This window comes from Pseudomonas sp. PHC1 (genome assembly GCF_046487845.1).
Taxonomy (GTDB): Bacteria; Pseudomonadota; Gammaproteobacteria; order Pseudomonadales; family Pseudomonadaceae; genus Aquipseudomonas; species Aquipseudomonas sputi.
Map to the genome: position 1 here is coordinate 1 of NZ_JBJXHJ010000006.1, position 54,240 is coordinate 54,240.

Below are 54,240 nucleotides of genomic sequence, written 5' to 3' on the forward strand. Positions count from 1 at the left end.
ATGTGTTTGCTCGCACGAACATCATCAACCAAATCGGCGTTCTTGTTTCTATGTTTCCCGGGATTCCGTGAAGAACCACAAAAAAGCCCTTGCTGCGCTAAGCGCAACAAGGGCTTTTTGCCCGCTGCCCGGGTCAGTGAACGGTCAGGCGCTGGCGGACAAACTCTTCAGTGCGGCGGGTAACCTGATCCAGATGCCGGTCGCGCTGTTTCTCGGCATCGAGCATCGCCCGCTTGCCGTGCTTTTGCAGCAGGTAGGTGTGGATCTGCTGCACTTCCAGAGAGCGGTAGATCGGCGTTGTGTCGATAAACCCGCGCAGCCCGTTGCTGCGGTAATGCCGGGTGCTCATCAGCACCTGCGTTTCGAGTTGGCCCAGCACTTCAAAACCCAGCGCCTCGAAATACGGCACCTTGCCGACGCTGCAGGTCAGCTCGGCATGGGGGTAACGCGCCACCATGTCCGCGATCAACGAGCGGGCCACGCCCTGACGCCGATGGCCCTCGCGCACCGCCAGATAGGCCACGTTGCACGCCTCCCAATCACCCTGCACCGGCAGGTACAACAGGAAGCCGATCACCTGCTCCGGATCATCGTCATCGGTGGCCACCAGCAGTTCCACCTCGGTGCCCTTCTCGCCGTTCAACGCCTCCAGATACAGATGCACCTCATAGCCCACCGCGTACTGATAGACGTTGTACAGCAGGTTGCTCGGGCCGAGGCCGATGGCACTGATGTCGGTGAGATAGTCGACCACCATTTGCAGGATCTGGCTGTTGACGCCTTCGGAGCATGGGGTTTTGTAGTGGGTGATGCGGGGCATGGCGGGCGGACTCCAACGGTAAAACACAAGTTGCCGGGCGGGTTGAGCGAGCGGCGAACCGCGACATCATACCTTGTGCACGCCTGACAAAAATTTCATCTGCCCGAGAACGGATCTTTCGCCGATTTGGCGTCCAATTTTTCAACTGCGTTCATTTCCAGACGCAGGCCTTGAGGAGTTGTCATGAACGTTCTGCGTTCCCCAAAAAACCTGCTCGCTGCCACGCTGATGGCAATCACCCTGTCGGGCTGCGTCGTCGAACCGGTTCGCCCGCATCGGCCACCACCGATCGTCGAAGTGGTCCCGGTCATGCCTGCGCCGGGTTATCACTGGGTCGCCGGGCATTACCGCTGGGCCGGCAACCAATGGCGCTGGATGCCGGGGCATTGGCGAGCGTATTGAGGCCGGTCACTGCGCGGGGGCAACGACCTTGAACTTGATGTCGATGTCCTTGGACACCACGGTGTCCGCCCACTCCCCTGCACCGAGCCCGAACTGGTCGCGCTTGAGCACCAGTTCGCCGTCAAAAATACCGATGCTGCTGTCGGGTTTGAGTTGCACCGGCACCTGCACCTCACGGGTGATGCCTTTGAGGGTGAGATGGCCGTCGACCAGATAACGGTTGGCGCCGGCCGGGCTGAAGCGGGTCGATTCGAATACCGCCACCGGGAATTTTTCGGTGTCGAACCACGCCGGTTTCACCAGCTCGGTGTTGGCGTCTTCACTGCCGGCGTCGATGCTGGTCAGGTCGATGTGCAGCGTGGTGCGGGCATTGGCGAGATTGTCGCTGTCGAAATCCAGCGTTGCGTCGAACTTGCCGAAAGTGCCGTACATCCGCGAGCCCATCTGGTTGTAAGTGAAGCTGATCTGGCTGGCGGTGGTGTTGACCCGGGTGTACTCCACCGCATGCGCAGCAGGGGCAACAATCAGGCTACACGCGGCGGCCAACAATAAGCGAATCGACATGCAATGCTCCGGCGCCCGATGGGTCTCGAATGACTTAAGCAAACATCCGTCACTTGCGCCAGCCCCGCCAACGCCCACCTGGATCAGTCCGTCACACCAACCGCTCAATCTTCTGATGCTGCCAGACCCGTTTGTAATACAGCGTCTGCAGCACCAGCATCCCCAGATACGCAATCGGAAACGCCATCCACACACCCTGCAGACCAAACCGCCCGTCCAGCCAGTAGGCCGCCGGCAACTGCACCCCGAGCACGCAGATGATCGCCACGCCCACCGGCACCAGCACCGTGCCGCTGGCGCGCATGATGCCGCCAATGATCGCCTGGAAACCGAAGATCAACAGGCTCCACAACATGATGTGCAACAGGTGCTCGGCCATCGCCCGGGTCGAGTCTTCGGTCAGGAACAGCCCCAGCAACCAGTGCGACAACAGGTAACCCGACAGGATCAAGCCCCCGGTCAGGCACACGTTGATCCACAGCCCGGTGCGCAGGATCGGGCCCATGCGCTCCAGCCGCCCGGCACCGATCGCCTGGGCGCCGAGGATCGACGCGGTGATCGCAATCGACAGCGCCGGGAACTGCACGTAATTGACGATCTGCGTCACCGCCCCATAGGCCGCCGTCGCCTGCGAGCCGTGCTGGTTGACCAGCGCCAGAATCACCAGCTCCGACAGCGACAACACGATCATCTGCACCCCGGTTGGCAAGCCGATGCGCAACACCTTGCCGAGAATCGCGCCGTCCAGTCGCAGCGCCGCGAAAAACTCGCGATCCGGCGCCAGCGGATGGCCCTTGCGAATCAGGCTCCATGACAGCCACGCCATCGACGTCAGCGTGCCGGCCAGACCTGCAACCGCCGCACTCTGGATCCCCAGTTGCGGCAAGCCGATCCAGCCGCGAATGAACGCCGGAGTCAGCGCCAGCCCGACAACGGTCGACAGCAGCAGCGCCAACATCGGCGACAGCGTATCGCTCACCCCGCGCAACAACTGAGTGAACAGCACGTACACCAGCACAAACGGCAAGGTCCACATCATCACCCGGGCATAGGCCACCGCATCGTCCAGCACATCCGCCGGCGTGCCCAAACCCTGCAAGGCCTGACGCGCAAAAACACTGCCCAACACCGCCGCCACCAGCCCGATCAAGACCCCCAGCAACAGCGTCGCCCCGGCAATCGCCTTGACCATGTGCGATTCCCGCGCGCCCCACGCCTGACCGATCAACACCCCTGCCCCGGCGCCCAGGCCGATGACCAGCGCGATGAAGAAAAAGATGATCGGAAACATCCCCGACACCGCCGCCAGCGCCTGAGTGCCGAGCATCTGGCCGATGTAGATGCTGTTGACCGTGCCCGACATCGATTGCAGGAAGTTCGACAGCACCATCGGGGCCAGGAACAGCAGGTAGGTTTTCCAGAGGGGCGAATGGGCGGGGGTTTGCATTGAGGATCCGTCTCGGGTGGGAGCTGATGACAGAGTCTAAGGTATGCCATGCCGTTCAGGTCGCACCGGTTTGCATTAAAACGTCGCAATCTGCATCTTGATCAATGTCCGCAGCCTCCCCTATCACGACAGGAAGTGAATCCCTCCCATGCGCCGTTCCCCATTTCTGCTGAGTTGCACCTTATTGACTGTTCTGGCGACGACTGCCTACGCCGCTCCCGCCCCCTCGCCCGAGGGGGTGCAAGGATTGGTGAATACGTTGAACGAACGCCTGAACATCGGCGACCTCGTCGCCCTGACCAAATGGGACAGCGGCAAGCCGATCCAGGACAGTCCTCGTGAGGCGCAGGTGATCGACAACGCCCGCAAGCTGGCCACCGAACGCAAGCTCGACCCGGAAGACGTCGCGCAGTTGATCGCCGCGCAGATGGAGGCCAACAAACTGGTGCAGTACGGTTTGCTCGCACAATGGCAAGCGGCCGGTGCCGCGCCGGACACGCCGCGCCCGGATCTGGGCAAGCAGATTCGCCCGCGTCTGGATGAGTTGCAAACCCGTCTGCTGCAGCAATACGCCGACTTCACGCCCTACCGCCACGACCCGAACTGCCCGGCGTGGCTGGCCAAGGCGCGCAGTGGTCTGACCCGCGATACGCTGCATGATCTGGCCCTGACCCGCGCCACCGGAGAGCTGTGCATTCGGCCGCTGGCGCCCTAGAACAAGGGTTCTGGCATTCATTGCTGGCGTCGATAGTCACCATCAGTTCAATGAAGTTCTCATAAAAAATCCGCGGCGTAACATCGGCTCCATACCAACCAACAACACCCCTGGAGCACACGATCATGAAACGCCAAATCCTTCTCGGCATCGCTTTCTCGGTTCTTGCAGTCAACGCTTTTGCAGCCAAACCCGCCCATACCCTGATCGCCGAAGGCGGTTCGGACCGGTTGATTGAAAGTCGCTTGGCCGAGGGTGGTTCGGATCGTTTGATCGAACGTCGTGTGGCTGAAGGTGGCGCTGATCGCCTGCTCGAACGTCGCGTGGCTGAAGGTGGTTCGGATCGTCTGATCGAACGCCGCGTTGCTGAAGGTGGCGCTGATCGCCTGCTCGAACGCCGCGTTGCCGAAGGTGGTTCGGATCGTCTGATCGAACGCCGTGTGGCTGAAGGTGGTTCGGATCGCCTGATCGAACGCCGCATCGCCTGAATCAAACGCTCTACCGCTGCACAAACAAAAAGCCCGGCCTGATCAGCCGGGCTTTTTCACGTCCAACCGGCGCTTATTGCACGGTTTTCAGTTTGACCACGTCACCGGAGATCTTGGTGGTGTAACCGGTCAGGACCCAGGCCCAGAACCAGTTTTCCTGAACCTGGGTGTTGATCATGGCGTCGCCGCCCTTGGCTTTGATCGCGGCATCCTGTGCGCGGACAAAACGGCTGTTCTGGCGGATCGGGATCACGCCGAACAGCAGCAGACCGGTGGCGGTGGCTTCGCTGTGGCCAATCACGGTGTATTGGCTGCTGTCGTATTGTCTGGTGTTCATCGGGGTGCCGGTGCAACCTGCCAGAACCGCACCGATCAGGGCGGTGGCGACGACTTTGCTGAGGTATTTCACTGCAAGACTCCATGGGTAAACGCCCGGGATCCGTCTCTCGGGCGGCGCACACTTTACCGAACGTAGTGGCTCATTGGTATCAATCTCGGCCGATTTCGTGAAACGCCTTGCTGGCAGCTCATCCGCGATGTCGCATACCATGGCGCCACTCCAATAAAGACAGGCATTTCTCCATGCTCAAAGCCAGCCTGCGCAGCCACCTCACCCTCTGGTTTGCCGGTTTGTCTCTGCTGACGCTGTTGAGCGTGGGCTTCTATGTCGGCGATATCGCCACCGAACAAATGAAACGCGCCAGTGGCAATGCGCTGCTGAGTACCGCGCGGTCGGCGGCGGCGTTGCTGGGCGAGCAGTTGCGCGAACGGCAACTGGAGGTCTATCTGCTCAGCCGGGCGCCGCATCTGGAACGAGGCGATCTGGACAATCCGGCGATTCTGAAGTCGATGCAGCTGCGCACCGAGGCCCGCAGCGAGTATGCGTGGATGGGGGTGACCGACACTCAGGGGCGTGTGCATCAGGCAGTCAACGGCTTGCTGGTCGGTCAGGCCGTGCAACAGCGCCCATGGTTCCAGGCCGGTCTGCGCGGTGAATACACCGGCGATCCGCACGAAGCCGTATTGTTGGCGAAACTGTTGCCGGGCCAGCCCAACGGCGAGCCGCTGCGCTTCATCGACTTCGCCGCACCCATCCGCAATGCCGATGGTCAGGTGCTCGGTGTGCTTGGCGCCCATGCGCACTGGAGCTGGGTCACGCATATCGTCGAGGCGGCAGCGATGTCGCACAAGGGGGCGGAGCCGGATATCGAAGCGCTGATCATCGATCACGACGGCAAGGTGCTGTACCCGGAAGCGCTGGTTGGCCAACAAATGCCGACCAGGGATCCAATGTCCCCGGGCTGGGTCGTCGGCAACGGGTACCTGACCAGTGAGGTGGCTGTGCCGACGCCTACAGGCACCGCGTTGTCGTGGTCGATTGCCGTGCGTCAACCACTGGACACCGCGCTGCAACCGGCGCGACTGCTGTTTTATAAATTGCTGTTGCTGGGAGTTTTCGCCGCCGTGGCGTTCGGCCTCGTGGCGTATTACCTGGCGCTGTACCTGAGCCGGCCCATCGAGCTACTTGCGCGCTCTGCCCAAAAAGTCCAGAACAACCAGCCTGGTGCGCACTTCCCGCTTCAGCATCCCGTGCATGAAATTGCCCAGCTCGGCCAGTCCATCGACGCCATGACTCAGTCGCTGCTCGCCAAGGAGCGTGAGCTGCAAGAGACCAACGCTTCGCTCGAAGCCACCGTCGCCCAACGCACGGCGGCCCTGACCCTGGCCAACGCCGAGCTGCTGAACCTGGCCACTCACGATGGTTTGACCGGTGTCTACAACCGCCGCCGCTTCGACGAAAAACTCACCGAATACAGCCTGCTGTTCCGTCGTACCGGGCGGCCGTTTGCGCTGCTTCTGATTGACGCCGATCACTTCAAGCGCATCAACGACACCCACGGTCATGCGGCCGGCGACGACGTATTGCGGCAATTGGCGCAGCTGATCCAGATCAGCATCCGGAGCACGGATTTCGTCGCACGTTACGGAGGCGAAGAATTTGCCGTGCTGCTGCCGGAGATCGCCAAACCCGATACCCCCGACATCGTCGCCGAGAAGATTCGGTCAGCGATCGCCGAGGCGACCTTTCCAGCGGTCGGCCCGGTGACCGTCAGCATCGGTGTTGGCCTGGCCGACCCTGCCGACAACCAGCCGACAACGCTGGTCAAACGCGCCGATCAGCAGTTGTATCAGGCGAAAGCGGCGGGTCGTAATCGCGTGGCCTGCCAGACTTCACTCACCGAGGTGAGCGGGCACGGCTGACCTGCACTTGAATCAGGTGTCGCTCTTCAACCGGGTCAAAAGCCGTGTCGTCAGCCGGGCAGTCGTCGACGGCCGCTCGGCCTTGCTCAGCTCCCGCACAGGCTCTTCATGGCTGAGAAAATGTCTGCAGATATGCCAACAGATTGTCGATCTTCTCCTCGTCACTCAGCCCCCAAAAGATCATCCGCGTCCCCGGCACCACGCCCTTCGGATCCTTCAGATACGCGGTCAGCGTTGCACGATCCCAAGTCAGGCCTGAGTTTTTCATCGCATCGGAATACACGTAATTTGCCGACGTCCCCGCCGGGCGGCCGATAATGCCGTTGAGTTCCGGGCCGAAGCCCGGGCGAGCGGATTCGCCGACCTGGTGGCAGCCGCCGCACAGGCGCGGGAAGATTTTGGCGCCGGCCTCAGCGTCACCAGCGGCCAGCGCTGGCGTGCTGAGCAGGCCTGCGTTGAGGATCAAAGCGAGCGTTAATGCAGCGTTTTTCATCAGGGATTTCCAGATCGTCGGCGGCGCCAAGGGTAATCGCGCGCGGCAAGTTGCGCTACAGGTAGGCACCCACGACCTGGCGGACTTTGAGCAAGGCTTGACGCAGGGCAAGCATGTCCACCGAGCCCAACGCCAGCCGAATCGCATGGGGCACATGGGCAGACACGGTGAAGGGCTCGGCGGTGGTGACCGACACCTGTTCATGCATCAACTCGACCACGATATGGTCAGCCCGGACATCTTCCGGCAACGGCAGCCAGAGGAAATACGATGAGGCATGGCCCACGGTCGGAAGGCCCTCGAGGATCTCGGCGGCCAGGACTTGCCGGGCCTGAGCGTCGCAGCGCTTTTGTGCTTCGAGCAAGGTCACGGTGCCGTCGTCGAGCCAGCTGCAGGCGATGGCAGTCATTACCCCGGGCGTGTTCCAGGTGGTGGCGCGGATGATCCGCTCCAGTGCCGCCACCCGTTGGACCGGCGCGGCGATGAAACCGACACGCAGGCCGGTGGCGATGTTTTTCGACAGGCCCGAAACGTAGACCGTGCGTTCCGGTGCCAGAACCGCCAACGGGGGCGGTGGGTTATCGACCAGAAAGGCGTAGGCCGCGTCTTCAAGAATCGTTAGATCATGCCGGCGGGCAATCGCGATCAAATCCTCACGTTGCGCCAAAGGCATCACCCAACCCAATGGGTTGTGCAGGGTCGGCATGCTGTACACGGCACGCACCGGGCGCTGACGGCAGAGTGTGTCGAGGGCTGTCAGATCCGGCCCGTTTTCAGTCACGGGAATCGCCACCACTTCCAGGTGCAGCGCTTCGGCCAGCACTTTGAATCCGGAGTAGGTCAAGGCGTCGGCGGCAATCACATCGCCGGGCTTGAGCAAACCCATCAGCGTGACTGCCAATCCTTGCTGGGCGCCGTTGACGATCAGCACCTGCTCGGCCTCGACACTCAAACCCCGCGTTTGCAGGTGCCGCGCCACCGAGGCCCGTTCATGCTGGCGACCGGCATGAGGCTGATAGCGCAGCAGCGCTTCAAGGTCGCCGGACAACGCCAGTTGTCGTAACGCGCTGCGCAGCAGCTCGGCCTGCCCCGGCAATGACGGGTAGTTGAAGTTCAGATCGATCATGCCGACCGCGACGTCTTTCTGGTCGATGCCCTGCCCCGGCAACAACGACGTTTCCCGCACAAAGGTGCCACGCCCGGCTTCGCCGCTGACCAGGCCCATGGCCTCAAGCTCGGCGTACACCCGCGAGGCCGTGACCAGCGCCAGCCCTTCACTGGCCGCCAATTGTCGGTGGGTCGGCAATCGCGTACCGGGCAACAGGCGGCCAGCGCGGATGTCGGCGGCATAGGTGTCGACGAGGGTCTTGTAGCGGGAGCGCGGCATGTCGGCTTGTATCCATGACAATTTTTTGATTGTGCTGATTCTCAGCCCTAGGATCGATCCAACGCAACCCACCTCCGAGCGCCACATCCATGGAACGAACCACCCAACTCGGCACCCCGGCCCTGGAAAAAACCAGCGGCTGGATCAATGGTTTCATCGGCGTCCTGATCTTCAGCGGCTCGCTCCCCGCCACGCGGCTGGCGGTGCTGGAGTTCGACCCGGTGTTTCTCACTGTCATCCGCGCGACCATCGCCGGCGCCCTGGCGTTGAGCCTGTTGTGGCTGTTTCGCGAACGGCGTCCGGCGCGGGATCAGTGGTTCTCGTTGTTGATCGTGGCGCTGGGCGTGGTCGCGGGTTTCCCGCTGTTGACGGCTCTGGCGCTGCAATACGTGACGTCGGCGCATTCGATTGTGTTTGTAGGATTGCTGCCGCTGGCGACGGCGATTTTTGGTGTGTTGCGCGGCGGTGAACGGCCGCGTCCGGTGTTCTGGATTTTTTCGGTGCTGGGCAGTTCGCTGGTGGTCGGTTTCGCGATCTCGCAAGGCCTGACCGCCTCGCCCACCGGCGATCTGCTGATGCTGGCAGCGATTCTCGCCTGCGGCCTCGGTTACGCCGAAGGCGCCAAACTGTCACGCACCCTCGGCGGCTGGCAGGTGATCTGTTGGGCGCTGGTGTTGTCGTTGCCGGTGATGGTTGTGCTGAGTATGTGGCTGGCGCCCGCCTCGTTCAGCGGCATCAGCCTGTCGGCGTGGATGTGTCTGGCGTATGTTTCGCTGTTCAGCATGCTGATCGGCTTCGTGTTCTGGTATCGCGGCCTGGCTCAGGGCGGGATTGCGGCGGTCGGTCAGTTGCAATTGCTCCAGCCGTTTTTCGGCCTGGCACTGGCCGCAACCTTGCTCAACGAACACGTCAGCGTGGGCATGCTGGTGGTCACGCTGGGGGTGATCCTGTGCGTGGCCGGGGCGAAGAAATTCGCCAAGTAATCTTCAGCTCGTGCCGGATTTCCATTCTCGCGGGCTGAGCCCGGTCTTGCGCCGAAACGCCCGGGCCAGCGCCGAGGGACTTTCATAACCGACCTCTTCGGCGATCAGGGCAATCGGCCGTCCCTCGCGCAAGCGTTTCTGCGCGAGGCTGATCCGCCAGTTCACCAGATAATCCACCGGCGTCTGCCCCACCACCCTCCGGAAGTGTTCGGCGAAACCGGCGCGAGACAGATTGGCGGCGTTTGCCAATTCGGCGACGGTCCAGGCCTTGGCCGGTTGATCGTGCATCAGATTCATGGCTCGGGAAATTTTCGGATCGGCCAGCCCCGCCATCATGCCCGGCTGTTGGTGGCGACTGCTGATGAGGTGGCGCAGCAGCAGAATCACCAGCAATTCGAACAACCGGTCCATCACCGCTTCGCGCCCGCAGTGTCCGTCGAAGGCTTCCTTGAACAGCCACTCCAAAGTGCTGGCCATTTCCGGAAGGTCAGCGAGTTTCAGCACCAGATAATCCGGCAGCGCTGCTGCCAGGGCATTGCCCGCGCCGCCGTCGAAGGTCAGCGATGCGCACACCAGTTGCGTGCCCATGGCTTCGTTGGCGAACAAGCGATGGGCCATGGGGCGAGGGAAGAAGATCAGGGTCGGTTCATTGAGCGAGACTTGAGGATCATTGCCCGGCTTGAGTAACAGCTCTCCCGCCTGCAGCAAATGCACATGCCCGCAGACCTGATCGCCGCCGTAGGCGCTCACCCCGCAGAACGTGCCGCTGTGAAAAGTGCCGGCGTTGACGCCGAAATGACTGAGCAACGTGGAAAGGCGATCCATGACGGATTCTCGCAAGGACAGGTTTGGACGATCTGTCGCATATCCTCGACGATTTGCATCCAAAGCACCAGCCACGCTCAATAACATGACCTCCATCCCCGGCGCACTTCGCACCGGACTTTCGGAGAATCACCATGAGCCGCATCGCCCCTCTCAGCCTCGAAACCGCCACCGACGCCACTCGCCCTGTGCTTGAAGGCGTGCAGAAAAAAATCGGCTTCCTGCCTAACCTGTTCAAGACCCTGGCCGTCGCACCTGCCGCGCTGGATGCCTACGTGCAAATCTCGGCAACGCTGGGCAAGACGTCCCTGAGCGCCAAGGAAAAAGAGGCGGTGTACCTGGCCACCTCGCAAGTCAACGGTTGCGACTATTGCCTGGCGGCACACACCCTGTTCGCCAGCAAGGCCGGGCTGGCAGTAGAAGACATCATCGAAGCGCGTCATGGCCGGCTCAATGCCTTCGCCACCCTCGCCCATCAACTGACCGAAACCCGTGGTCATCTGAGCGATGAACAGATTGCCGCCGCCCGCGCTGCCGGCATCGACGACAAGAAGATCATCGAAGTGATCGCCCTCGTCGCTGTGCAAACCCTCACCAACTACCTGAACAACGCGGCGCTGACCGACATCGACTTCCCTGCTATCGATGCCTGACCAGTGACCGGGGTCGATCTCAGTCGTGATCGACCCCGGCGCGTTTCAGCAACTTCTTGCAGCGCTCGGACAGGTGAAACACCTGCAACTGCTTGCCGGCCTTGGCGTAGCGTTCGCGCAGGGTTTTCAGCGCGGCGATGGCCGAGTAATCGACAAAGCTCAGGTGCCGACAATCCAGCGTCACCCGTTGCGGATCTGTGGCCGGGTCGAACTGATTGAGAAACGGCGTGGTCGAGGCAAAAAACAGCGTGCCGTGCAGGCGATAGAGCTTGCTGCCGTCCGCTTCCAGATGTTCATCGGCGTACAGCTCGCGCGCTTGCTGCCAGGCAAAGTTCAGCGCGGCGATGATGATCCCGCACAGCACAGCCGTGGCCAAATCAGTGAACACCGTAATGATCGTTACCGCGATGATCACCAACACATCGTGGAGCGGCACTTTGTTCAGCACCCGCAACGAAGCCCAGGCAAAGGTCTGCTGCGATACCACGAACATCACCCCCACCAGCGCCGCCAGCGGAATCCGCTCGATCAACGGCGACAGAAACAGAATGAACAACAGAATCAGCACCCCGGCCACCACCCCGGACAAGCGCCCGCGCCCGCCGGAACTGAGGTTGATCACGGTCTGGCCGATCATCGCGCAACCGCCCATGCCGCCGAATGCACCGGAGACCACGTTTGCCGCGCCCAACGCCACGCATTCGCGATCCGGATAGCCACGGGTTTCAGTGATTTCGTCGGTGAGGTTGAGGGTCAGCAGGGTTTCCAGCAGACCGACCAGCGCCATCAGAATCGCGTAGGGCGCAATGATGCGCAGGGTGTCGAGAGTCCACGGGATGTCCGGCAGCGCAAACGTCGGCAGGCCGCCGGCGATGTGCGCCATGTCGCCAAGGGTGCGGGTTGGCAGACCAAGCAGATAAACCAGCAACCCGACGCCGAGGATTGCCACCAGCGCCGGCGGCACCGCACGGGTCAGGCGCGGCAGGATGTAGACGATGGCCATGGTCAGCAGCACCAGCCCGGTCATCAGGTACAGCGGCGTGCCACTGAGCCATTGCTCACCGCTCTTGAAATGCTCCAGTTGCGCCAGCGCAATGATGATCGCCAGGCCGTTGACGAACCCCAGCATCACCGGGTGCGGCACCATGCGCACCAGCTTGCCCAGCCGCAACAGCCCGAACGCCATCATGATCAGGCCGCCGAGCAACACCGTCGCCAACAGGTACTGCACGCCGTGTTGGACCACCAGCGCGACGATCACTACGGCCATTGAACCGGCCGCCCCGGACACCATGCCCGGCCGGCCACCGAACAGCGCGGTCAGCGTGCAAATGATGAAGGCGCCGTACAGGCCCATCAGTGGATTGAGATGAGCCACCAGCGCAAACGCAATGCATTCGGGCAACAGGGCAAACGAGGTGGTGAGTCCGGCCAGGACATCGGCGCGCAGACGAATCGGTTTCATGGCTTACCTGACAGAGCGGCCGCCGGCGCGGCCCCTGATATTCACGGGAAAAAGAGGGTTGCGGATGTTACGCAAATGCCCGGGCGCGGGCCAGTCATCGCTGACAACCGTCGGCATGCACTCTATGCTGGCGCGCAGTTTTTGCCAGTGGAGCCCCGAATGCCGACCGAATTGACCAGCCGCGAAGTGTGCCAGCGATTGCGCGATGCCGCGCTGGGCGTGTGTGGCTTGCAGGTGATGGACGCGGGAACGGATCGGGTTGCGGTCGACATTGAAGGCTGGCGCTTGCAGCTGGACTTCGACGGCCAGCGCCTGCATCACTGCGCTGATTGTCTTTGCCCGGACGGTCGCCAATGGACGCTCGACGCCCGGCAGCGCTTCGGCACCGATCCTGTCAGTCTGTTAAGTACCTGGGAATTGGCGCAGATCGAGGGCTTGTTGCGGCAACGTGAATGAGGGACGGCAAACAGAGTTGCCCAATGATGGCACTATGCCCATAATTCGCCCCCCTCTTCTACGCGCAAGGAACTGCCGTGAAAAAATCGCTGTTGTTGATCCCGTTGTTTGCTCTGCTCCTGCAAGGCTGTGGCATGACCATGGCCCGTTACGAGCCAAGCTTCGACAATGTTCAGAAGCTCAAGCAGACCCCGCCGCTGCACGCGATCAGCAATCCACAGGTCACCGCTGAATCGGGCGAAGGCTCGTTGATGGTCCGTGCCAACCCGATCAAGTCGCCGACAGGCAGCATCCCGGCGCATATCCAGGACGCGATCACCGAAGAGCTGCGCAAGGCCGGTCTGCTCGATCCGCAGGCGACGCGTCATCTGCAGGTACTGGTCGTGAAAAACCAGTTGAACGCCGGCATGGGCACCGGTGACGGCACCCTCGCTGCACGCTTCACCCTGCGCAATGGCAACGATGTGGTGTACGACGCCACCAAAGATGTCAGCCATCAGTGGAACAGCAGCTTTTTCGGCTTTATCGCGATTCCCAACGCGACCAACGCCTACAACCCGATGCTGCAGGACTTGCTGAAGAATCTGTACAGCGATCCCCAGTTCATTCAGGCCCTGAAGTAAGGTCAAAAAAAGAGCCGCGATTGCGGCTCTTTTTTTGCTGCTGGAGTGAGTCAGATGCCCGAATACTTCGGACGGTTGCTGTCGGCCCATTCCTTGAGCAACGCATTGACCTGCCGAGTGAACGTGTCGGTCACCGCCGCTTTCGGCGTATTGAACGCCAGCGGAAGGAACCAGATGCCCATCCAGGTGCCGACCGCGTCATGGTTGCTGGCGGTGGACAGCGGCTGGCCTTGCTGATCGAGGGTTTCCAGGCTCATGGTGTACTGATCGGTGGCGTAGGCCGGAATGATCGTCATGCTCAGACCGCTGATGAACGCCAGCACCAGTTGGCCGCCATTTGGTGGATGGTTGTACATTTTCAGACGCAGGCTGTAGTCACCTGGCTGCTTCTCGAACTGGTCGAAGGTCACACGACCGAACAAACCGGAATCCTTCAGGATGGTTTGCAATTGCGGTTTGAGCATGTCCCGAGCTTGTGGCATTTCCACGGCGGAAGCACTTTTCGGCTCGCCCTGATAAAAGTCGAAATCGACATAGACGTTTGGCTTGTTGGCATAACTGGCCATCGATGGCAGCGTGACCGGAGCCACTTCGTCCTGGGTGAAACTGGCACAGCCGCCCAGCGCGAGCACCAGACCCAGCGCCAGGATTTTCCCGAATTGCATGATGTCTTCCCTAAAATGATATCAAAGAGCCTCCATCGCGGAGCGCCGGGGCGGATTCTAGTGATCGTCTACGTCCGGGAAAAGACCTGATTCGGCAAAACCGTGAAAAAGTTCGCGCCGATTCAGCGTTGGCGCAAATCGAGGGTGTACGTGTAATAGCCTGTATCACGCACCCAACCGAGCGACTGGTACAAACCCTGGGCACTGAAATTGTCGGTGGCGGTTTCCAGCACCAGTCCTTTGGCGCCGGTTTGCAGCGCGAAATCCCGGGCAGTGTTCATCAATAATCGGCCGACCCCGCGGCCCCGGGCGAACGGCGCGGTGAACAGGTCGCTGAGCAGCCAGGTGCGATGGGCGTCAATCGAGGAAAACGACGGGTACAACTGCACGAAACCGAGCGCTTCGCCGTGATCGTCCTGCACCAGAAAAATGCTCGACTCGTTGAGTGCCATGCGCTCGGCAATGAAGGCCCGCGATTGCTCAAGGTTCGACGGCTGACCATAAAAGCCTCGATAGGCGTCGAACAGATTCGCTACCGCGTCGAGATGAATCGTCGTGGCGCGCTGGGCCTGGAAAGTCATTGGCCTTTTCCTGATGTAATTGAAATTGAAACCAGCATAGCGCCGAGAACCGAGTTCGCTGGCTTAATCGCTATATAGTTTTGTACATTGCGAACCCGAATGGCCAGACCCTCCATGCCGTCCATGAGCAGCATCCGCGAACGCAACCAGCCACTGATCCTGGCCGCCGCCAGTGAAGAATTCGCCGCCAACGGTTTCGATGCGACCCAGACCCGCGACATCGCCGCCCGCGCCGGTGTGCCCAAAGCCAATCTCTATTACTACTTCCAGAGCAAGGAAAACCTCTACGGCAAAGTGCTGCTCGGCTTCGTAGAACCGCTGCTGGAAGCCTCGGCGGTACTGCGCGAAAGTGACGACCCGCTGATTGGCCTGCGGGCCTACGTCGCCGCCCGCATCCGCATCGCCCGCGAGCACCCGGCGATCGCCAAAGTATTCAGCGGCGAGTTGCTGCTTGGCGGCCGACAGTTGCCCGAAGAATGCCGCGATCTGCTGTATGGCGAAGCCCGGCGCAATGTCGAATGCCTGCGCAGCTGGATCGACCGGGGGCTGCTGGCGCCGGTCGATCCAGAACATTTGATGCTGTTTATCTGGTCGGCGACGCGCACCTACACCAACATTGGCTGGCAGATGGGGCGCATCACCGGGCGGGAGGTGCCGCAGGATGAGGATTATGCGGTGGCGGCGCAGACGATTACGCGGTTGGTGCTGGAGGGGGTCGTGGCTCCACGGAAGGAGGAAATCCGTGACGTGCTGTTTGCGACCTGAAGCGTCAGGGCATGAAATCCAGCGGAAGCGTGCGGTCGCCTTCCATCCGCTCGTACCATGCCTGGAACTGAGCAGGCAGGCGCTTTTTCCATTCCGGTACATTGGTGTAGTAACGGGCTCGCGTATGGCCCTCTTTTTCAGGCACCAACATCAGCACCCAGAAACGGTTACTGGCCGCACGCATCAGAATGGCCGCGTTCATATTGCCCAGCCCACGTACCCACATCTCGATGACCTCTGCATCAGGCACATCAACCGCCGGGTCGCCGACGGTCATCGTACTCGTACGGTCCACCAGTTTCTGATAATCACCCTTGAGCAGTTTATGCATCGCCTGATCCTCTTGCTGCGTACGAGCAAGTCCGAGGCTCAACAGGTTGTAATTCATCGATAGTGGTTTTTCAGACGCCACATAACGACCTGAATAAAAGACACCCATACCGGCACCGCAATCAACGTCATCGCCATTCTGTGTGACGTCCAGTACACCATTGATCGCTCGAAAAACAAGCGTGCAACTACCCTCTTCGAAACGGGCTTCACCACCGTTCAACACAGCAATACCTTCCAATTCACCAGAGTTGGCGCCCTCCTGTGCTGAAATCCCAAAGCGGATGTGTGTGGCGTCTTGACGCTTGATAATCACTTCGGATGCCGAGTTCACCCCGTGAGGAATCAACTGCCATGTGGCATCCCATGAGAACGTTCTGGTCGCATATTTCAGCTCAGTCAGGCGCATCAGATATTCACGATGCAAGCACGCCGGTTCAGCGCCACAAAGGCTGCGGTTCTTCAACCATGCTCTTTGATCAGCCTTGAGCGCTTGCGGGTCAGCCACCTGCACCAACGTTGTCCGCCAAAGCACCCCAAGCTTCTCATCAAGACTTGAGATATTCGGATCCGCACAAACGGCTTTTTCAACCGGGCTGGAAGCCCCAGCACAGTCGAAACTGGCAGCGTGGGAGGCAGTAGCAAATACGAGCGACGTCAGCAGCAAGGCGTGACGGAGATTGAAAGCGAGCATCGACAGATTCCATTCCTGAGGCGGCGGCAGTATGCCGGGCCCGGGCTATCGATGCTCTGGATTTTTCACCGGTTGCTGGCGGACAACCGGGCTCTTGTGCAAGAACGACTCAGAATCTGATTTCAGCCGCCGGCTTCACATCGATCCGCGCCACGGAACCGGTCAGGTGCGCCCAGTCCTTGTTGTGTTCGGCGATGATGTCTTCGGCGCTCATGTTGCCGTTATCGACCGTCGTATGGGCGTCAGCCGCCAGTTCCACGTCGTAGCCCAGTTGATGGGCCTGACGCACGGTGGCGTTGACGCAGTAATCGGTTTGCATGCCACAGATCACCAGGCGGTCGAAGTCTTCCCGGGGGATCAGTTTCTGCAGGTTGGTCTGGTAGAACGAGTCGTTGGCGGTCTTGTCGACGCGCAGATCGCCAGGTGCAGTGTTCAGGCCTTCAGCCAGTTGCCAGCCTTCGGAGCCGTGGGCGAACGGGCTGTCCTTTTCGTTGTGCTGGATCAACACCACCGGCACACCCGACTGGCGCGCGCGGGCGCTGAGGCCGTTGATGGTGTCGATTACCCGATTGGCGTCGTGGCACTCGTATTCGCCCGCGCACAGGGCGCGCTGGACATCGATGATCAGCAATGCGGTGGTCATGGTGAGCCTTCCTTGATCGATCCTTGAGACTGGGGCGGACGTGTGCCCGCCCTCTTTTTACTCTGCTCAGTAACCCAATGACAACCCGGTGTTGCGCCGTGGATCGTTGGCGCCGTAGAAGCGGTTCTTGCCCACCGGTTTGCCACCCAGCGACGGCGCGCCGACCAGAATCGCAGCGATGTGGTTGGCGTCCTGCGGGCCCGCGAATTTGTGGCCCCAACTCTCGAGAATCTTCTTCGTGTCAGGGCTGGCAGCGAAGTCTTCGAGATTGGTTTCCTCCGGCATCCACTGCTGGTGGAAACGCGGCGCGTCGACCGCTTCCTGCAGGCCCATGTCGTAGTCGATGACGTTGAGCATGGTCAGCAACGTCGCGGTAATGATGCGACTGCCGCCCGGTGTACCGACCACCATCACCACCTTGCCGTCCTTGGTCACGATGGTCGGGCTCATCGAGGACAGCGGCGCCTTGCCCGGAGCAATGGCGTTGGCCTCACCCTGCACCAGGCCGTACATGTTCGGCACGCCGACCTTGGAGGTGAAGTCGTCCATTTCATCGTTGAGGATCACCCCGGTCTTGCTCGCCATCACGCCCGCGCCGAACCAGTCGTTGAGGGTGTAGGTGACAGACACCGCGTTGCCCCATTTGTCGACGATCGAATAATGCGTGGTGTTGCTGCCTTCATGAGGTGCGACACCGGGTTTGAGTTCCGCCGACACGCCGGCCTTCTGCGGCTGGATCGCATTGCGCAGCTTGGTCGCGTAGTTCTTGTCCAGCAGGTGTTCAATCGGGTTTTTCACGAAATCCGGGTCGCCCAGATAGCTGTTGCGATCCACGTAGGCGTGGCGCATCGCTTCGATCTGGTAGTGCATGCCCTGGGCCGAATGGAAGCCCAGATCCTTCATCGGATAGCCTTCGAGGATATTCATGATCTGGCAGATCACGACACCGCCAGAGCTCGGTGGCGGTGCCGAGACAACGTGATAGCCGCGATAGTCGCACTCCACCGGGGCCAGTTCACGGGTCTTGTATTTATCGAGGTCGGCCTGGGTGATGATGCCCTTGTTAGCCTGGCTGGACGTGACGATGGCATCGGCCACCCAGCCTTTATAGAAGCCGTCGGCGCCTTTTTCGGAAATGGTGCGCAGGGTTTTGCCCAGATCCTTCTGCACCAGTTTCTGCCCGACCTGCATCGGCTCGCCATTGCTCAGAAAGATCGCGCCGGAGTCCTTGATATCTTTCTTGAACACGTCAGTGGCGTATTCCAGCAACTCGACGTCACCCTGCTCCAGCTCGAAACCGTCTTCGGCCAGTTTAATGGCCGGGGCAATCATTTCCTTGCGCGGCTTGGTGCCGTACTTGCTCAGCGCCAGCTCCATGCCGGACACGGTGCCCGGAACGCCGACCGCGAGGTGGCCACGGGTGCTCAGATCCGGAATGACGTTGCCGTCCTTGTCGAGGTACATGTTGGCCGTCGCGGCCAGCGGGGCTTTTTCCCGGAAGTCGAGGAAGGTCTTGCGTCCGTCCGCCAGTTGAATAGTCATGAAACCACCACCACCGAGGTTGCCTGCCGCCGGGTAAACCACCGCTAGTGCATAACCCACGGCGACCGCCGCATCCACCGCATTGCCGCCACTTTTCAACACGTCGACGCCCACGTGAGTGGCCAAGTGCTGGGCGGTGACCACCATGCCGTTTTCGGCGGCCACCGGGGCAACCGAAGCCGCATGGGCCATGAGGCAGCTGAGCACCAATGAGGTCGCCATCAGCGATTTGGCAAAAGGTTCGTACTTCATGAGTCGGTCTCTTCTTTTTATAAGGTAGGAAAGCGCTTCAAGAGCATCAGCCAGTATGGTCGCGATTGCAGTTTGCGCCTCCCCGATCCGGTCGTATGCTGGGCGCAGTTTCCGCCCATCTCCCGGAGTTTTCCCATGGCCTACACGTTCATCACCCTGCCCTCACCCGTCGGCGAGCTGAAGCTGGTCGCGAACGGTTCACGTCTGGCCGCCATCCTCTGGGAAAATGACAAACCGAACCGGGTGCGCCTCGGGCCGATGAGCGAGGCACCGGACAATCCGGTGCTGATGAAAACTGCACGACAGCTGGAAGAATATTTTGCAGGAACGCGAAGCGCGTTCGATCTGGAGCTGGACTTTGCCGGCACCGAGTTCCAGAAAAAAGTCTGGGCCGCGTTGCTGACCATTCCGTTTGGCGAAACCCGGACCTACCGCCAGATCGCCGAACAGATCGGCCACCCGAGCGCGGTGCGTGCCGTCGGCGCGGCGAACGGGCGCAACCCGATTTCGATCATTGCGCCGTGCCATCGAGTCATCGGCGCCTCAGGAAAGTTGACCGGGTTTGCCGGCGGCCTGGAAGCCAAGGAGCGCTTGCTGACCCTGGAGGGTGGCCAATGGTCCGGCATCGGTAGAACCGGTGAACTGTTCTAAACGCCAAACAGGTTATTCATCGCCGCATACTGCAGCAGCATGATGGTCTTGGCATCGCAGATCTCGCCGCGCTGGAACGCCGCCAGCGCCTCGTCGAAACGCCACTCCAGCACTTCAAGTTCTTCGGTCTCTTCTTCCAGACCGCCGCCTTCACTGACCTTTGACGAGGCATCGTACTCGGCAATGAAAAAGTGCAACTTCTCGGTCACCGACCCGGGGCTCATGTAAGCCTCGAACACCTTCTTCACGTCATGCACGCGATATCCGGTTTCTTCCTCGGCCTCGTCGCGGATGCGCTGTTCCGGCGCCACCCCTTCAAGCAATCCGGCTGCCACTTCAATCAGCAAACCGTCGTGACCGTTGACGAACACCGGCAGGCGGAACTGGCGGGTCAGCACCACGGTGCGCTGCTCGCGGTTGAACAGCAAAATCGCCGCGCCATTGCCACGGTCGTAGACCTCGCGAGTCTGACGCTGCCAGTCACCGTTGTTGCGGCGATAGTCGAAGGTGATTTTCTTCAGTAGATACCAGTCGTGGGACAACACCTGGGTATCGACGATGTTGACCCGCTCGGCTGTGTCGGACATGACGCCTGATCCTTTTCTGTCATCGGAAGATAGCCATGGTAGGTGAAATGATGCGAACCGCCGACGAAAAAAAGCCCGGCAGCGCTACCGGGCTTTCCTTCATTGACTACTGATGTGCCACGTTCACCGTTGCTGCATCAGCACCCTGCGCCGCAGATGGCGCCCCGTGAATCAGCGGCCCATACCGCCGACTGAACTCCCAGTTGTACGACACACGATCCTTGCTGGTGCCGTTGTCCCAGTTCACCGACCAGGTCATCAGGCCCTTGATCGGATGCCCTTTGACCGCCAGGCGTTTCATCGCGTTACCGACCACCGTCTTGTCGATCACGTAACCGGTGGCGGCGGCATCGACGTTGGCCGGCAGGCCGATGACGAATTTGTCCGCCGGGATCTTCGTGAAGCCGCGAGTACCGGTCACCAGACTCTCGGTCAGGTAATAGAGAAAGTCCTCTTTCATCGCGTCGTTGTTCTGGGCGATCCACGCTCCGTTGCCGTTATTGGCTTCCGGCACCCAGACCCCGTCGCCACCCTGGTTGTAGAACTGCGGAGCGATGAAGTCGTAATAGCCTTCCAGCGCCTGCAGGTAACCGACATATTTGCCGGAGGTGGTCAGGTACGGAAACTCCGGCGCCATGCTGATGATGAAATGCTTGCCCTGGCCTGCGTAGTGATCCTTGACCAGTTTCAGCGCCGCCGGCAGGACGGTCTTGTTGGCAGCGAAATCAATCGCGCTCTGTTCAAGATCGATGTCCAGGCCGTCGAAGCCGTAGGTTTCCACCAGACGGATGATTTCGTTGGCCAGCGGTTGCTCCTGGCCGGCGCGCAACTCGATGTGCGCATCCGCGCCACCCAGGGAGATCAGCACGGCCCGCCCCTGACTGTTGAGCACGCCGACCTGACGGCGGAACTCGGCATCGGAGACGTTGAACGGTTTGAAGGTCGGAATCCCGCCGCCCTTCATGAAAGCCACCGCGACCACGTTGTATTCCTTGGGCACATGCTCCAGGGCGATGTTGGCGAACTGGCCGCGCTGGTAGCCATCGCTCGGGCCGGCCGGCCAGTTGTGCCAGAAGCCCATGAGGATCTTCTTGCCGGCAAGGCTCGGCATCAGCGAAGCCGCATCGCTGGCCTGGTTTTTCAATAGCGTGAAGTCGATGTTTGACATGTTCTAATCCTTCAGAACGTGTGAGTTTGAAGTTGCGGGCTTATTTGAAGTCCACATCGAAGGCCTGATAGAAGGCGTTGCCGGTATTGGCGACGATCCACATCAGGAGGATGACGTGATGCCCGTGCTTGTTGTCCGGCAGTTTCACCGCGTGATTGACCTTGGCTTTCAATTCCGCCGCATGACTGTAGTACGGCACTTGCGGATAGAAATCCTCGGCGAACGGTTGCGCCTCCAGTTGCGCTCGGGTGATGCGTTGTTTCGGGTCCCAGCCATCCTTGGTGATCAGCCAGCGATAACCGCGGGTGGTGTGCGGCGCGGTGTACTCCCATTTGACCTCAAGGGTCTGGCCGGGGGTGACATTGAGCAGCGGCCAGGAGAATGGACGCCCGAGTTTCTTGCTCATTTCTTCTGCGGTGAAGTTCACACAGTCACGTGCGTCGTTCTTGCCGCCACTGAGAATATAGCCGTCAGCGGGCGGTACGACGCTCGGGTTGTCGCTTTCGAAGGGCGCCGGGAACGGGCCGGCCGCCAGCGCCGGGAAGTTCTTGCCGCCTTCCATTTCATTGACCTGCCAGCCGCCGAGCAATCCTTGCTCGATGGCCACCGCGCCGCGGCTTGCAGGGGAAATGACGCGACCGTGTCGCAGTTGGGTTTGAGCTTGTGGTTGGTTCATGTTTTTCACTCCGTTGATTTAAGAACTCTCCTGTCCCAGGAGAGGCCTTCAAGCTAACGGAGGGGGATTTTTTGTCCATCGGCGGTTTTGTCGTAGTCGGCCTCGGCGAAACTCGAAAATTGCCGAAAACACTGTATATAAACACAGCGTATTGCGATGACGCTCACCCGACGCATGGCAAAAAGACTACACCGCGTCATTACAAAAACCTGCATTCACCGGCTCAGGGAAGCTGCGCCTTGAACTCCTTTTCATACTGCCCGGCGAGCTGTTCCTTTTGCTTGTCGTCGAGCAGCTTGCCGGCCATCTGGAAGAATTTCTGCTCTTCTTCCTGCAAGTGATGGTGGACCTTATCCGACAGTTTTTTCGCCGTGACCAGCCAGGCCGGGCTGGACATCTCGGTCGCGTCGAGTTCTTCCATCATTTCGTCCATTTCATGGTGCTCGGCGATGGCATGGCGACTGAGGTCAACACCCTTGTCGAACTCCATCAGCGGGATATAGAAATGACGCTCTTCAGCCGTTTCGTGGGCCTGCAGCTCAGCCTTCAACTGCTTGTACGCCTCAACCCTTTGCGGGGTGTCACCGCTGGTCTTGATCAACGATTTCGCGTAGGTCCGCTGACGGTCGTGACTTTCACGCAGGGCTTCGAAAATGTTCATGGAATCTCCCAGGCAAACGCGTTCCGGATGGACGCCCTGAAAGGCTAGACCGCGGCGCAGGAGCGACGGTTCCAAGCGATTGCTTCAACCGACGGTGACGCGATAGGCTGCCAATTCATTACGACAAGGAAGACAACATGACGTTGCGGATCGAGCTGTCGCAGGACCCCACCGAAGAACAGCGCGCGGCCATTCTGGCGCCGCTGCGTGCCTACAACATCGCCAACGCCGGGCCGTCGCTGTACGAACCGGTCGCGCTGCTGGTGCGCGACGACAACGACGCGATCCTCGGCGGCCTTTATGGGCACACATTCTATCGGTGGCTGTTTATCGAGTTGCTGGCGGTGCCGGAACAAGGCCGGGGACAGGGCATCGGCTCGAAGCTGATGAACAGGGTCGAGGAATTCGCCCGGGAAAAAGACTGCGTAGGGATCTGGCTCGATACCTTCGATTTTCAGGCGCCCGGGTTCTACAAAAAACTGGGGTATACCGAGTGTGGCGAGATTGTGGATTATCCGCTGGGGCACAAGCGGCATTTTTTCCAGAAGCGCTTGATTGATTAAGCTCCACGCGCCCTCGCCCGCAGGCTGGCGAGGGTCGCGTAGCGTCAACGCATTCAACTGCCCGTTACAGACAGGTCGCCAGCGCTGCCAAGCGGCGCTTGGCCACAAAATCATCCTTCTGCGCGTAGTAATTCAGCACGGTGCCGGACGCATCGGTAGTCAAGTCGACAAACGACTCCGCCGAACGCGTGTAGACCGTCGAACCGCCCTTCTTGCCCGGTTGCAGATACGCCGCCGCGTCCACGCCAAACACCGCTTCATCCTGCCAGGCAAATTGCACGCACCGGGCCACGTCTTTTTCGGGCTTTTCCGAGTTCAGGGTCTTGTAAGGGGTTTGCGTGCGGGCGTCTTCCATCGCCGAACCCGCGCAACCGGCCAGCAGGGTTGCCGCCAGCGCCACCATCAGCATTCGCATTGCATTCGCTCATTCGGAAAAAAGCGGACTGTATCACCGCAACAGGAAAAATCGTTCTGCTTTAGTGCATTTAGTGCGCGACACGTGCCGGCCGCTGCGGCACATTAACGGTCATCAGCCTCACAAGGAAAAGCCATGGCGCCTACTGACCAGCGACACGAACAGGCTCTGAAACTGTTTCTCGATGCACGCCCCGAACTGCGCGAAGCCCTTGACCACCTCAATCCGTTGCTGGCCCAGGCCAAGGGTGAAACTGCGGCGCAGTATCGCGAAGAACGCCTGCACGAAGCCTTTGAAGCCGAGGCCGAAAGCCAGGGTCTGTTTGCCTGGGAACTGACGTTGCAACTCACTGCCGCGACGCCCGATGAGTATCAGGCACAACGCCTGGAAGTGCATCGCGAAGTGGCGGAAATGGCCGGGATGGACTGGCTGGAATATTGCGATCTGTATGGCATAGAACCGTAACCCTGTACAAGGATGCTGCCTCGATGCTGCCTTCCACTTCAACTCACCGCGCCAGCCCCGGACATGTTCATAAACAGAAATGGCGTGGCCGTGTGGGGCTGGCACTGGTTGCCAGCCTGTCGGTACTGGCCGGCATGACCGACGCCATCGGCTTCATGGCCAGCGGCGATTTCGTTTCCTTCATGAGCGGCAACACCACGCGGCTGGCGGTGGCGATCAGCGATGGCGACAGCGCACTGACAGGGCGGCTGATCCTGCTCGTCACGACGTTCATTGTCGGCAATGCCCTCGGGGTTGTGGTCAGCCGACTGGGTGGTCGGCGGGCGCTGCCATTGCTGTTGTCCATCGCTGCTCTGCTCTGTGCCGCGGCCTGGCCCTTTGACACGCAACTACCGGCCCTGCTGGCGGCGATCATTGCGATGGGCATGCTCAACGCGGCGGTGGAAGAAGTGAACGGACTGCCGGTCGGGCTGACGTACGTCACCGGTGCTCTGTCCCGATTCGGCCGTGGATTGGGGCGGTGGGTACTCGGCGAACGAAGAAGTGGTTGGCGAGTGCAACTGGTGCCTTGGAGCGGGATGTTGATCGGGGCCATTCTGGGGGCGGTGCTGGAACATCATCTGGGCCTCAAGGCGATGTTGGTCAGTGGTCTGTTCGCTGGTGTTCTGGGGCTTTTGACCCTGAAAATTCCACGACGCTGGCAGCTAGGCTACATGCCGCGCTGACAGACACCTGTTCGCATCGAGACGGGCGCGGGCAACATCGACTTCGCCGCCCCGCCGAGAAAGCTTTATCATGGCCGCAGTTTTGCTGATCGAGTCCGTCATGAAGTTCGCCATTGCGCTGTTTTCCGCCGCCCATGCGCCCTCCTCGCGCCGCGCCCTGCTGTTCGCCCAGGCGGCGCTGGCCGGCGGGCATGAAATTGTCCGGCTGTTTTTCTATCAGGACGGTGTCCACAACGCGTCCGACGCCGTGGTCACGCCGCAGGACGAACTGGACCTGCCCAGACAGTGGCGCAATTTCATCACCGAACAAAACCTCGACGGTGTGGTGTGCATCGCCGCCGCCCTGCGCCGTGGCGTGTTGAATGCCGAGGAAGCCGGGCGCTATCAGCGTGATGCCGTAGCCGTCAGCGCCCCCTGGGAACTGTCCGGCCTCGGTCAGTTGCACGACGCGGTGCAGGACGCCGACCGCCTCATCTGTTTCGGAGGCGCATGACATGGCCAAGTCCCTTCTGATTATCAGCCGTCAATCGCCGTGGTCCGGCCCCGGCGCCCGTGAAGCGCTGGACATCGTGCTCGCCGGCGGCGCCTTCGATCTGCCCATCGGCCTGTTGTTTCTCGACGACGGCGTGTTGCAACTGGCGGCCGGCCAAAACGCCAGGGCCCTGCAACAGAAAGACCTGAGTGCCAACCTGCAAGCGCTGCCGATGTTCGGCGTCGAAGAGCTGTTCTACTGCGCCGACAGCGCCAGTGTTCGCGGTCTCGGCGATCGTTCGCTGGACGAGGCGCAGCCTTTGGCCGCCGAGCAAATCACCGCCCTTATTGACCGTTACGACCAGGTGATCACCCTCTGATGTCGACTTTGCATGTGTTGTCCCATTCCCCGTTCGGTGACGAACGCCTGAGCAGTTGCCTGCGCCTGCTGGGTGCCAGCGATGCGCTGTTGCTGTCTGGCGATGCCGCGTATGCGCTGCAACCGGGCACTGCGCCGTTCAGCGCGCTGGAAACCCGTCGGGTGCCACTCTTTGTCCTGGCCGAAGATGCGCAAGCCCGTGCCGTGCAGGTTCCGGACTGGGCCGAAGCCATCGATTACCCGGCTTTCGTCGAGCTGTCGATTCACCACGACAAGGTCAACTCCTGGCTATGAATGCGCTGACCGTCGGCGCCCGCGCCATTGAACTGGACAAGGACGGCTTTCTGGTCGACCTCAACGACTGGTCGGCCGATGTCGCCAGCGCCCTCGCCGCTGCCGAAGACATCGAATTGAGCCCGGAGCACTGGGAAGTCCTCGAACTGCTGCGCAGCTTCTATGCCGAATTCCAGCTGTCGCCGGCGACCCGGCCGCTGATCAAGTACACCGCGCTCAAGCTCGGCGCGGAGAAAGGCAACAGCCTGCACCTGAACCGACTGTTCAAAGGCACCCCTGCCAAACTCGCCGCGAAACTGGCGGGCCTGCCCAAACCGACGAATTGCCTATGACCGACTATCCAGCGCTGACCCTCGAAACGCCCGCCGAGCACCCGTTCGCCCAGTTCGTGCGCATCCTCGGCAAGGGCAAGCGCGGCGCCCGCGACCTGACTCGCGAGGAAGCCCGGCAAGCCATGGGCATGGTGCTCGACGAAACGGTCGAAGAAACCCAGCTAGGCGCCTTCCTGATGTTGCTGCGGCACAAGGAAGAAAGCGCCGAGGAGATGGCCGGTTTCACCGAAGCCCTGCGTGAACGCTTGCAGGCACCGGCGCTGAAGGTCGATCTGGATTGGCCAACTTACGCCGGCAAGAAGCGTCACCTGCCGTGGTATCTGCTGGCGGCCAAGTGCCTGGCGCAGAACGGCTTGCGCATCTTCATGCACGGTGGCGGCGCCCATACAGCCGGCCGTTTGTACTCCGAACAACTGCTCGGCGAGCTGAACATCCCGCTGTGTCGCAACTGGCAACAGGTCGGCGCGGCGCTGGAAAGCGGCGGTCTGGCGTTCATGCCGCTGGTGGACTGGGCGCCACAGTTGCAACGAATGATCGACCTGCGCAACACCCTCGGCCTGCGCTCCCCTATTCATTCGCTGGCACGGATTCTCAATCCTTTGGGCGCGCGTTGCGGTCTGCAGAGTATTTTCCATCCCGGCTATCAAGCGGTGCATCGCGATGCCAGCGGCCTGCTGGGCGACACGGCGATCGTGATCAAGGGCGACGGCGGGGAAATCGAGATCAACCCGGATGCCGGCAGTCACCTGTACGGCACGACCGGCGGCGAGAGCTGGGATGAGGAATGGCCACAGCTGTCGGCGCAACGTCACGTCAAACCGGCGTCGCTGGATATCGAGCACCTGAAGGCCGTCTGGCGCGGTGATGTGGTGGACAGTTATCCGCAGATGGCGCTGATCTCGACCATGGCGTTGGCACTGCGCGGCCTCGGCCAAAGTCGTGAACAGGCTTTCGAAAATGCCGAAAAATACTGGTCCGCACGGGACAAATCGATTTAACCGATCATTAACCACCGATCTTTGCGCTTTTTGTTCGAACTCATCGGAATAGACTCGGCTCCAACGAATATTGGTTTCTGGAGTCTTGATCATGGGTTTACTCGTCGACGGCCGCTGGCAGGACAAGTGGTACGAAAGCAGCAAGGACGGCGCGTTCCAGCGCGAACAGGCGCAGCGTCGCAACTGGGTCACTCGCAACGGCGAGCCCGGCCCGAGCGGTGAAGGCGGTTTCGCCGCCGAGGCCGGGCGTTATCACCTTTACGTCTCCCTGGCGTGCCCGTGGGCGCATCGCACGCTGATCCTGCGCAAGCTCAAAGGCCTGGAAAGCCTGATCGACGTTTCCGTCGTCAGCTGGCTGATGCTGGAAAACGGCTGGACCTTCGACCAGAACCTCGGTTCGACCGGCGACAAACTCGACCACTTTGACTTCATGCACCAGCGCTACACCGCCGACACTGCCGACTACACCGGCCGCGTCACCGTGCCGGTGCTGTGGGACAAGAAGCTAAAACGCATCGTCAGCAACGAATCGGCGGAGATCATCCGCATGTTCAACAGCGCCTTCGATGACCTGACCGGCAACGAGCTGGACTTCTATCCGGCGCCATTGCGCGGCGAGATCGATGCGCTGAACGAACGGATCTACCCTGCCGTGAACAACGGCGTGTACCGCGCCGGGTTCGCCACCTCGCAAAAGGCCTATGAAGAAGCGTTCGATGACGTGTTTTCCGAACTGAATCATTTGGAGCAGGTGCTGGGCGCCAACCGTTATCTGGCCGGCGAATACCTGACTGAGGCAGACGTGCGATTGTTTACCACGCTGATTCGTTTCGACGCGGTGTACCACGGGCATTTCAAATGCAATCTGCGGCGGATCAGCGATTATCCGAACCTGTCGAACTGGCTGCGGGACATGTACCAGTGGCCGGGCGTTGCCGAGACCGTGGATTTCCAGCACATCAAGAATCACTACTACGGCAGCCACAAGACCATCAACCCGACCGGGGTGGTGCCGAAAGGGCCGGAGCAGGACTTCAATGTTGCCCATGACCGGGACCGGTTGGGCGGGAAAGGAGTCTGGCGCAGAGGTTGAGAGCAGGATCGTTCCCACAGCGTGGGAACGATCCCCTCAGAGTCGTCAGATTTGACCCTGAGCACCCTCGAACCACGCCAGTTTCTCGCGTAGCTGCACCACTTCGCCGACGATCACCAGCGTCGGCGCATGCACTTCATGCTCCGCCACCAGACGCGGCAGGTCGGCCAGCGTGCCGGTGAAGACCCGCTGATTGACCGTGGTGCCTTGCTGGATCAATGCCGCCGGTGTTTCGGCTGCGCGACCATGCTTGATCAACTGCTCGCAGATGATCGGCAATCCCACCAGCCCCATGTAGAACACCAGGGTCTGCGCCGGCGCGACAAGGTCGGCCCACGGCAGATCGGTCGAACCGTCCTTGAGGTGCCCGGTGACGAAACGCACCGACTGCGCGTAATCGCGATGGGTCAGCGGAATCCCGGCATAGGCCGCGCAACCGCTGGCCGCCGTGATACCCGGCACCACCTGAAACGGGATGCCATGGGCTGCCAGTTCCTCGATTTCTTCGCCACCACGGCCGAAGATGAACGGATCCCCGCCCTTCAACCGCACTACGCGTTTGCCGGCCTTGGCCAGATCCACCAGTTGCTGGTTGATCTGATCCTGCGGCACGGCATGTTCGGCGCGACGTTTGCCGACGTAAACCCGCTCGGCATCGCGACGACACAGTTCAAGAATTGCCGGCGCCACCAAGCGGTCGTACAACACCACATCCGCTTGCTGCATCAGCCGCAAGGCACGGAAGGTCAGCAGATCCGGATCGCCCGGACCTGCCCCGACCAGATAAACCTCACCGGTCGTGACCATCGCCTCGCCGTCAATCTTGGCTTGCAGCAGACGTTCGGCTTCGGCGCCCTGTCCTGCCAGCTGCCGGTCGGCGATCGGCCCCTGGAACACGTCTTCCCAAAAACCGCGACGCTGCTGCACATCGGGAAACAGGCCTTTGACCTGATCGCGAAACCGCGCGGCCAGACCGGCCAGATGGCCGTAGGTCGAGGGAATCCAGGTTTCGATCTTGGCGCGGATCAGCCGGGCCAGCACCGGCGCATCGCCGCCGCTGGAGACCGCGATGATCAGCGGCGAACGATCGACGATCGCCGGGAAAATCACGCTGCACAGCGCCGGCGCATCGACCACGTTGACCGGCACGCAGCGCCGATGGGCATCGGCGGAGACTTGCGCGTTCAACGCTTCGTCGTCGGTGGCGGCAATGATCAACCCGCAACCGTCCAGATCCGTTTCGGCGTAGCCACGCAGCAGGCATTCGCCACCGCTGGCGGCGACCAGTTCGCGCAGTTGCGCTTCGATTTCAGGTGCGACCACCCGCAGCAGCGCACCGGCATCGGCCAGCAGGCGGGATTTGCGCAAGGCAATCTCCCCCCCACCGACAACCAACACACGACTGCCGCGCAGGTTGTGAAACAGCGGCAGATATTTCATTTAGCCGATGACCTCAAGGCCACCCATGTACGGCTTCAGCACGTCCGGTACACGGATCGAACCGTCGGCCTGCTGGTAATTTTCCAGCACAGCCACCAGGGTACGACCGACCGCCAGGCCGGAACCGTTCAGGGTGTGCACCAGCTCAGGCTTGCCGGTTTCCGGGTTGCGGAAACGCGCCTGCATACGGCGGGCCTGGAAGTCGCCGCAGTTGGAGCACGACGAGATTTCACGGTATTTGTCCTGGCTCGGGATCCACACTTCCAGGTCGTACGTCTTGACCGCGCTGAAGCCCATGTCGCCGGTGCACAGCGCCAGGGTGCGGTAAGGCAGGCCCAGCAGTTGCAGGACTTTCTCGGCGTTGGCGGTCAGGCTCTCGAGCGCTTCCATCGATTTCGACGGCTCGACGATCTGCACCATCTCGACCTTGTCGAACTGGTGCTGGCGGATCATGCCGCGGGTGTCGCGACCCGACGCGCCGGCTTCGCTGCGGAAGCACGGGGTGTGAGCAACGAACTTGATCGGCAATTGTTTCGCATCGACGATTTCACCGGCCACGATGTTGGTCAGCGACACTTCGGCGGTCGGGATCAGGTACAGATCGGCTTCACCTTCGCGACCGATCTTGAACAGGTCTTCTTCGAACTTGGGCAGTTGACCGGTGCCTTGCAGTGCCGGGGCCTGAACCAGATAAGGCGTGTAGGCCTCTTCGTAGCCGTGCTCGGTGACGTGCAGGTTGATCATGAACTGCGCCAGTGCGCGGTGCAGACGGGCAATCGGGCCGCGCAGCAGGGCGAAACGCGCGCCGGACAGCTTGGCGGCGGTTTCGAAGTCGAGCCAGCCGAACTTCTCGCCCAGGGCCACGTGGTCCTGAACCGGGAAATCGAAAGCGGTCGGAGTGCCCCAGCGACGGACTTCGACGTTGCCGTCTTCGTCTTCGCCAACCGGCACCGATTCGTGCGGCAGGTTCGGGATGCCCAGCAGGATCGAATCGAGTTCAGTCTGGATCGCGTCCAGCTCGACTTTACCGGCGCTCAGTTCGCCCGCCATGCGCTCGACGTCCGCCATCAGCGGCGCGATGTCTTCGCCGCGCTGCTTGGCCTGACCGATGGATTTGGAACGCGCGTTACGCTCAGCCTGCAGTGCTTCAGTGCGGGTCTGGACGGTCTTGCGCTGTTCTTCCAGCGCTTCGATGCGCGCGACATCCAGGGCAAAGCCACGGGAAGCCAGGCGGTCCGCTACGTCCTGAAGGTTGCTACGTAACAGTTTGGAATCGAGCATGTCGGTTTCTCGTTATCAAAGTTTGGTCAGGGACAGGCCGGCCCAGGTCGCGAGCAGCCCGCCGAATACGCTGATGGCCGCATAGCCCAGGGCCAGCGGCACTTGCCCGCTTTCCAGCAGACGCACCGTATCCAGTGAAAAGGATGAAAAAGTCGTCAGCCCCCCGAGGAAGCCGACCATCAACCCGGCGCGTACCTCGATCGGTACTTCCGGGCGTATCAAAAACAGGCCGTACAACACGCCAATCAGCAGACAGCCCACGATATTAACGGCCAGCGTCGCGGTATAGAAGTGCCGCGGCCAATTGGCATTGACCCAATTACCGGTGGCGAAGCGCAACAAGGTGCCGGCAATCCCGCCGACGGAGACTGCAACAATCAATGGGACCACTATTTTCTCCGCTGCCGTGGGCTTAAACGATCAAGTTGGGCGAGGTGGTTGAGCTTCTCGCCGATCTTCAGCTCCAGGCCACGGGGCACCGGCTGGTAGAACGGAATGGGGTCGAGCTCTTCCGGGAAATAGTCTTCACCGGCCGCGTAGGCGTCCGGTTCGTCGTGGGCATAGCGGTATTCGTCGCCGTAACCCAATTGCTTCATCAATTTGGTCGGCGCATTGCGCAGGTGCAGCGGCACTTCCAGCGAGCCATGTTCGGCGGCGGCGCGCAGCGCGGTCTTGAAGCCCATGTACACCGCATTGCTCTTCGGCGCGCACGCCAGATAAGTGATGGCCTGTGCCACCGCCAACTCACCTTCCGGGCTGCCGAGACGCTCCTGGACTTCCCACGCGGCGAGGCACAGGCTTAAGGCCCGAGGATCGGCGTTGCCGATGTCTTCGCTGGCCATGCGCACCACGCGCCGGGCCAGATACAGCGGATCGCAGCCGCCGTCGATCATTCGCGCAAACCAATACAGTGCGCCGTCCGGATTGGAGCCTCGCACCGATTTGTGCAGCGCGGAAATCTGGTCATAGAAGGCTTCACCCCCCTTGTCGAAACGTCGGCGGGTGTCACCGAGCAGACTTTGCAGCAGCTCGGTGCCCATCTCGCTGTTGTCTTCGGCCAGGTCTGAGGCGTTTTCAAGCAGGTTCAGCAGGCGCCGGCCATCGCCGTCGGCAGCGGACAGCAGCATCTGGAAGCCTTCATCGCTGAGGGTCAGATGACGCTTGCCCAGGCCACGCTCTTCAGTCAGCGCGCGGTGCACCAACTTGCGCAACGCCGCCTCGTCGAGGCTTTTGAGTACGTAGACCCGCGCCCGCGACAGCAATGCGTTGTTCAGTTCGAACGAAGGGTTCTCAGTGGTGGCGCCGATGAAGATCAAGGTGCCGTCTTCAACGTACGGCAGGAAGGCGTCCTGTTGCGACTTGTTGAAACGGTGCACTTCATCAACAAACAGGATCGTGCGCTTGCCGTACTGGCCGGCCTGCTGCTTGGCGATTTCCACCGACTGACGGATCTCCTTGACCCCGGCCAGCACCGCCGAAACCGTTTCGAAGTGCGCATCCGAGACTTCTGCCAGCAACCGCGCCAGCGTGGTTTTGCCCACGCCCGGCGGGCCCCAGAAGATCATCGAATGCAGGGCACCCTGCTCCAGCGCTTCGCGCAGAGGCTTGCCGCGAGCGAGCACGTGTTCCTGACCGACGTACTCATCCAGATTGGTCGCCCGCAAACGGGCGGCCAGTGGCTGGGCGATCGGTGCACTGCGAAACAGATCCATCACGTACCGTTCAAACCTCTGTGTTTATTCCTGGATCACATCGGCACCCTTGGGGATGTCGAACTTGAATTTCGAGGCCGGGACCGCTTCGTTGGCCTTCACCCCAGTGAACAGGATGTTGGTGCGCTGGCCGACACTGTCGATCAGTTGCATGTCATTGACCAGGCCGTTGCGGAACGACAGACGCAGGCTGTCGAACAGCGTGTCCTTGGTTTTCGGTTTCAGGGTGAAGTCGATCACGCCACCCGCCTCTTTGGCGGTGATGTCGAAGCTCTGGCTGATCTTCGATACGTCGCCGGACAGCAACAGGGCCGGGGTCTGGGTCAAACGCTCATCGAGCTTCTTGATCGTGGCCTGTTCCAGGTCCGGGTCCCACAGGGTGACTTTCTTGCCGTCGGACACCATGGTCTGCTCGGCGGGCGCATTGGTGTGCCAGTAGAACAGTCCCGGACGCTGCAGGGTCATGTCGCCGGTGGTTTCCTGCAACTGGGTGCCACTGCCGTCGAGGGTCAGCTGGGAGAAATTGGCAGTCAGGGTCCTGGATGTTTCGAGCAATTGGGTCAGGCGAGCCACATCCTTGTCATCGGCGTGAGCCGTGAGGGTGGTCAGAGCCAGTACCGGCAGCAACATGCGGATAAGACGCATGGGAGTCCTCTTGAATATTCGTGGGAAAGTGGACGGCGCTTGATGCACCGCCCATTGCATTTGGATCAGGGTATCGAATCAGTCGCGCACCGGGCCAGGGGCCAGGACTTCGCGGGAACCGTTGGTGTTCATCGACGTCACGACCCCGGCCATTTCCATGGCTTCGATCATGCGCGCGGCACGGTTGTAGCCGATCTTCAGCTTGCGCTGTACAGCGGAGATGGAGGCGCGACGGCTTTCCAGTACGAACTGCACGGCTTCGTCGTACAGCGCGTCGGCTTCCGGATCGTCGCCGTCACCGCCGCCGCTGCTGCCTTCGAAACCACTGCCCGCCTCTTCGACACCGTTGAGGATGTCGTCGTTGTATTCCGGCGCGCCGCGCAGTTTCCACGCTTCCACCACCCGGTGAACTTCATCGTCGGACACGAATGCGCCGTGAACCCGGATCGGCAGGCTGGTGCCCGGCGGCATGTAGAGCATGTCGCCGTGGCCAAGCAATTGTTCGGCGCCGCCCTGGTCGATGATGGTCCGGGAGTCGATCTTGCTCGATACCTGGAACGCCATCCGCGTCGGGATGTTGGCCTTGATCAGACCGGTGATCACGTCCACCGACGGCCGCTGGGTCGCGAGGATCAGGTGGATACCGGCCGCACGCGCCTTCTGGGCGATACGGGCGATCAGTTCTTCAACTTTCTTGCCGACGATCATCATCATGTCGGCGAATTCGTCCACGACCACGACGATGGTCGGCAGCTTCTGCAGCAGCGGCGCTTCGTCGTGGATGCTTTCGCGTTTGTACAGCGGATCGCTCAACGGCTCGCCGGCGTCCTGGGCTTCCTTGACCTTGGCGTTGAAGCCGGACAGGTTTCGCACGCCCATCTTCGCCATCAGCTTGTAGCGACGCTCCATCTCGGCCACGCTCCAGCGCAGGGCGTTGGCGGCGTCCTTCATGTCGGTCACGACCGGGCACAGCAGGTGCGGAATGCCTTCGTAGATCGACAGTTCGAGCATTTTCGGGTCGATCATGATCAGCTTGGCGTCGTCCGGGCCGGATTTGAACAGGATCGACAGGATCATCGCGTTCACACCCACCGACTTACCGGAACCGGTGGTACCGGCCACCAGCAGGTGCGGCATTTTCGCCAGGTCAGTGATGACCGGTTTGCCGCCGATATCGTGGCCCAGAGCCAGGGTGACCGGCGATTTGAAGTTGTCGTACTCCGGCGTCGACAGCACTTCGGAAAAGCGCACGATCTGCCGGTCTTCGTTGGGAATCTCGATACCGACCGTGGTCTTGCCCGGAATCACTTCCACCACCCGCACGCTGGTCACGGCCAGCGAACGTGCAAGGTCCTTCGCCAGGTTGGCGATACGGCTGACCTTCACGCCCGCAGCAGGCTGGATTTCGTAACGGGTAATGACCGGGCCGGGATGGATCGAATCCACGGTGACTTCGACGCCGAATTCCTTGAGCTTGATTTCCAGCAAATGGCCGACCGCCGCCAGGGATTCAGGCGAATAATTGAGCTGTTTCTTTTCCGCAGGGTCGAGAATCGAGATCGGCGGCAAGGTGCCTTCCACGGCGCTGTCGACAAACAACGGCACCTGCTTCTCTTTCTGCACGCGCTTGCTTGGCTCTGGCGCCTTGACCGGAGCCGGGGCGATCACTGGCGGCACCTGTTTCTCGCGCTCGGACATGTGCTTGCTCAGCGCTTGCTCACGCTCGATCAGACGCTCCTTGACCTTGGCCTGCTCGCGCTTGTCGGTGACCGTCGGCGCAACCACGTCATGCACGCGATCGTCGACTTCACGCAATTGCGCGACCAGTTGCTTGCGCTCGGTACGCGCCGACCACCAGCGGTTGATCGCGCCCTGGAACAGTTCGAACAGATCGAGGGTGATCTTGCCGGTGACGTCCATCACCTTGAACCATGAAAGATCGGTGAACACCGTCAGGCCGAACAGAAACAGGGCGATGAACAGCAACGTGCTGCCCTGAATATTCAGGGCGTTGCGAGCCAGATCGCCAAGACTTTCGCCCAGGGCCCCACCGGCGCCGGCCGGCAGCCCCGTGGGAGCATGGAAATGAATGTGCGCCAGCGCGGCACCGGACAACACCAGAAACACCAGACCGATCAGGCGCCAGGAAAACAGCCAGCCGCTCCACTGCCACGGTTCGTGACGCTGACGGAAGATCTGATAGGCCTTGATCGCCAGCAGCAACGGGAAGATGTAGGCGAAGTAACCCAGCACCATGAACAGGATGTCGGCGCTGTAGGAACCGGCGGGACCGCCGAAATTCTGCACGTCGTCGATCTTGCTGTTGTGGCTCCAGCCCGGATCGTCCTTGCCGTAAGTCAGCAACGCCATCATCAGGAACAGGCACAAGGCGCCGATGGCGATCAATGCACCTTCCTTGAGCCGGTAGTGCAACTGTTGACGCCAGAGCGGAACGACTGTTTTTGGTGCTTCCGTGGATTTCTTCAAAACGCTTCTTTTCCTGCGCCAGAGGCGCGTCCATCTATTGAATGACAATAAAAAACTGCCCAATCCAGGCAGGTAAAAAAATTGACGGGCGCAACGGAGACTACTTTTAACACTGCGCCCCGTCTTTTATAAACACGGTACGCGGCGAATATTCTGTAACAGCCCGGCATTGTACGGGTTTGCGCGTTCGATGCCATGCTTCCAGGCCTCTGGTTCAAGCATAGCCAAACGTACAACACCCGGCGTTCAATTTGAGCATGCATTGTCTTTTGTGACAAAGGCTTATGAGGTGTATTTGATGAACGTAGCGAAGCATTCGCACCTCCTTCCCCCTGAGTGCCGCCCAACGACATCGGCAAGCTGGCCTGCAGCAGCGCTGCGCCCGATTACGACCGCATCCGGATGCTCAAGTTGCAGCCGCACAGACAGCGCAGCACAACGGAGGACATTCGCGTCATTTCCCGGCACACTTTACTGCGGGCTCACTGCCCACCGCCCTCTCCTTCTGCCAGCCCGGACGCCATGCTGACTTGGTTACAACGCAACTCACTGACTTTCCCGCCACTGGAAAAAGCCATGCGCGATCCCAACGGATTGCTGGCGGCCGGTGGCGACCTGTCCGCCGACCGCTTGATCCAGGCCTATCGCCATGGCTGCTTTCCATGGTTTTCCGAAGGCCAGCCGATTCTCTGGTGGTCGCCGGATCCGCGCTCCGTGCTTTTTCCCGACGAACTGCACGTCTCGCGCAGCCTTGGCAAATTGATGCGCAAGCAGCGCTATCAAGTCACCTTCGATCAGGATTTCGACGCCGTGATCCGCGCCTGCGCCGCGCCAAGGGAATATGCCGATGGCACCTGGATAACAGAGGCGATGCAGGACGCCTATATCCAATTGCATCGGCGCGGCCTTGCCCACTCGGTAGAAGTCTGGGATCAGGGCGAACTGGTCGGCGGCCTGTACGGCCTGGCGATGGGGCAACTGTTCTTCGGCGAGTCAATGTTCAGCCGCGCGGACAATGCTTCCAAGTACGGTTTTGCGACACTGGTGCAACATCTGAAAGAAGCGGGTTTCGTACTGATCGACTGCCAGATGCCGACCGACCACCTGCACAGCCTCGGCGCCCGGGCCATTTCACGGCAGACATTTGCCGAGTATCTGTCCCGGCACCTCGATCAACCCAATCACGCGACCTGGGTTTGCTGAGCGCCTTTTGCGCGCGTGGCTTACACTTAATTCACCAGCTTACCCTTGAGGGTTGATCATGACCGAGTTGGCGCGCTTGAAGTTCTATGCCACTCAGCCTCACTCCTGCAGTTATCTGCCCGAGGAACAGGCGACGACCCTGTTTCTCGATCCGAGCCAGCCCATGGATGTGCATGTCTACGCAGACCTGTCGGAAATGGGCTTTCGTCGCAGCGGTGACCATCTGTACCGTCCGCATTGTCAGAACTGCAATGCCTGCGTGCCCGCGCGCATCCCGGTGGCACCGTTCAACCCCAACCGGCAGCAGAAACGCATTTTCAAACGCAACACCGATTTACAGGTACGACCGGTCAAGCCTGCGTTCAGCGAAGAATATTTCGACCTCTATCAGCGCTACATCGAACAACGCCATGCCGACGGCGACATGTATCCGCCGAGCCGCGATCAATTCTCGACGTTTCTGGTGCGCGACCTGCCCTTCTCACGCTTTTACGAGTTCCGGCTCGACGGGCGGTTGCTGGCAGTCGCCGTCACCGATCTGCTGCCCAATGGCCTGTCGGCGGTCTACACGTTTTACGAGCCGACCGAGGAACGCCGCAGTCTGGGCCGCTACGCCATCCTCTGGCAAATCGCCGAAGCCCAGCGCTTGGGGCTTGAAGCGGTTTACCTCGGATACTGGATCAAAAACTGCAAAAAGATGAACTACAAGACCCAATATCGGCCTATCGAACTGCTGATCAATCAGCGCTGGGTCGTCCTGAACTGAATGCAAACCCTAAACCCCTTGGCGTAAACCCCATTTTTCGGGCACAATGCACGCCGCTTTTGCCTGGCGCAGTTGCACCGGGCCATTCATTGGATACCGAGGGCTTTACTGCATGTCGAAAGAAGACAGCTTCGAAATGGAAGGCACTGTCGTCGACACCCTGCCCAACACCATGTTTCGTGTGGAGTTGGAAAATGGGCACGTCGTAACCGCGCATATTTCCGGCAAGATGCGCAAGAACTACATTCGTATTCTTACCGGTGACAAAGTGCGCGTCGAGCTGACGCCCTATGACTTGAGCAAAGGGCGTATTACTTACCGCGCTCGCTAATCAAGTCAATACAAGACGCCCGGCTTAATGCCGGGCGTTTTTGTGTGTGCATGTTTTTGGGGGTTTGGGTGAATATCCGTTGCTGCGGTAACGGACATACCCCAAAAACCAAACCCGCAAACAGCAAAAAGGCGCCCGAAGGCGCCTCTCGCTTTACAACAGACCAACAACCATCAGGCCATTTCCGCAGTGGTCTCGAAGTCAAACGTCAGCTCACCATCCTTGATGTCGATGTGAACCACACCGCCATGCTCGGCCAGCTCGCCAAACAGAATCTCCTCCGCCAGCGGACGCTTGATCTTGTCCTGGATCAGACGTGCCATCGGACGGGCGCCCATGGCCGAATCGTAACCACCGGCCGCCAGCCAGCTGCGCGCCGCATCGGTCACTTCCAGAAGCACCCGCTTGTCTTCCAACTGCGCCTGAAGCTCGGTGAGGAACTTGTCCACCACGCTCTTGATAACCTCATGACTGAGGCGACCAAACTGAATGATGGTATCCAGGCGGTTGCGGAATTCCGGCGTGAAGCTCTTCTTGATCACTTCCATCGCATCGGACGAATGGTCCTGATGGGTGAAACCGATCGAAGCTCGCGCCGCCGTTTCAGCACCGGCGTTGGTGGTCATGATCACGATCACGTTGCGGAAATCCGCCTTGCGCCCGTTGTTGTCGGTCAGCGTACCGTGATCCATCACCTGCAACAGCAGGTTGAAGACTTCCGGATGCGCCTTCTCGATTTCATCGAGCAGCAATACGCAATGCGGTTGCTTGGTGATCGCCTCGGTCAACAGACCGCCCTGATCGAAACCGACGTAACCCGGAGGCGCACCGATCAAACGCGATACGGTGTGGCGCTCCATGTACTCGGACATGTCGAAGCGAACCAGTTCGATCCCCAACGCCTTGGCCAATTGACGCGCGGCTTCGGTTTTACCGACGCCGGTCGGCCCTGCGAACAGGAACGAACCGACAGGCTTGTCAGGCGACTTGAGACCGGCACGGGACAGCTTGATCGCAGTCGACAGCGAATCGATCGCCGCATCCTGACCGAACACCGTGAGTTTCAGGTCACGCTCGAGGTTGCGCAGCAGCTCCTTGTCGGAGCTGGTGACGTGCTTCGGCGGAATCCGCGCAATTTTCGCAACGATGTCCTCGACTTCAGGCACTTCGATGCGTTTCACGCGCTTCTCGACCGGTTGCAGACGCTGGTAGGCGCCCGCCTCGTCGATCACGTCGATGGCCTTGTCCGGCATGTGCCGGTCATTGATGTAGCGCGAAGCCAGTTCCGCAGCGGCGCGCAACGACTCATCGCTGTATTCGATGTTGTGATGCTGTTCGAAGCGACCTTTCAGGCCACGCAGGATTCCGATGGTGTCTTCCACCGACGGCTCGACGACATCGACCTTCTGGAAGCGACGCGCCAGGGCGCGGTCTTTTTCGAAGATGCCACGAAATTCCTGGAACGTGGTCGAGCCGATGCAGCGAATGTCGCCGGACGACAGCAGCGGCTTGAGCAGGTTCGAAGCGTCCATCACGCCACCGGACGCAGCACCCGCACCGATAATGGTGTGGATCTCGTCGATGAACAGGATGGCCTGCGGACGTTTTTTCAGCTCATTGAGCAGCGCCTTGAAGCGCTTCTCGAAATCACCGCGATACTTGGTGCCCGCGAGCAGAGCGCCCAGATCGAGGGAATAAACGACGCTGTTGGCCAGCAGGTCTGGCACCTGGTTGTCAACAATACGCTTGGCAAGGCCTTCGGCAATCGCGGTTTTACCCACGCCTGCCTCGCCCACCAGCAGCGGATTGTTCTTGCGACGACGCGCCAGAATCTGCGCGACACGCTCGACTTCCGTTTCACGCCCGACCAGCGGATCGATCCGGCCCTGGCGTGCGAGTTCGTTGAGATTGCTGGCATAAGCGTCCAGCGGATTGCCTGAAGAAGAAGACTCACCGCCCTCATCGTCCTGCATATCTTGTTCACCTTCAGAGTGATCGCCATGCCCCGGCACTTTGGAAATACCGTGGGCGATGTAATTGACGACATCAATGCGTGCAACGCTCTGCTGTTTCAGCAGGAACACCGCCTGACTCTCTTGCTCACTGAAGATTGCAACCAGCACGTTGGCGCCGGTCACTTCGCGTTTGCCCGAGCTCTGCACATGAAAGACAGCACGTTGCAGCACACGCTGGAAGCCCAGGGTTGGCTGGGTTTCGCGATCCTCGTCATGGACGGGGATCAGTGGCGTGGTGGAGTCGATGAACTCCTGCAGGTCGTGCTTGAGTTTGTCGAGGTTTGCGCCGCAGGCACGTAATACGGTGGCGGCAGCCTCATTGTCCAATAGGGCCAGCAGCAGGTGTTCGACGGTCATGAATTCATGACGCTTCGAACGTGCCTCCTTGAAGGCAAGATTGAGGGTGACTTCGAGCTCGCGGTTTAACATAGCTTCACCTCATACCCAAGTGGTCGGCGATTAACCGTCCTTCTCGATTTCACAGAGTAGCGGATGCTGGCTTTCCCTGGCGTACTGGTTGACCTGCATGGCCTTTGTCTCGGCGATGTCGCGGGTAAACACTCCACATACTGCCCGCCCTTCGGTATGGACGGCCAGCATGACCTTGGTCGCCAGCTCGCGATTCAGGTTAAAAAACACCTCGAGCACTTCGACGACGAAATCCATCGGTGTGTAGTCATCGTTGAACAAAACCACCTTGTACATCGGCGGCGCCTGTAACGCAGGCTTTGCTTCCTGAACAGCAACGCCTGCCGAATCGTCGTCGTGCTCCTGTGGAAGATCCTTTTGGAGAAGCGGGCGATCCTGATTGAATGTTAGTCGAATCTGGCTGATTGCATGCATGGAAAGAAAGGTTCGTCAGTTGTGCAAATACAGTGGTGGGGGCGGCTTGACACGTTTTCAACTCCGACTGCCCGGTCACCTTGACTATCGGAAAAACGGTGTTACAACCAATAGAACCCACAGTGGGTAAAAAAGATCCGCGGAGTCAATCTTTTTAACGGATTCGACTGCGGATGAATTGGATGATACTCCAGCGATGGAGACTGTTGCAGAGGGATTTGAGCATGGCTGTCGGCAAGGTGAAATGGTTCAACAATGCCAAGGGTTTCGGTTTCATCAATACCGACTCCCGCGAGGGGAAGGACGAGGATGGCAAGGAGATCGACTTCTTTGCCCACTATACCGCCATTAAAATGGACGGATACAAAACCCTCAAAGCCGGGCAAATCGTCAAATTCGACATCATACAAGGGCCCAAAGGCCTGCATGCCACAAATATTCAGAATGTCGAGGCCGCGAAAGATCCCGCCTCGGCCGCCGTTGCTGCGGCAGCCGCTCAACACCAGTCAGTGACCAGCTGAAGCAACCCGAATACTTGCCAGAAAACAAACCGCCCGGCTCGATTACTCGAGCCGGGCGATTTCGTTGCAACTGCCTTTCTTACATGTGCTTGATCAGCGCTTCACCGAAGCCCGAAGAAGACACCAGCGTGGCGCCTTCCATCAGACGTTCGAAGTCGTAGGTCACGGTCTTGGCCTTGATTGCGCCATTGGTGCCCTTGATGATCAGGTCGGCCGCCTCGGTCCAGCCCAGGTGGCGCAGCATCATCTCCGCCGACAGAATCACCGAGCCCGGGTTGACCTGGTCCTTGCCGGCATATTTCGGCGCGGTACCGTGGGTTGCCTCGAACATGGCCACGGTGTCGGACAGGTTGGCACCCGGCGCGATACCGATACCGCCCACTTCCGCCGCCAGGGCGTCGGACAGGTAGTCACCGTTGAGGTTGAGGGTGGCGATCACATCGTATTCGGCCGGACGCAGCAGGATCTGCTGGAGCATGGCGTCGGCGATGGCGTCCTTGACGACGACTTCGCGGCCGGTTTTCGGGTTCTTGAATTTCATCCATGGTCCGCCATCGAGCAGCTCGGCGCCGAATTCTTCCTTCGCCACCTCGTAACCCCAGTCCTTGAAGGCACCTTCGGTGAATTTCATGATGTTGCCCTTGTGCACGATGGTCAGCGACTTGCGGTCGTTGTCCACTACGTATTGCAGGGCCTTGCGCACCAGACGCTTGGTGCCTTCTTTCGAAACCGGCTTGATGCCGATGCCGCAGTCCTGATCGAAACGGATCTTGGTGACGCCCATTTCTTCTTTCAGGAACTTGATGACCTTGGTGGCCTCGGGGGAGCCGGCCTTCCATTCGATACCGGCATAAATGTCTTCGGAGTTTTCGCGGAAGATCACCATGTCGACGTCGCCGGGCTTTTTCACCGGGCTTGGCACGCCTTCGAACCACACCACCGGGCGCAGGCAGACATAGAGATCGAGCTGTTGACGCAGGGCAACGTTGAGGGAGCGGATGCCGCCACCGACCGGGGTGGTCAGCGGGCCCTTGATGGAAACCACGTAATCCTTGACCGCGTCCAGAGTTTCCTGCGGCAGCCAGGTGTCCTGGTCATAAACCTGGGTTGCTTTTTCGCCAGCATAAACCTCCATCCAGGAAATCTTGCGCTTGCCCCCGTAGGCTTTTTCTACGGCAGCATCAACCACTTTGATCATCACAGGGCTGACGTCGACGCCAATGCCGTCACCTTCGATGAAGGGAATGATCGGGTTATCAGGGACATTGAGAGAATGGTCTGCGTTGACGGTGATTTTGTCGCCGACGGCTGGAACCTGAATCTTCTTGTAACCCATGCTGAACTCCATTGTTTGGATTGAACATCTGGCTTGGTTCGAGCGTAACCCAGTTGAATCAACACGCAAACCCTCTGTTCCGGGCGCGACCCCATCTCGTTTCGTACAAGCCTGAAAGCAAAGGGAAAAGCGCCAATCTCAAGCATTCACGGCGACTCTACGCCCCACCCCGCCCTGCGACCTTTAGACCAATGGACGAGAATCGTTGCGTATGAACCATCGGCAGATTGCCAGCTACCTATGTATAATGCCGCCCGCTGACCAAAGGGTCACGACGGCTGGCCTCTCTAGCACGAGACTTTCCGCCTGATTGGTCGGGTTGTTACCGCAGTCCGACTGCTTGACGCTCTACTGATGCACCCAACATCACCGCGAAGATTCTCGACATTCGGTTCATGGATGACTTTGAACGAACGCGCTTACCCGGCGCCCCTCGAGTTTCTGCGCACGCTTTAGCAAAGAAGAGAGAGTTAATCCGAATATGCCCACCCGCTCGAAGATCATCTATACCTTCACCGACGAAGCTCCAGCCCTCGCCACCTATTCCCTGCTGCCGATCATCGAGGCTTACACCGCCTCGGCCGATATCGCCGTGGAAACCCGCGATATCTCTCTTGCAGCACGTATTCTGGCCAGCTTCCCCGAGCAACTGGGCGACAAAGCCGTAGCCGACCACCTCGCCGAACTGGGCGACCTGGCCGTTACGCCTGAAGCCAACATCATCAAGCTGCCGAACATCAGCGCCTCGGTTCCGCAGCTGCAAGCCGCGATCAAAGAACTGCAAGCCCAGGGCTACAACCTGCCGGACTACCCGGAAACCGTGACCAGCGACGCCGACAAAGACGCCAAGGCGCGCTACGACAAGGTCAAGGGCAGCGCCGTGAACCCGGTTCTGCGCGAAGGCAACTCCGACCGCCGCGCTCCACTGTCGGTCAAGAACTACGCGCGCAAGCACCCGCACAAAATGGGCGCCTGGGCCAAGGACTCCAAGTCCCACGTCGCTCACATGAGCACCGGCGATTTCTACGGCAGCGAAAAGGCTGCCCTGATCGACGCCGCTGACGCCGTGAAGATCGAGCTGATCGCCAATGACGGCACCGCTACCGTCCTGAAAGAAAAAACCACCGTTCAGGCGGGTGAGATCCTCGACTGCTCGGTGATGAGCAAAAAGGCCCTGCGCGCGTTCATCGCCGCTGAAATCGACAGCGCCAAGCAACAAGGCGTGCTGCTGTCGGTTCACCTGAAAGCCACCATGATGAAGGTCTCCGACCCGATCATGTTCGGCCAGATCGTTGCCGAGTTCTACAAGGACGCCCTGACCAAGCACGCCGACGTGCTGGCCGAGGTCGGCTTCAACCTGAACAACGGCATCGGCGACCTGTACGCTCGCATCAAATCCCTGCCGGCCGAGCAACAAGCCCAGATCGAAGCCGACATTCAAGCGGTCTACGCCGTTCGTCCGTCGCTGGCGATGGTCAACTCCGACAAAGGCATCACCAACCTGCACGTGCCGAGCGACGTCATCGTCGACGCCTCGATGCCGGCCATGATCCGTGACTCCGGCAAGATGTGGGGCACCGATGGCCAGCTGCACGACACCAAGGCTGTGATCCCGGATCGTTGCTACGCCACCATCTACCAGGCCGTGATCGAAGATTGCAAAGCCAATGGTGCTTTCGATCCGACCACCATGGGCAGCGTGCCAAACGTTGGCCTGATGGCGAAAAAGGCTGAAGAGTACGGCTCCCACGACAAGACCTTCCAGATCAAGGCCGACGGCGTGGTTCGCGTGACCGACAGCAAAGGCACCCTGCTGATGGAACAGGCTGTTGAAGCCGGCGACATCTTCCGCATGTGCCAGACCAAAGACGCGCCGATCCAGGACTGGGTCAAACTGGCCGTCAACCGCGCTCGCGCAAGCAGCACCCCGGCCATCTTCTGGCTGGACCCGATGCGCGCCCACGACGGCGTGGTGATCGAGAAGGTTCAGGCTTACCTGAAGGATCACGACACCGCTGGTCTGGACATCCAGATCATGGCGCCGGTCGACGCCATGAAGTACACCCTGCAACGCACCCGCGAAGGCAAGGACACCATTTCGGTGACCGGCAACGTACTGCGCGACTACCTGACCGACTTGTTCCCGATCATGGAACTGGGCACCAGCGCCAAGATGCTGTCGATCGTGCCGCTGATGAATGGCGGTGGCCTGTTCGAAACCGGCGCCGGCGGTTCGGCTCCGAAGCACGTGCAACAACTGGTCGAAGAGAACTTCCTGCGCTGGGATTCGCTGGGTGAATTCCTGGCCCTGGCCGCCTCTCTTGAGCACCTGGGTGTTAACTACAACAACCCGAAAGCGCTGGTGCTGTCCAAGACCCTGGATCAGGCTACTGGCCAGTTCCTCGACAACAACAAGTCGCCATCGCGCAAAGTCGGCAACATCGACAACCGCGGCAGCCACTTCTACCTGGCGATGTACTGGGCACAAGCCCTGGCCGCCCAGACTGAAGACGCCGCACTGCAATCGCAGTTCGCAACCCTGGCCAAGACCCTGACCGAGAACGAAGCGACCATCGTCGCCGAGCTCAACGCCGTTCAAGGCAAGCCAGTGGACATCGGCGGTTACTACCACGCCGACGCCGAGCTGATCAGCAAGGCCATGCGCCCAAGCGCAACCTTCAACGCGGCGATTGCTGCGCTGGTATAAGGTTGTAGCGCTGCAAACAAACCCCGGCCCTGTGCCGGGGTTTGCTTTTTTCAAAAGGCTGAAATTTTGTTTCCGGTCTTACTTACGCCGCCCCTGAGAACCGAGCCTTATTCCACATCGCCGCAATAGATGATCGCAAAAGAGCATAATCAACTGTCAAAGTTGACAGGTCACAAGACTCGAGCAAGCCACTAATCTCAGAACACACGAAATAAAACATCTGCCACCGTCACTCACATAATATTCCCGGCCAAAATCCCACCCCTATAACCAAGCAGCTATGGCCCAAGAATAAATAATGAGTGAGTCGAAATAACACCACGTATCACCGATGCAGACATCCGAGTTCCCACAAGATCTTTGAGAGAGAACGTTTTTTAGATACTTACAAGCCTCGCAAGGAGATAAGAATGAAACCGCTGAGCCTGCTCGTCAGTTTTGCATTGGCTGCGCTTACATCGTCAGCATCTGCCGACACGCTCTCATGGAATGACCCGGCAATCAGTGATGGGCCATGCACCGACCCTCCCGCCCTCCAGATCCCGCTACAATTCTTCAACACCCTGAAAGGCCTACCTCAAGGCTTCAGAGTCTATTTACCTTTTGGGAATAAGGCTTATTACCGCTGGATCCATCAGAAAATCAATGGTGGCGTGGCAGCGACAGATGAATCCCAAATTTTTGCCACCAAACCCAGAGTGACATTCCCGGACTTGCTGGCTCCACTATTCTGGGCGGTGGGAAAAGTTGATGTCTACGACCACACCCCCGTCGATAAATGGTATTACGTACAAGCCATCCCCAAAAACCTCATCGCTACTGACTTGAGTGTCAACATTGTCAATCCAAGCCCGGGATCGGCTCCTTATGGCTTTGGAGGCACAGACATTCCCTCTCGGTTTGTTTGGGCGGATCCCTACGTACTTGTCGAGTGGCACTGTTTTGCGGGCAATGTTCAAGTGGTTAATGTCATTTCATTAATACCTGCGCTTACAAGTGAACAGATTTCAAAAATCTCGGCTTTCCTGAAAAATTATGGCTTTCAATCAAAAAACTTTATGACTATGCCTTATTAAACAGAACTGCATGAATCGGTTGAGGACTACAACGCCTTGTTGTTTACTTGCGCCCCCCCCTCCGAGCAAGAGCAGTCCATGAACTGGCAACCCCACATCACCGTCGCCACCATCGTCGAGGACAACGGTCGTTTCCTGATGGTCGAGGAACACAAGGCCGGGCGTAACGTGCTCAATCAGCCGGCCGGCCATCTGGATCCGGACGAAACCCTGATCGAAGCCGCCGTGCGCGAAACCCTCGAAGAAACCGGCTGGGACGTCGAACCCACCAGCGTAATCGGCATTTATCTGTATACCGCCCCGAGCAACGGCGTGACTTACCAGCGCGTGTGCTTCAGCGCCAAAGCCGTCAAACATCACCCGGAATATCAGCTGGACGACGGCATCGTCGGCGCCAAGTGGCTGACCCGCGACGAATTATTGACCCAGCGCGACAACTGGCGCAGCGAGCTGATCATCCGCTGCATCGACGATTATCTGGCCGGCAATCGCTTCGGTCTCGAACTGATCCGCCCTTCCCTTTAGCCTTGAGGCCGTGAGCCTGATAGAATCGCGTCCTTTTTCAAGACACTCATTGAATCCCTATGCGTGATCCAGCCCCTTCTGACACATCCAAGAAGCGCGTCATTGTCGGCATGTCCGGCGGCGTGGACTCTTCCGTTTCCGCTCTCCTGCTGATCGAGCAGGGCTATGAAGTGGAAGGCCTGTTCATGAAGAACTGGGAAGAAGACGACGGAACGGAATACTGCACCGCCATGGACGACCTGGCGGATGCCCAGGCCGTTTGCGACAAGATCGGTATCAAGCTGCACACCGCCAACTTCGCCGCCGAGTACTGGGACAACGTATTCGAACACTTCCTGGCCGAATACAAGGCCGGCCGCACGCCGAATCCGGACATCCTGTGCAACCGCGAGATCAAGTTCAAGGCGTTTCTCGACTACGCCATGATGCTTGGCGCCGATCTGATTGCCACCGGCCACTACGTGCGCCGCCGCGACATTGACGGCCGCACCGAACTGCTCAAGGGCCTGGATCCGAACAAGGATCAGAGCTACTTCCTGCACGCCGTTGGGGGTGAACAGATCGCCAAGACCCTGTTCCCGGTCGGCGAGCTGGAAAAACCGCAAGTCCGTGCAATTGCCGAGAAATACGAGCTGGCGACGGCCAAAAAGAAGGATTCCACCGGAATCTGCTTCATCGGTGAGCGCCGTTTCAGCGATTTCCTCAAGCAATACCTGCCGGCGCAACCGGGCGAGATCAAGACCACCGAAGGCGAAGTCATCGGCCGTCACCACGGCCTGATGTACCACACCATCGGCCAGCGTCAGGGCCTGGGCATCGGCGGTCTGAAAGACGCCGGCGACGAGCCGTGGTACGTGCTGCGCAAGGATCTGGACACCAACGAGCTGATCGTCGGCCAGGGCAACAACCATCCGTGGCTGTTTTCCAGCGCCCTGCTCGCTTCGGAAATCTATTGGGTCAACCCGATCGATCTGAGCCAGCCACTGCGCCTGACCGCCAAGGTTCGTTATCGCCAGGGCGATCAGGCCTGCACGCTGGAAAAAACCGCGACCGGCTATCGCGCCGTGTTCGACGAGCCGCAACGCGCGGTCACGCCGGGTCAGTCGGTGGTGTTCTATGACGGTGAAATCTGCCTCGGTGGCGGCGTGATTGAAGTCGCCGAGCCGTGGAGCGACCAGGCATGAGCCCGACTCAGGAGCAATTGACCGCTCTGGGCGGCGTGTTTCTCGCCGCCGTGCTGGTGGACCGGATCGCCAGGACCGGCCAGACCAACGAAGCCGGCCTGAGCTGCATGCTCGGCAGCCTGCTGGTTCGCGACCCGAAAGACACGCTGGATGTATATGGCGGCGACGACATCAACCTGCGCGAGGGTTACCGCGCGCTGATCGGCGCCCTCGAGCGCGACCCGAGTACCTTGCAGCGCGAGCCGCTGCGCTACGCCCTGTCCATGCTCGGCCTTGAGCGGCAACTGGCCAAGCGCAACGACATGCTCGACGTCATCGGCAAACGCTTGCCGCAGATTCAGTCGCAGGTCGAGCATTTCGGCCCGGCCCACGAAAACGTGATCGCGGCCTGCGGTGCGCTGTACCAGGACACCCTGAGCACACTGCGCCAACGCATTCAGGTGCATGGCGACATGCGCAATCTGCAGCAGCCGAGCAACGCCTCGAAGATCCGCGCCCTGCTGCTCGCCGGCATTCGTTCGGCACGCCTGTGGCGCCAACTTGGCGGTCACCGCTGGCAACTGGTCGTGAGCCGGCGCAAATTGCTCAAAGAGCTGTATCCGTTGATGCGCAGCGAGTAAATCGCCACGCAATAAAAGCTTTGTAGTCTGTAACGCGTAATACGCCGGTCAGTTGGCGACGGACCGGCGGATTTTTTCATGTATGATACGCGCCCCATTTCGTTGCCCGACTGTCCGAGAACACCCCATGCAGCTCTCTTCGCTCACTGCGGTTTCCCCTGTTGACGGCCGCTACGCCGGCAAAACCCAGGCCCTGCGCCCGATTTTCAGCGAGTACGGCCTGATCCGTGCCCGCGTTCTGGTTGAAGTGCGCTGGCTCCAGCGCCTGGCCGCTCACGCCGGCATCCCGGAAGTGCCAGCCTTCTCCGCCGAAGCCAATGCCGTTCTGAACGAACTGGCCGAGAACTTCTCGCTGGAGCACGCCGAGCGCGTGAAAGAGATCGAGCGCACCACCAACCACGACGTGAAAGCGATCGAATACCTGCTCAAGGAGCAGGCGGCCAAGCTGCCGGAGCTGGCCAAGGTCAGCGAATTCATCCACTTCGCCTGCACCAGCGAGGACATCAACAACCTGTCCCACGCCCTGATGCTGCGTGAAGGCCGTGACGACGTGATGCTGCCGCTGATGCGCCAGACGGCCAACGCCATCCGCGAACTGGCCCTGCGCTTCGCCGACGTGCCGATGCTGTCGCGCACCCACGGCCAGCCGGCTTCGCCGACCACTCTGGGTAAAGAGCTGGCGAACGTGGTTTACCGTCTCGAGCGTCAGATCGCTCAGGTTGCGGCCGTTCCGCTGCTGGGCAAGATCAACGGCGCTGTCGGCAACTACAACGCTCACCTGTCGGCCTACCCGCAGATCGACTGGGAAGCCAACGCCCGCGCCTTCATCGAAGACGAACTGGGCCTGAGCTTCAACCCGTACACCACGCAGATCGAGCCGCACGACTACATCGCCGAGCTGTTCGACGCCATCGCGCGCTTCAACACCATCCTGATCGACTTCGACCGTGACATCTGGGGCTACATCTCCCTGGGTTACTTCAAGCAGCGCACCATCGCCGGCGAAATCGGTTCGTCGACCATGCCGCACAAGGTCAACCCGATCGACTTCGAAAACTCCGAAGGCAACCTGGGCATCGCCAACGCACTGTTCCAGCACCTGGCGAGCAAACTGCCAATTTCCCGCTGGCAGCGCGACCTGACCGACTCCACCGTTCTGCGCAACCTCGGCGTCGGCTTCGCCCACAGCGTGATCGCATACGAAGCGAGCCTCAAAGGCATCAGCAAGCTTGAACTGAACGCTGACAAGATTGCTGCCGATCTGGACGCTTGCTGGGAAGTCCTGGCCGAGCCGATCCAGACCGTGATGCGCCGCTACAACATCGAAAACCCGTACGAAAAGCTGAAAGAACTGACACGCGGCAAGGGCATCAGCCCTGAAGCGTTGCAGACTTTCATCGATGGTCTGGACATGCCGGCCGCAGCGAAAGCCGAGCTCAAGCAACTGACCCCGGCCAACTACATCGGCAACGCTGTAGCGCAAGCCAAACGCATCTGATCGACCGCATGACCCGCTTGAGACGCCCGGCCGCGCCGGGCGTTTTTATTCCCGTCTGAAAAATGCTTTTTTTCAATAGGTTACATATGAATCCCGATATTCCTCTTCAACTTCTGGGTGGTCTTACGGCGCGCGAATTCATGCGCGATTACTGGCAGAAAAAACCACTGCTGATCCGTCAGGCATTTCCTGATTTCGAAAGCCCGATCGACGCCGACGAACTCGCCGGCCTGGCCCTGGAAGAAGAAGTTGAATCGCGCCTGGTGATCGAGCACGGCGAGCGTCCTTGGGAACTGCGCCGCGGCCCGTTCGCCGAAGACGAATTCAGCAAGCTGACGGAGCGTGAGTGGACCCTGCTGGTGCAGGCGGTCGATCAGTTCGTGCCGGAAGTCAGCGAGTTGCTGGAGAATTTCCGCTTCCTGCCGAGCTGGCGCGTCGACGACGTGATGATCAGCTTCGCCGCCCCGGGTGGCAGCGTCGGTCCGCACTTCGACAACTACGACGTGTTCCTGCTGCAAGGCCACGGCAAGCGCAACTGGAAAATCGGCCAGATGTGCGACTCCGAAAGCCCGCTGCTGCAACACGCGGACCTGCGTATCCTCGCCGAATTCAACCAGACCGAAGAGTGGGTACTGGAACCGGGCGACATGCTATATCTGCCGCCGCGCCTGGCTCACTGCGGCGTTGCCGTTGATGACTGCATGACCTATTCGGTCGGCTTCCGCGCACCAAGCGCCGCTGAAGTGCTGACTCACTTCACCGATTTCCTCAGCCAGTTCCTGACTGACGAAGAGCGCTACACCGACGCCGATGCGAAACCGGTCAGCGATGACCCACATCAGATCCAGCACGATGCACTCGGCCGCCTGAAAGCGCTGCTCGCCGAGCACATGAGCGATGAACGTCTGCTGTTGACCTGGTTCGGCCAGTACATGACCGAACCACGTTATCCAGAGCTGGTGGTCGGCCCGGAAGAAGTCGAGGAAGAAGACCTCCTCGGCGCGCTCGAAGATGGCGCCATCCTGATCCGCAACCCGAGCGCGCGCCTGGCGTGGTCGGACGTTGATGACGATCTGCTGCTGTTCGCCAGCGGCCAGAGCCGTTACCTGCCGGGCAAGCTGCGCGAACTGCTGAAGCTGATCTGCTCCGCCGACGCCCTGCACACCGACAACCTTGGTGACTGGCTGAGCGACGAAGACGGTCGCGGCCTGCTGTGCGAACTGGTCAAACAGGGAAGCCTGGGGTTCGCCGACGATGAATAAGATTCGCGTACGTGTTGCAGACTGGCAAAAGGACAACGCCGAGATCCGCCGCATTCGCGAAACGGTGTTCATTGCCGAACAATCGGTTCCACCCGAGCTTGAGTGGGACGCCGACGACGCCACGGCGGTGCACTTCCTGGCCTTCGAAGGTGACTTTCCGATCGGCACCGCCCGCCTCTTGCCCGACGGGCATGTGGGCCGGGTTTCGGTACTGAAGGACTGGCGTGGCCTGAAGGTCGGCGATGCGCTGATGCAAGCGGTCATCGCCGAAGCGGAAGCCCGCGGGCTGCAACAGCAGAAGCTCAGCGCCCAGGTGCAGGCCACGGCGTTCTATGAGCGTCTGGGCTTCAATCTGGTCAGCGAGGAGTTTCTGGAAGCAGGGATTCCCCACGTAGACATGGTTCGTCACTCGGCTTAAGACCAAGGCACCGATCGCTCCTACGCTCTGCGGGGGAACGATCACGTAAAACGCCCCGCCATCTCACGATGCCGGGGCGTTTTGCTGTCTACGATTCAACTTGCCCCACCCCGGGCCGACAAACTGGCAATATCAAGCCTTTCGAAAGCGGAGATAACGGACATGTCCCTACGCACCCTGCTCACCACCTTGCTGCTCGGCTGCAGTTTTTCGGTGATGGCAGCCACAGAAGTCTTACCTCTCAAGTACCACACCAGCGCCGACATGCTGCCGGTGGCCCAGGACTTTATCGGTAAGGACGGCCAGGTCAGCGCCTATGGCAACCAACTGATCGTCAAGGCGGAGCCCGGCAAGATCGAAGAACTCAAGGACCTGCTTTCGCAGCTCGACACCGCGCCCAAGCGCCTGCTGATCACGGTCGACACCAACGAAAACAACGGCCGTGGCGACGAAGGTTATTCAGTCAATGGCGCGCAGACCCGGATCATCAGCCGCAGCACCGCCAGCCGTGACGGCGGCATTCAGCAGATCCAGGCCAGCGAAGGCGCACCGGCGCTGATTCAGGTCGGCCAGAGCGTGCCGATCACCAGCAGCCAGAGCGATTCGTATGGCGGTTACAGCAGCCAGACACAATATCGCAACGTCACTCAAGGGTTTTATGTCACCGCCAGCGTCACCGGCGAAACCGTTCACCTGGCAATCAGTACCAACCGTGACCGCATGAGCCAGGAACGTCCCGATGTAGTGAACGTGCAAAGCACCGACACAACTGTCACCGGACGCCTGGGTGAGTGGATCACCCTCGCCGGCGTGAATCGCCAGACCCAGGCTGACAAACAGGGCCTGGCCCGCAGCTACTCGACTCAGGGCCGGGATGACATGACGTTGCGGGTGAAAGTCGACACGCTGGACTAAAGCACCAAAAACTGACTGATTAGTCGTATTAGACGAAAGATGTAGTGCTTGAAAAAAAGCACTACAAAACGTTTGACGAGCCAAAAAAGCAAAGGCATGATGGCCTCGCTCCCGCTAATCAGAGGCCCTGGCAAGGGCCTTCGAAGCGCTGCTCGCAACCACCCCCGCGAGCCGTTTCGTGTCTGTACCGCCCACAAGGCGTGTTTGACGAGGTTGCCGACTGGAACGAAGTTGTCCCGAGGGACGGAAGCGTAATTAGGTAACCCGGCTTTACACTGTCGTTCGTATAAAGGCCCACGACGCCCGAATGCGCCCACCAGTTCGCCTTTACCTGCTCACTTCCCCTCGAGCCCATCGTTCATCCCGTCGCCTGCCCCGCCGAACCCGACCTGACCGCCTAAGCTTCTGGTCAGCGAGCGCAAGGAATTTTCCACCGCAGAACAACTTTTCATAAAGACGCGACGAGGTTTATCTCCATGGCACTGACACGCGAACAGCAAATTGCAGCCCTTGAAAAAGACTGGGCTGAAAACCCGCGCTGGAAAGGCGTGACTCGCAATTACTCCGCTGCTGACGTCGTCCGTCTGCGTGGCTCGGTTCAACCAGAGCACACCTTTGCAAAAATGGGCGCCGAAAAACTGTGGAACCTGGTCACCCAGGGTGCCAAGCCGTCCTTCCGCCCAGAGAAAGATTTCGTCAACTGCATGGGCGCCCTGACCGGCGGCCAGGCTGTGCAGCAGGTTAAAGCGGGGATCCAGGCGATCTACCTGTCGGGCTGGCAAGTTGCGGCAGACAACAACTCCGCCGAATCGATGTACCCGGACCAGTCGCTGTACCCGGTGGACTCGGTTCCAACCGTGGTCAAGCGCATCAACAACTCGTTCCGTCGTGCCGACCAGATCCAGTGGAAAGCCGGCAAGAA

59 protein-coding genes and 1 pseudogene (1 of these 60 only partly in view) are annotated in these 54,240 nt (G+C 60.1%); 33 read left to right on the plus strand and 27 right to left on the minus strand.

Annotated features, from left to right (window positions below; all coding sequences use genetic code 11):
- Positions 1-133 precede the first annotated feature (133 nt).
- Positions 134-820: a GNAT family N-acetyltransferase gene (locus ACKJSM_RS10420; protein WP_410237371.1), complete on the minus strand. Its 687-nt coding sequence runs from the start codon at positions 818-820 to the stop codon at positions 134-136.
- Between the two features lie 183 nt (positions 821-1,003).
- On the opposite strand from ACKJSM_RS10420, the gene ACKJSM_RS10425 reads away from it, so the two are divergent.
- Entirely contained in the window at positions 1,004-1,222 is a 219-nt protein-coding gene (locus ACKJSM_RS10425) for a YXWGXW repeat-containing protein (protein ID WP_410237372.1), read from the plus strand.
- A gap of 6 nt (positions 1,223-1,228) precedes the next feature.
- Here the strand turns inward: ACKJSM_RS10425 and ACKJSM_RS10430 are convergent, their stop codons facing one another.
- Together ACKJSM_RS10430 and ACKJSM_RS10435 are read right to left on the minus strand one after the other, a co-directional pair.
- The gene (locus ACKJSM_RS10430) at positions 1,229-1,786 is read right to left on the minus strand and encodes a YceI family protein (protein WP_410237373.1); all 558 of its coding nucleotides are present in this window, start codon (positions 1,784-1,786) and stop codon (positions 1,229-1,231) included.
- A gap of 91 nt (positions 1,787-1,877) precedes the next feature.
- Positions 1,878-3,233 carry an MATE family efflux transporter gene (locus tag ACKJSM_RS10435; protein WP_410237374.1) on the minus strand — a complete coding sequence of 452 codons (1,356 nt, stop codon included), beginning with the start codon at positions 3,231-3,233 and terminating at the stop codon, positions 1,878-1,880.
- Positions 3,234-3,381: 148 nt separating this feature from the next.
- On the opposite strand from ACKJSM_RS10435, the gene ACKJSM_RS10440 reads away from it, so the two are divergent.
- Both ACKJSM_RS10440 and ACKJSM_RS10445 read left to right on the plus strand, forming a co-directional pair.
- Positions 3,382-3,948, plus strand: coding sequence for a chorismate mutase (locus tag ACKJSM_RS10440; RefSeq protein WP_410237375.1), 567 nt, complete (start codon positions 3,382-3,384; stop codon positions 3,946-3,948).
- A gap of 125 nt (positions 3,949-4,073) precedes the next feature.
- Positions 4,074-4,436, plus strand: a complete 363-nt coding sequence (locus ACKJSM_RS10445) for a hypothetical protein (RefSeq protein ID WP_410237376.1) — start codon at positions 4,074-4,076, stop codon at positions 4,434-4,436.
- Between the two features lie 73 nt (positions 4,437-4,509).
- Here the strand turns inward: ACKJSM_RS10445 and ACKJSM_RS10450 are convergent, their stop codons facing one another.
- Positions 4,510-4,845: a hypothetical protein gene (locus ACKJSM_RS10450; RefSeq protein WP_236177591.1), complete on the minus strand. Its 336-nt coding sequence runs from the start codon at positions 4,843-4,845 to the stop codon at positions 4,510-4,512.
- Between the two features lie 173 nt (positions 4,846-5,018).
- On the opposite strand from ACKJSM_RS10450, the gene ACKJSM_RS10455 reads away from it, so the two are divergent.
- Positions 5,019-6,698, plus strand: a complete 1,680-nt coding sequence (locus ACKJSM_RS10455) for a diguanylate cyclase (RefSeq protein ID WP_410237377.1) — start codon at positions 5,019-5,021, stop codon at positions 6,696-6,698.
- A 106-nt stretch (positions 6,699-6,804) separates the two neighbouring features.
- Here the strand turns inward: ACKJSM_RS10455 and ACKJSM_RS10460 are convergent, their stop codons facing one another.
- Positions 6,805-7,191: a c-type cytochrome gene (locus ACKJSM_RS10460; RefSeq protein ID WP_410237378.1), complete on the minus strand. Its 387-nt coding sequence runs from the start codon at positions 7,189-7,191 to the stop codon at positions 6,805-6,807.
- A 55-nt stretch (positions 7,192-7,246) separates the two neighbouring features.
- Positions 7,247-8,578, minus strand: a complete 1,332-nt coding sequence (locus ACKJSM_RS10465) for a PLP-dependent aminotransferase family protein (RefSeq protein WP_410237379.1) — start codon at positions 8,576-8,578, stop codon at positions 7,247-7,249.
- Between the two features lie 89 nt (positions 8,579-8,667).
- On the opposite strand from ACKJSM_RS10465, the gene ACKJSM_RS10470 reads away from it, so the two are divergent.
- Positions 8,668-9,561 carry a DMT family transporter gene (locus tag ACKJSM_RS10470; protein ID WP_410237380.1) on the plus strand — a complete coding sequence of 298 codons (894 nt, stop codon included), beginning with the start codon at positions 8,668-8,670 and terminating at the stop codon, positions 9,559-9,561.
- A 3-nt stretch (positions 9,562-9,564) separates the two neighbouring features.
- Here ACKJSM_RS10470 and ACKJSM_RS10475 read toward each other — a convergent pair whose 3' ends face one another.
- Entirely contained in the window at positions 9,565-10,386 is an 822-nt protein-coding gene (locus ACKJSM_RS10475; protein ID WP_410237381.1) for a cupin domain-containing protein, read from the minus strand.
- 134 nt (positions 10,387-10,520) lie between these two features.
- On the opposite strand from ACKJSM_RS10475, the gene ACKJSM_RS10480 reads away from it, so the two are divergent.
- A complete protein-coding gene (locus ACKJSM_RS10480) occupies positions 10,521-11,039 on the plus strand; it encodes a carboxymuconolactone decarboxylase family protein (protein ID WP_410237382.1) in 519 nt (172 codons plus the stop codon).
- A gap of 19 nt (positions 11,040-11,058) precedes the next feature.
- Here the strand turns inward: ACKJSM_RS10480 and ACKJSM_RS10485 are convergent, their stop codons facing one another.
- Positions 11,059-12,504, minus strand: coding sequence for a SulP family inorganic anion transporter (locus ACKJSM_RS10485; RefSeq protein ID WP_410237383.1), 1,446 nt, complete (start codon positions 12,502-12,504; stop codon positions 11,059-11,061).
- Between the two features lie 159 nt (positions 12,505-12,663).
- Between ACKJSM_RS10485 and ACKJSM_RS10490 the strand changes: the two genes are divergently transcribed.
- Positions 12,664-12,960 (plus strand): hypothetical protein, encoded by a 297-nt coding sequence (locus ACKJSM_RS10490; protein ID WP_410237384.1) that lies wholly within the window; start codon positions 12,664-12,666, stop codon positions 12,958-12,960.
- Positions 12,961-13,037: 77 nt separating this feature from the next.
- The gene (locus ACKJSM_RS10495) at positions 13,038-13,583 is read left to right on the plus strand and encodes a hypothetical protein (RefSeq protein ID WP_410237385.1); all 546 of its coding nucleotides are present in this window, start codon (positions 13,038-13,040) and stop codon (positions 13,581-13,583) included.
- Between the two features lie 50 nt (positions 13,584-13,633).
- Here ACKJSM_RS10495 and ACKJSM_RS10500 read toward each other — a convergent pair whose 3' ends face one another.
- Together ACKJSM_RS10500 and ACKJSM_RS10505 are read right to left on the minus strand one after the other, a co-directional pair.
- A complete protein-coding gene (locus ACKJSM_RS10500; RefSeq protein WP_410237386.1) occupies positions 13,634-14,248 on the minus strand; it encodes a hypothetical protein in 615 nt (204 codons plus the stop codon).
- Between the two features lie 122 nt (positions 14,249-14,370).
- Positions 14,371-14,829 carry a GNAT family N-acetyltransferase gene (locus ACKJSM_RS10505; protein WP_410237387.1) on the minus strand — a complete coding sequence of 153 codons (459 nt, stop codon included), beginning with the start codon at positions 14,827-14,829 and terminating at the stop codon, positions 14,371-14,373.
- 123 nt (positions 14,830-14,952) lie between these two features.
- Between ACKJSM_RS10505 and ACKJSM_RS10510 the strand changes: the two genes are divergently transcribed.
- Positions 14,953-15,594, plus strand: coding sequence for a TetR/AcrR family transcriptional regulator (locus tag ACKJSM_RS10510; RefSeq protein ID WP_410237538.1), 642 nt, complete (start codon positions 14,953-14,955; stop codon positions 15,592-15,594).
- Positions 15,595-15,598: 4 nt separating this feature from the next.
- Here the strand turns inward: ACKJSM_RS10510 and ACKJSM_RS10515 are convergent, their stop codons facing one another.
- From ACKJSM_RS10515 to ggt, 3 genes are all read right to left on the minus strand, one after another.
- Positions 15,599-16,618 carry a lysozyme inhibitor LprI family protein gene (locus ACKJSM_RS10515; RefSeq protein ID WP_410237388.1) on the minus strand — a complete coding sequence of 340 codons (1,020 nt, stop codon included), beginning with the start codon at positions 16,616-16,618 and terminating at the stop codon, positions 15,599-15,601.
- 109 nt (positions 16,619-16,727) lie between these two features.
- Positions 16,728-17,261, minus strand: a complete 534-nt coding sequence (locus ACKJSM_RS10520) for a cysteine hydrolase family protein (RefSeq protein WP_410237389.1) — start codon at positions 17,259-17,261, stop codon at positions 16,728-16,730.
- Positions 17,262-17,327: 66 nt separating this feature from the next.
- Positions 17,328-19,055, minus strand: coding sequence for a gamma-glutamyltransferase (gene ggt / locus ACKJSM_RS10525; RefSeq protein WP_410237390.1), 1,728 nt, complete (start codon positions 19,053-19,055; stop codon positions 17,328-17,330).
- A gap of 135 nt (positions 19,056-19,190) precedes the next feature.
- Between ggt and ACKJSM_RS10530 the strand changes: the two genes are divergently transcribed.
- Complete coding sequence (locus ACKJSM_RS10530) at positions 19,191-19,706, plus strand: methylated-DNA--[protein]-cysteine S-methyltransferase (RefSeq protein WP_236177577.1); 516 nt, start codon at positions 19,191-19,193, stop codon at positions 19,704-19,706.
- Here ACKJSM_RS10530 and ACKJSM_RS10535 read toward each other — a convergent pair.
- From ACKJSM_RS10535 to ACKJSM_RS10550, 4 genes and pseudogenes are all read right to left on the minus strand, one after another.
- Positions 19,703-20,293, minus strand: a complete 591-nt coding sequence (locus ACKJSM_RS10535) for an NUDIX domain-containing protein (RefSeq protein ID WP_410237391.1) — start codon at positions 20,291-20,293, stop codon at positions 19,703-19,705. The genes ACKJSM_RS10530 and ACKJSM_RS10535 overlap by 4 nt on opposite strands.
- A 142-nt stretch (positions 20,294-20,435) precedes the next feature.
- Positions 20,436-21,461: pseudogene (locus tag ACKJSM_RS10540) on the minus strand (chitinase); the annotation flags it as partial.
- Between the two features lie 40 nt (positions 21,462-21,501).
- Positions 21,502-22,137, minus strand: coding sequence for a lytic polysaccharide monooxygenase auxiliary activity family 9 protein (locus tag ACKJSM_RS10545; protein WP_410237392.1), 636 nt, complete (start codon positions 22,135-22,137; stop codon positions 21,502-21,504).
- Positions 22,138-22,360: 223 nt separating this feature from the next.
- Positions 22,361-22,798 carry a hemerythrin domain-containing protein gene (locus tag ACKJSM_RS10550; protein WP_236177575.1) on the minus strand — a complete coding sequence of 146 codons (438 nt, stop codon included), beginning with the start codon at positions 22,796-22,798 and terminating at the stop codon, positions 22,361-22,363.
- Positions 22,799-22,935: 137 nt separating this feature from the next.
- Here ACKJSM_RS10550 and ACKJSM_RS10555 point away from each other — a divergent pair, with 137 nt between their 5' ends.
- Positions 22,936-23,361 (plus strand): GNAT family N-acetyltransferase, encoded by a 426-nt coding sequence (locus ACKJSM_RS10555; RefSeq protein ID WP_236177574.1) that lies wholly within the window; start codon positions 22,936-22,938, stop codon positions 23,359-23,361.
- Positions 23,362-23,425: 64 nt separating this feature from the next.
- Here the strand turns inward: ACKJSM_RS10555 and ACKJSM_RS10560 are convergent, their stop codons facing one another.
- Positions 23,426-23,776, minus strand: a complete 351-nt coding sequence (locus tag ACKJSM_RS10560) for a hypothetical protein (RefSeq protein WP_236177573.1) — start codon at positions 23,774-23,776, stop codon at positions 23,426-23,428.
- A 135-nt stretch (positions 23,777-23,911) separates the two neighbouring features.
- Here ACKJSM_RS10560 and ACKJSM_RS10565 point away from each other — a divergent pair, with 135 nt between their 5' ends.
- The 8 genes from ACKJSM_RS10565 to ACKJSM_RS10600 all read left to right on the plus strand — a co-directional run bounded on the left by ACKJSM_RS10565 (position 23,912) and on the right by ACKJSM_RS10600 (position 28,533).
- On the plus strand, positions 23,912-24,241 hold the full coding sequence (locus tag ACKJSM_RS10565) for a DUF6388 family protein (protein ID WP_236177572.1): 330 nt from the start codon (positions 23,912-23,914) through the stop codon (positions 24,239-24,241).
- A 23-nt stretch (positions 24,242-24,264) separates the two neighbouring features.
- On the plus strand, positions 24,265-24,966 hold the full coding sequence (locus ACKJSM_RS10570; RefSeq protein WP_236177571.1) for a YoaK family protein: 702 nt from the start codon (positions 24,265-24,267) through the stop codon (positions 24,964-24,966).
- Positions 24,967-25,066: 100 nt separating this feature from the next.
- Positions 25,067-25,459, plus strand: a complete 393-nt coding sequence (tusD, locus tag ACKJSM_RS10575; RefSeq protein ID WP_236177782.1) for a sulfurtransferase complex subunit TusD — start codon at positions 25,067-25,069, stop codon at positions 25,457-25,459.
- Between the two features lies 1 nt (position 25,460).
- A complete protein-coding gene (gene tusC, locus ACKJSM_RS10580) occupies positions 25,461-25,817 on the plus strand; it encodes a sulfurtransferase complex subunit TusC (protein WP_236177570.1) in 357 nt (118 codons plus the stop codon).
- Complete coding sequence (tusB, locus tag ACKJSM_RS10585; RefSeq protein ID WP_236177569.1) at positions 25,817-26,110, plus strand: sulfurtransferase complex subunit TusB; 294 nt, start codon at positions 25,817-25,819, stop codon at positions 26,108-26,110. The genes tusC and tusB overlap by 1 nt, the downstream gene beginning before the upstream one ends.
- Positions 26,107-26,442 (plus strand): TusE/DsrC/DsvC family sulfur relay protein, encoded by a 336-nt coding sequence (locus ACKJSM_RS10590; RefSeq protein ID WP_236177568.1) that lies wholly within the window; start codon positions 26,107-26,109, stop codon positions 26,440-26,442. Before tusB ends, ACKJSM_RS10590 begins: the two co-directional genes overlap by 4 nt.
- Positions 26,439-27,440 carry a glycosyl transferase family protein gene (locus ACKJSM_RS10595; protein ID WP_339487148.1) on the plus strand — a complete coding sequence of 334 codons (1,002 nt, stop codon included), beginning with the start codon at positions 26,439-26,441 and terminating at the stop codon, positions 27,438-27,440. The genes ACKJSM_RS10590 and ACKJSM_RS10595 overlap by 4 nt, the downstream gene beginning before the upstream one ends.
- 91 nt (positions 27,441-27,531) lie before the next feature.
- Positions 27,532-28,533 (plus strand): glutathione S-transferase family protein, encoded by a 1,002-nt coding sequence (locus tag ACKJSM_RS10600; protein WP_410237393.1) that lies wholly within the window; start codon positions 27,532-27,534, stop codon positions 28,531-28,533.
- 45 nt (positions 28,534-28,578) lie between these two features.
- Here ACKJSM_RS10600 and cysG read toward each other — a convergent pair whose 3' ends face one another.
- The 6 genes from cysG to ACKJSM_RS10630 form a co-directional block, all read right to left on the minus strand.
- Positions 28,579-29,973 (minus strand): siroheme synthase CysG, encoded by a 1,395-nt coding sequence (cysG, locus tag ACKJSM_RS10605; protein WP_410237394.1) that lies wholly within the window; start codon positions 29,971-29,973, stop codon positions 28,579-28,581.
- The gene (gene serS / locus ACKJSM_RS10610; RefSeq protein WP_410237395.1) at positions 29,974-31,254 is read right to left on the minus strand and encodes a serine--tRNA ligase; all 1,281 of its coding nucleotides are present in this window, start codon (positions 31,252-31,254) and stop codon (positions 29,974-29,976) included.
- 15 nt (positions 31,255-31,269) lie between these two features.
- Positions 31,270-31,644 (minus strand): fluoride efflux transporter CrcB, encoded by a 375-nt coding sequence (crcB, locus tag ACKJSM_RS10615; RefSeq protein WP_007958188.1) that lies wholly within the window; start codon positions 31,642-31,644, stop codon positions 31,270-31,272.
- Positions 31,644-32,966: a replication-associated recombination protein A gene (locus ACKJSM_RS10620; RefSeq protein WP_410237396.1), complete on the minus strand. Its 1,323-nt coding sequence runs from the start codon at positions 32,964-32,966 to the stop codon at positions 31,644-31,646. Before ACKJSM_RS10620 ends, crcB begins: the two co-directional genes overlap by 1 nt.
- Before the next feature lie 24 nt (positions 32,967-32,990).
- Entirely contained in the window at positions 32,991-33,611 is a 621-nt protein-coding gene (gene lolA / locus ACKJSM_RS10625; protein ID WP_065259163.1) for an outer membrane lipoprotein chaperone LolA, read from the minus strand.
- Between the two features lie 78 nt (positions 33,612-33,689).
- Positions 33,690-36,098, minus strand: a complete 2,409-nt coding sequence (locus ACKJSM_RS10630; protein ID WP_236177563.1) for a DNA translocase FtsK — start codon at positions 36,096-36,098, stop codon at positions 33,690-33,692.
- Positions 36,099-36,620: 522 nt separating this feature from the next.
- Here ACKJSM_RS10630 and aat point away from each other — a divergent pair.
- The 3 genes from aat to infA all read left to right on the plus strand — a co-directional run bounded on the left by aat (position 36,621) and on the right by infA (position 38,398).
- On the plus strand, positions 36,621-37,301 hold the full coding sequence (aat, locus tag ACKJSM_RS10635; RefSeq protein ID WP_410237397.1) for a leucyl/phenylalanyl-tRNA--protein transferase: 681 nt from the start codon (positions 36,621-36,623) through the stop codon (positions 37,299-37,301).
- Between the two features lie 58 nt (positions 37,302-37,359).
- Entirely contained in the window at positions 37,360-38,067 is a 708-nt protein-coding gene (locus ACKJSM_RS10640; RefSeq protein WP_236177561.1) for an arginyltransferase, read from the plus strand.
- 112 nt (positions 38,068-38,179) lie between these two features.
- Positions 38,180-38,398, plus strand: a complete 219-nt coding sequence (infA, locus tag ACKJSM_RS10645; protein WP_002553999.1) for a translation initiation factor IF-1 — start codon at positions 38,180-38,182, stop codon at positions 38,396-38,398.
- A gap of 173 nt (positions 38,399-38,571) precedes the next feature.
- Here infA and clpA read toward each other — a convergent pair whose 3' ends face one another.
- The gene (gene clpA / locus ACKJSM_RS10650) at positions 38,572-40,842 is read right to left on the minus strand and encodes an ATP-dependent Clp protease ATP-binding subunit ClpA (protein WP_007951436.1); all 2,271 of its coding nucleotides are present in this window, start codon (positions 40,840-40,842) and stop codon (positions 38,572-38,574) included.
- Between the two features lie 30 nt (positions 40,843-40,872).
- On the minus strand, positions 40,873-41,256 hold the full coding sequence (gene clpS / locus ACKJSM_RS10655; RefSeq protein ID WP_011334948.1) for an ATP-dependent Clp protease adapter ClpS: 384 nt from the start codon (positions 41,254-41,256) through the stop codon (positions 40,873-40,875).
- 224 nt (positions 41,257-41,480) lie between these two features.
- On the opposite strand from clpS, the gene ACKJSM_RS10660 reads away from it, so the two are divergent.
- Positions 41,481-41,777 carry a cold shock domain-containing protein gene (locus tag ACKJSM_RS10660; RefSeq protein WP_410237398.1) on the plus strand — a complete coding sequence of 99 codons (297 nt, stop codon included), beginning with the start codon at positions 41,481-41,483 and terminating at the stop codon, positions 41,775-41,777.
- A 79-nt stretch (positions 41,778-41,856) separates the two neighbouring features.
- Here ACKJSM_RS10660 and icd read toward each other — a convergent pair whose 3' ends face one another.
- Positions 41,857-43,113, minus strand: a complete 1,257-nt coding sequence (icd, locus tag ACKJSM_RS10665) for an NADP-dependent isocitrate dehydrogenase (protein ID WP_007951441.1) — start codon at positions 43,111-43,113, stop codon at positions 41,857-41,859.
- Between the two features lie 481 nt (positions 43,114-43,594).
- Between icd and ACKJSM_RS10670 the strand changes: the two genes are divergently transcribed.
- The 10 genes from ACKJSM_RS10670 to aceA form a co-directional block, all read left to right on the plus strand.
- Positions 43,595-45,820: an NADP-dependent isocitrate dehydrogenase gene (locus ACKJSM_RS10670; protein ID WP_339487130.1), complete on the plus strand. Its 2,226-nt coding sequence runs from the start codon at positions 43,595-43,597 to the stop codon at positions 45,818-45,820.
- Between the two features lie 410 nt (positions 45,821-46,230).
- Entirely contained in the window at positions 46,231-46,896 is a 666-nt protein-coding gene (locus ACKJSM_RS10675; protein WP_410237399.1) for a hypothetical protein, read from the plus strand.
- 78 nt (positions 46,897-46,974) lie between these two features.
- On the plus strand, positions 46,975-47,421 hold the full coding sequence (locus tag ACKJSM_RS10680; RefSeq protein WP_236177558.1) for an NUDIX hydrolase: 447 nt from the start codon (positions 46,975-46,977) through the stop codon (positions 47,419-47,421).
- A 59-nt stretch (positions 47,422-47,480) separates the two neighbouring features.
- Entirely contained in the window at positions 47,481-48,605 is a 1,125-nt protein-coding gene (mnmA, locus tag ACKJSM_RS10685; RefSeq protein WP_410237400.1) for a tRNA 2-thiouridine(34) synthase MnmA, read from the plus strand.
- Positions 48,602-49,225 (plus strand): high frequency lysogenization protein HflD, encoded by a 624-nt coding sequence (gene hflD / locus ACKJSM_RS10690; protein ID WP_410237401.1) that lies wholly within the window; start codon positions 48,602-48,604, stop codon positions 49,223-49,225. Before mnmA ends, hflD begins: the two co-directional genes overlap by 4 nt.
- A 127-nt stretch (positions 49,226-49,352) precedes the next feature.
- On the plus strand, positions 49,353-50,723 hold the full coding sequence (purB, locus tag ACKJSM_RS10695) for an adenylosuccinate lyase (protein ID WP_236177555.1): 1,371 nt from the start codon (positions 49,353-49,355) through the stop codon (positions 50,721-50,723).
- An 86-nt stretch (positions 50,724-50,809) separates the two neighbouring features.
- Positions 50,810-51,985 carry a JmjC domain-containing protein gene (locus tag ACKJSM_RS10700; protein WP_410237402.1) on the plus strand — a complete coding sequence of 392 codons (1,176 nt, stop codon included), beginning with the start codon at positions 50,810-50,812 and terminating at the stop codon, positions 51,983-51,985.
- Positions 51,978-52,403, plus strand: a complete 426-nt coding sequence (locus tag ACKJSM_RS10705; protein WP_236177553.1) for a GNAT family N-acetyltransferase — start codon at positions 51,978-51,980, stop codon at positions 52,401-52,403. Before ACKJSM_RS10700 ends, ACKJSM_RS10705 begins: the two co-directional genes overlap by 8 nt.
- Before the next feature lie 162 nt (positions 52,404-52,565).
- Positions 52,566-53,318: a secretin N-terminal domain-containing protein gene (locus tag ACKJSM_RS10710; protein ID WP_236177552.1), complete on the plus strand. Its 753-nt coding sequence runs from the start codon at positions 52,566-52,568 to the stop codon at positions 53,316-53,318.
- Positions 53,319-53,794: 476 nt separating this feature from the next.
- Positions 53,795-54,240, plus strand: partial view of an isocitrate lyase gene (gene aceA / locus ACKJSM_RS10715; protein WP_039767419.1) — the 5' end (the start) only. It continues 880 nt past the right edge of the window; the window shows 446 of its 1,326 coding nt (coding positions 1-446); its start codon is at positions 53,795-53,797; its stop codon lies off the right edge, out of view.

What these genes read in the sequence shown, in the direction of transcription:
- ACKJSM_RS10670 (WP_339487130.1), top strand. Translation starts at nt 43,595, where the DNA reads ATGCCCACCCGCTCGAAGATCATCTATACCTTCACCGACGAAGCTCCA.
- ACKJSM_RS10560 (WP_236177573.1), bottom strand. Translation starts at nt 23,776, where the DNA reads ATGCGAATGCTGATGGTGGCGCTGGCGGCAACCCTGCTGGCCGGTTGC.
- ACKJSM_RS10595 (WP_339487148.1), top strand. Translation starts at nt 26,439, where the DNA reads ATGACCGACTATCCAGCGCTGACCCTCGAAACGCCCGCCGAGCACCCG.
- tusC (WP_236177570.1), top strand. Translation starts at nt 25,461, where the DNA reads ATGGCCAAGTCCCTTCTGATTATCAGCCGTCAATCGCCGTGGTCCGGC.
- ACKJSM_RS10435 (WP_410237374.1), bottom strand. Translation starts at nt 3,233, where the DNA reads ATGCAAACCCCCGCCCATTCGCCCCTCTGGAAAACCTACCTGCTGTTC.
- mnmA (WP_410237400.1), top strand. Translation starts at nt 47,481, where the DNA reads ATGCGTGATCCAGCCCCTTCTGACACATCCAAGAAGCGCGTCATTGTC.
- ACKJSM_RS10420 (WP_410237371.1), bottom strand. Translation starts at nt 820, where the DNA reads ATGCCCCGCATCACCCACTACAAAACCCCATGCTCCGAAGGCGTCAAC.
- ACKJSM_RS10530 (WP_236177577.1), top strand. Translation starts at nt 19,191, where the DNA reads ATGGCCTACACGTTCATCACCCTGCCCTCACCCGTCGGCGAGCTGAAG.
- clpA (WP_007951436.1), bottom strand. Translation starts at nt 40,842, where the DNA reads ATGTTAAACCGCGAGCTCGAAGTCACCCTCAATCTTGCCTTCAAGGAG.
- ACKJSM_RS10490 (WP_410237384.1), top strand. Translation starts at nt 12,664, where the DNA reads ATGCCGACCGAATTGACCAGCCGCGAAGTGTGCCAGCGATTGCGCGAT.
- clpS (WP_011334948.1), bottom strand. Translation starts at nt 41,256, where the DNA reads ATGCATGCAATCAGCCAGATTCGACTAACATTCAATCAGGATCGCCCG.
- lolA (WP_065259163.1), bottom strand. Translation starts at nt 33,611, where the DNA reads ATGCGTCTTATCCGCATGTTGCTGCCGGTACTGGCTCTGACCACCCTC.
- ACKJSM_RS10465 (WP_410237379.1), bottom strand. Translation starts at nt 8,578, where the DNA reads ATGCCGCGCTCCCGCTACAAGACCCTCGTCGACACCTATGCCGCCGAC.
- ACKJSM_RS10700 (WP_410237402.1), top strand. Translation starts at nt 50,810, where the DNA reads ATGAATCCCGATATTCCTCTTCAACTTCTGGGTGGTCTTACGGCGCGC.
- ACKJSM_RS10600 (WP_410237393.1), top strand. Translation starts at nt 27,532, where the DNA reads ATGGGTTTACTCGTCGACGGCCGCTGGCAGGACAAGTGGTACGAAAGC.
- ACKJSM_RS10535 (WP_410237391.1), bottom strand. Translation starts at nt 20,293, where the DNA reads ATGTCCGACACAGCCGAGCGGGTCAACATCGTCGATACCCAGGTGTTG.
- ACKJSM_RS10680 (WP_236177558.1), top strand. Translation starts at nt 46,975, where the DNA reads ATGAACTGGCAACCCCACATCACCGTCGCCACCATCGTCGAGGACAAC.
- ACKJSM_RS10545 (WP_410237392.1), bottom strand. Translation starts at nt 22,137, where the DNA reads ATGAACCAACCACAAGCTCAAACCCAACTGCGACACGGTCGCGTCATT.
- purB (WP_236177555.1), top strand. Translation starts at nt 49,353, where the DNA reads ATGCAGCTCTCTTCGCTCACTGCGGTTTCCCCTGTTGACGGCCGCTAC.
- cysG (WP_410237394.1), bottom strand. Translation starts at nt 29,973, where the DNA reads ATGAAATATCTGCCGCTGTTTCACAACCTGCGCGGCAGTCGTGTGTTG.
- ACKJSM_RS10565 (WP_236177572.1), top strand. Translation starts at nt 23,912, where the DNA reads ATGGCGCCTACTGACCAGCGACACGAACAGGCTCTGAAACTGTTTCTC.
- ACKJSM_RS10520 (WP_410237389.1), bottom strand. Translation starts at nt 17,261, where the DNA reads ATGACCACCGCATTGCTGATCATCGATGTCCAGCGCGCCCTGTGCGCG.
- ACKJSM_RS10455 (WP_410237377.1), top strand. Translation starts at nt 5,019, where the DNA reads ATGCTCAAAGCCAGCCTGCGCAGCCACCTCACCCTCTGGTTTGCCGGT.
- icd (WP_007951441.1), bottom strand. Translation starts at nt 43,113, where the DNA reads ATGGGTTACAAGAAGATTCAGGTTCCAGCCGTCGGCGACAAAATCACC.
- aat (WP_410237397.1), top strand. Translation starts at nt 36,621, where the DNA reads ATGCTGACTTGGTTACAACGCAACTCACTGACTTTCCCGCCACTGGAA.
- ggt (WP_410237390.1), bottom strand. Translation starts at nt 19,055, where the DNA reads ATGAAGTACGAACCTTTTGCCAAATCGCTGATGGCGACCTCATTGGTG.
- serS (WP_410237395.1), bottom strand. Translation starts at nt 31,254, where the DNA reads ATGCTCGATTCCAAACTGTTACGTAGCAACCTTCAGGACGTAGCGGAC.
- ACKJSM_RS10550 (WP_236177575.1), bottom strand. Translation starts at nt 22,798, where the DNA reads ATGAACATTTTCGAAGCCCTGCGTGAAAGTCACGACCGTCAGCGGACC.
- ACKJSM_RS10710 (WP_236177552.1), top strand. Translation starts at nt 52,566, where the DNA reads ATGTCCCTACGCACCCTGCTCACCACCTTGCTGCTCGGCTGCAGTTTT.
- ACKJSM_RS10660 (WP_410237398.1), top strand. Translation starts at nt 41,481, where the DNA reads ATGGCTGTCGGCAAGGTGAAATGGTTCAACAATGCCAAGGGTTTCGGT.
- ACKJSM_RS10590 (WP_236177568.1), top strand. Translation starts at nt 26,107, where the DNA reads ATGAATGCGCTGACCGTCGGCGCCCGCGCCATTGAACTGGACAAGGAC.
- ACKJSM_RS10485 (WP_410237383.1), bottom strand. Translation starts at nt 12,504, where the DNA reads ATGAAACCGATTCGTCTGCGCGCCGATGTCCTGGCCGGACTCACCACC.
- ACKJSM_RS10500 (WP_410237386.1), bottom strand. Translation starts at nt 14,248, where the DNA reads ATGCAATTCGGGAAAATCCTGGCGCTGGGTCTGGTGCTCGCGCTGGGC.
- ACKJSM_RS10475 (WP_410237381.1), bottom strand. Translation starts at nt 10,386, where the DNA reads ATGGATCGCCTTTCCACGTTGCTCAGTCATTTCGGCGTCAACGCCGGC.
- ACKJSM_RS10445 (WP_410237376.1), top strand. Translation starts at nt 4,074, where the DNA reads ATGAAACGCCAAATCCTTCTCGGCATCGCTTTCTCGGTTCTTGCAGTC.
- ACKJSM_RS10505 (WP_410237387.1), bottom strand. Translation starts at nt 14,829, where the DNA reads ATGACTTTCCAGGCCCAGCGCGCCACGACGATTCATCTCGACGCGGTA.
- ACKJSM_RS10430 (WP_410237373.1), bottom strand. Translation starts at nt 1,786, where the DNA reads ATGTCGATTCGCTTATTGTTGGCCGCCGCGTGTAGCCTGATTGTTGCC.
- tusD (WP_236177782.1), top strand. Translation starts at nt 25,067, where the DNA reads ATGAAGTTCGCCATTGCGCTGTTTTCCGCCGCCCATGCGCCCTCCTCG.
- infA (WP_002553999.1), top strand. Translation starts at nt 38,180, where the DNA reads ATGTCGAAAGAAGACAGCTTCGAAATGGAAGGCACTGTCGTCGACACC.
- ACKJSM_RS10470 (WP_410237380.1), top strand. Translation starts at nt 8,668, where the DNA reads ATGGAACGAACCACCCAACTCGGCACCCCGGCCCTGGAAAAAACCAGC.
- ACKJSM_RS10425 (WP_410237372.1), top strand. Translation starts at nt 1,004, where the DNA reads ATGAACGTTCTGCGTTCCCCAAAAAACCTGCTCGCTGCCACGCTGATG.
- tusB (WP_236177569.1), top strand. Translation starts at nt 25,817, where the DNA reads ATGTCGACTTTGCATGTGTTGTCCCATTCCCCGTTCGGTGACGAACGC.
- ACKJSM_RS10570 (WP_236177571.1), top strand. Translation starts at nt 24,265, where the DNA reads ATGCTGCCTTCCACTTCAACTCACCGCGCCAGCCCCGGACATGTTCAT.
- ACKJSM_RS10640 (WP_236177561.1), top strand. Translation starts at nt 37,360, where the DNA reads ATGACCGAGTTGGCGCGCTTGAAGTTCTATGCCACTCAGCCTCACTCC.
- ACKJSM_RS10480 (WP_410237382.1), top strand. Translation starts at nt 10,521, where the DNA reads ATGAGCCGCATCGCCCCTCTCAGCCTCGAAACCGCCACCGACGCCACT.
- ACKJSM_RS10515 (WP_410237388.1), bottom strand. Translation starts at nt 16,618, where the DNA reads ATGCTCGCTTTCAATCTCCGTCACGCCTTGCTGCTGACGTCGCTCGTA.
- ACKJSM_RS10705 (WP_236177553.1), top strand. Translation starts at nt 51,978, where the DNA reads ATGAATAAGATTCGCGTACGTGTTGCAGACTGGCAAAAGGACAACGCC.
- ACKJSM_RS10555 (WP_236177574.1), top strand. Translation starts at nt 22,936, where the DNA reads ATGACGTTGCGGATCGAGCTGTCGCAGGACCCCACCGAAGAACAGCGC.
- ACKJSM_RS10620 (WP_410237396.1), bottom strand. Translation starts at nt 32,966, where the DNA reads ATGGATCTGTTTCGCAGTGCACCGATCGCCCAGCCACTGGCCGCCCGT.
- ACKJSM_RS10460 (WP_410237378.1), bottom strand. Translation starts at nt 7,191, where the DNA reads ATGAAAAACGCTGCATTAACGCTCGCTTTGATCCTCAACGCAGGCCTG.
- ACKJSM_RS10510 (WP_410237538.1), top strand. Translation starts at nt 14,953, where the DNA reads ATGAGCAGCATCCGCGAACGCAACCAGCCACTGATCCTGGCCGCCGCC.
- hflD (WP_410237401.1), top strand. Translation starts at nt 48,602, where the DNA reads ATGAGCCCGACTCAGGAGCAATTGACCGCTCTGGGCGGCGTGTTTCTC.
- ACKJSM_RS10675 (WP_410237399.1), top strand. Translation starts at nt 46,231, where the DNA reads ATGAAACCGCTGAGCCTGCTCGTCAGTTTTGCATTGGCTGCGCTTACA.
- ACKJSM_RS10440 (WP_410237375.1), top strand. Translation starts at nt 3,382, where the DNA reads ATGCGCCGTTCCCCATTTCTGCTGAGTTGCACCTTATTGACTGTTCTG.